The following is a 57,136-nucleotide window of genomic DNA, read 5'->3' on the forward strand; positions in this document are numbered from 1 at the left end:
ATCTCCACCCTCCACCCGGAAAGGCCCCTCATGCACCCACGCCTGAAGCCCACCCTCCGCCGCGCCTGGCGTGACCTCAAGACCCTCCAGCTCGGAGTCACGCCCGCCCACGCCCGGACCATCGGCCCGGTCGGTGACGGTGTGGCGGGGCTGTTGCGGAAGTTCGACGGGACGCGTGGGCTGGAGTTGTTGCGGAAGGAAGCGCGGGAGTGCGGCGTGTCCGCGGAGCGGCTGGATGAGCTGCTCGCGCGGCTCGCTGCGCAGGGCCTGCTCGACGACGCGACCGCTGGGACCGGGGATCCGGACGTCGAGCGGTTGCGTGCCGGGGTCGGCGCCGGGGAGCGGCTGGCGCCCGAGGCCGCCGCGCTGTCACTGGTCGAGGAGGAGCCCGGCGGCGGGCTCCGGAAGCTTGCCGCGCGGGGGCGGATGCGGGTGCAGGTGCGCGGTGCCGGGCGGGTCGGCGCGCAGGCGGCGGCGTTGTTGTCCGCGGCCGGGGTGGGTCGGGTCGATGTGGTGGACGGCGGGTTCGTGGAGCCGGCCGATGTCACGCCCGGCGGGGTGTCCGCGGGTTCGGTCGGGGAGCGCAGGGCGGATGCCGCGCGACGGCTCGCGCGGCAGTGCGCGCCCGGGCTGCCCGCGCGCCCCCGCCCGCGGGCCGAAGGCCCGTCCCCGTGCGGCCTCTCCCCCGCGTACGACCTCGTCGTCCTCACCCCGCGCGACGGCCTCGCCGCCTACGTGCCCGATCCCGCCGAGGCCGAGGGGTTCGCCCATGCCGGGATTCCTCATCTCTATGCGGGGGTCGTCGAGGCCACCGGGTTCGTGGGGCCGCTCGTGCGGCCCGGGGAGTCCGCCTGTGCCGGGTGTATGGAGCGGTGGCGGGTCGAGGAGGACGGGGACTGGCCACGGCTGCTCGTGCAGTGGCGGTCCGGGCGGGCGGCCGCCGCGCCCGCCGGGGAGGTCACGCTCGCCGCCGCCGTCGCCGGACTCGCCGCAGGTCACGCGCTCGCCCACCTGGACGGGGGCCGCCCGGCGAGCGTCGGCCGCCGCTGGGAGGCGGAGCTCGCGTGTCTCGCCTGGCGCTCCACGCGCCTCGGCCCGCATCCCGGCTGCCCGTGCGGGGCACGAACCAGCCGTACGGACCCGCCCGGAACACCCGGTTGCCACGGGGACCGGTACCGCCTCAAAAGATCGAACGCCGCAGGGGACAATGGCCGAGGAGCCCTTCGCGTGACAGGACGCGGCGGGCGGCCAACCGCCCGGGAGGGCACAGCAGTCCGGTCTCCGGGCCGGCAGTCCGGTATCCGGATCAAAGGGGGCGCGCATGTCTGATCTTCCTCGAAAGGCGGTCACCCGGACCGCGAAGCTGGCCGCGTTGCCGCTCGGCTTCGCCGGTCGCTCCGCGTGGGGGCTCGGCAAGCGGATCGGCGGCAAGTCGGCGGAGCTGGTCGGCAAGGAGCTGCAGCAGCGCACGGCCGAGCAGCTGTTCAAGGTGCTCGGTGAGCTCAAGGGCGGGGCGATGAAGTTCGGGCAGGCACTGTCCGTCTTCGAGTCGGCGCTGCCCGAGGAGATCGCCGGGCCGTACCGCGCGGCGCTGACCAAGCTGCAGGAAGCCGCTCCCCCGATGCCGACGCACACCGTGCACGAGGTGCTCGCGGAGCGGCTCGGACAGGACTGGCGGGAGCTGTTCGAGGAGTTCGAGGACAAGCCTTCGGCGGCCGCTTCGATCGGTCAGGTGCACCGGGCGGTCTGGCATGACGGCCGTGAGGTGGCGGTCAAGGTCCAGTACCCGGGGGCGGGCGAGGCACTGCTCTCGGATCTCGCCCAGCTCAGCCGTTTCGCGCGGCTGCTCGGCCCGCTGATCCCGGGCCTGGACATCAAGCCGCTGATCGCGGAGCTGCGCGACCGGGTCTCCGAGGAGCTCGACTACGGTCTGGAGGCCGCCGCCCAGCGGACCATGGCGGAGGCGTTCGCCGGTGACCCGGATGTGCTGGTGCCCGCGGTGGTGCACCAGGCCGAGCAGGTCCTGATCACCGAGTGGATGGACGGCATACCGCTGTCGGAGATCATCGCCGAGGGTTCCCAGGAGCAGCGCGACCGTGCGGGCCAGCTCCTGACCCGCTTCCTCTTCTCGGGCCCGGCCCGCACCGGCCTCCTGCACGCCGACCCGCACCCGGGCAATTTCCGTCTCGTACCCGGTGATTCGTACGGCGAACAGGAAGATGACGGACCGGACGACGCTGCGGACGACGCTGCGGATGTCGGTACGTGGCGGCTGGGCGTCCTCGACTTCGGCACCGTCGACCGGCTGCCCGGCGGACTGCCGGAGACGATCGGTCTTGCGCTGCGGATGGCGCTGGAGGGGCAGGCCGAGGACGTCTACCGCATGCTCTGTGAGGAGGGTTTCGTCAAGGAGGACATCGAGCTCGATCCGGATGCGGTGCTCGACTATCTCCTGCCGATCATCGAGCCCGCGCTCGCCGAGTCGTACGGGTTCTCGCGCGGCTGGATGCGCAATCAGGCCACCCGGATCGGTGATCCCCGCTCCCCCGCCTACCAGTTGGGCAAGCAGCTGAATCTGCCGCCGGCGTACCTCCTGATCCACCGGGTCACGCTGAGCACCATCGGCGTGCTGTGCCAGCTGGGGGCGACGGTGCGGATGCGGGATGAACTCGAGGGCTGGCTGCCTGGGTTCGTACCGGAGGACGAGCTGTACGAGGAAGACGGGTACGAGGGAGACGGGTACGAGGAAGAGGGCTACAAGGAGCGGGCTCACCGGGACGATCCGGGTGGCGCGGCAGGAGGCCTGAGAAGCGGGGTCTGACAACGGCTTCTGAGGGGCGCGGGCCGCACGTTCACCACCAGGACGAGTCCAAGCGTCCTTCGATGGAGCGCAGATGTTCGCGTGAGCATGCCTCGCAGAAGTAGTGGCGGCGGCCGTTCTCCACGGAGCAGGTCCAGGTCGGCCGGGGCGCCTCGGCGCTCCTGCCGCAGCGGGCGCATACGAGCCGCTCGCCGCCGTTCGCCGCTTCGGCTTCCTGCGGGTCTTGGTCCACAGCGCGACGATAACCCGTATCCGTACCGACGCCGAGCGCAACGCACGGCACCCGGGGGAACGCCGCACCCGGTCAGTGCGCCGCGCCGCACCCGAGGCGGTGCGCCGGTCCCCGCACGGGGGAACACCTGACACCTGGTGCAACGCGCCGCGGGGGCCGCCCGGTTCAGGGCGGCCCCCGCGGTTCACGGAAGGGTCATTCGGCCCGGCGGCCGGACGTGGCGGTCAGTGCATGACCGCCATCGCGAGGGCGCGGCGCGCACGGAGCGAGGCGCGCTCCGCGCGGCGCTGCATCCGACGCGCCGAGATGAGGCGGAAGGCCTCGCGCTCGGAGTCGGCCTCGCGCAGTCGCTCGTGCATGTGCGCACGGGCCAGGGCTTCGGGTTGGAGTTGCATTTCGCGGGTCCTGTTCTGGCGTGAGTCGTTCACACCGGTGTGGGAGAAGTCAGTGGAGGCTGCGGAGCCGTTCGGCTCGGACGGTGCCTGGATTCGAAGGGACATGGGGGCCTGCTTCATGGGGTCGTGCGTCTGAGGGCGGTCGATGGTTCCTGCGGTGTTCATGCGACGACCGGGTTCTTGCGCGGGCGGCCACGGGGCCGCTTCCGGGCGACGACGACGCCCTGCACGAACAGCTCGCCACCCCAGACGCCCCAGGGCTCACGCCGCTCCTTGGCGCCGGCGAGGCAGGCCTCGACGAGCGGGCAGGTGCGGCAGAGGGACTTGGCGTACTCGACGTCCGCCGGCGACTCGGCGAAGAAGACCTCCGGGTCGAAGGAGCGGCAGGGGACGGGAGCGCCGAGGTTCTCGATGGCGTCATCGAGGGCGGTGAGCGCGGTCAGTGCGGTGAGGGCGGTGGGCGGAGTCAAGGTGTTCTCCTGAAGGCCGGGCGGGGGGTACGTCTCTGAAGGCGGTACTGACGGGGCGTGCGTTTCGGTAGGCACGGTGTGTGTCTTCCCTTGGTCGAGGGCTGGTCGTTCCGGCCGGTCGGCCGGGTGGCGGCTGGTACCAGGTACTGCTTTTCCATGGCCCTTCGGCTCCGTCCGTCCTGTTCGGGGACAAACGAAAGGGCCGCGGATCCCGGGTGGGGTTCCGCGGCCCTGAAGGCGCCGGTCCGATCGTGGATCAGACTGGATCACTCCAGGGTTCGAGCCCGCGGTAGGCCCACATGTGCTGCGTCGTCTGCTTCCGGGATCCGGCACCGGCCGCTGCCGTAAAGGCATAGGCCTTCGCCTGTGCCACTACTGCTGCTTCCAGTGCCTTGGTCGGTCGCTCATTGCCGCCGAGGAGACGCTCACTGGCGAGCAGCGAGACGGAATCCACGGAGGCGATGGGGGCGGGGGCGGCCAGATGACCGGCGCGAACGCCGGACAGACCGGTGCCCTGAGCCGAGATACCGAGCGGGCAGGTGGCGACGACCGAGCGGTCAACGTCGGTCAGGTTGGTGCGGTTGATGATGCTGATCACTGGACTCGCCTCCTCTCGGCGTCTCGGGGCCGGTCGCGCTGTGCTGCCACAGGCGTTCGGCTCATGTGCAAGGTCTTCAAGTACAACACGGAAGGGAGGGCTTCAGGAAGATCCCGTAGCTCTCGTCTCCGTGCTTGAAGAACCTATGGCTCTTCCTCGGGCCTGCGCAAACTATTTTTTCGACGATTTTTTCTCAGCCACCGTCATCCGCCTCTCCGGCTCCCGTCGCAGGCTCCTCACCTGCACAAATGGCGAGAACATCGGCGCCGTAGCGGTCAAGTTTTCTTCGGCCGACCCCGGGGATGCGCGCGAGCTCCTGCGCATCGTCCGGAATGTTCTCCGCGATCGCTATGAGCGTCTTGTCCGTGAAGACGCAGTACGCGGGCTGGCCGATGTCACGGGCGGCGTCCGCGCGCCAGTCGCGGAGCCGCTCGTAGAGCCCCTCGTCCATGTCGGAGGGGCAGTCCTCGCAGCGCATCAGCTTCAGTTCACCGGCGTCGGTGAGGGTGCGCCGGCAGACCCGGCAGTGGACGGGGCCGCGTGGTTTGCGGGCCGGGCCGCGGGCGGCGCGTTCGACGAAGGAGCCGCCCGCTCCCCCGCTGCGGCGCGGCGCGCCGCCTCCGGAGCCGGGCCGCAGCCCGTCGAGGAAGCTGCTCGGCCGGCGGTTCGCCCGGCCGCCCGGCGAGCGGGCCAGCGCCCAGGAAAGGGAGAGGTGCTTGCGGGCGCGGGTGACGCCCACGTACAGGAGACGGCGCTCCTCCTCGACCTGTTCGTCGGTGGTGGCGTACGCGATGGGGAGCATGCCCTCGGTGAGGCCGACCAGGAAGACGGCGTCCCACTCCAGGCCCTTCGCGGCGTGCAGGGAGGCGAGGGTGACGCCCTGGACGGTGGGGGCGTGCTGGGCGGCGGCGCGTTCGTCGAGCTCGGCCACCAGGTCGGCGAGGGTTGCCTGCGGCTTGGCCGCGGCGAAGTCCTCGGCGAGGCGGACGAGGGCGGCCAGCGATTCCCAGCGGTCACGGACGGCGCCCGATCCGGCGGGTGCCTGGCTGGTCCAGCCCTTCGTGGACAGGACGGCCCGCACCTGCGAGGGCAGGTCGACGGCGTCGTCGAGCAGGGCGTCGTTGGCGCCGAAGCGGGCCGCTCCGCGCAGGGCGGCGCCTGCCTCGCGTACCTCCTGGCGTTCGAAGAAGCGCTCGGCGCCGCGCAGCTGGTAGGGGATGGAGGCATCGGCGAGCGCCTGCTCGTACAGCTCGGACTGCCCGTTGGTGCGGAACAGGACGGCGATCTCGCTCGCCGGGACGCCCTCGTCGAGCAGTCTGCGGATCCTGCGGGCGGTGTGCTCGGCCTGGACGGGCTCGTCGCCGTACTCCGCGTAGACCGGCTCGGGCCCCGGGTCCCGCTGGGAGACGAGTTCGAGGCGGTGTTCGGCGGCGCGGCCCTTCGCGGATGCGAGCAGTCCGTTGGCGAGGTGAACGACCTGGGGGGTGGAGCGGTAGTCGCGAATCAGCTTGACGACGGTGGCCTGCGGATGGCGCGTACGGAAGTTGAGGAGGTGATCCGGGGTCGCACCCGTGAACGAGTAGATCGTCTGGCTGGCGTCGCCGACCACGCACAGGCTGTCGCGCTCGCCGAGCCACAGGTCGAGCAGGCGCTGCTGGAGCGGGCTGACGTCCTGGTACTCGTCCACGACGAAGTGCTGGTACTGCGAGCGGACCTGTTCGGCGATGTCGTAGCGGTCCTGCAGGATCGCCACCGTGAGAAGGAGCACGTCCTCGAAGTCGATGACTGCGCGCTCCTGCTTGAGCTGCTCGTAATGCGTATAGATGCGGGCGACCTCGGCCGGGTCGCGCGGGGCCTCGCGGCCCGCCTTCACGACGGCCGCCGGATAGTCCTCGGCGACGGTCTGGGTGACCTTGCACCATTCGATCTCGCCGGTGACATCGCGCAGCTCGCCGCGGTCGAGGCGGATCCGGCAGCGCGCGGCGGCCTCCGAGACGAGCTGGGCCTTGCGTTCGACGATCCGGGGCAGGGCGCCGCCGACGGCCTTCGGCCAGAAGTACTGCAGCTGGCGCAGGGCGGCGGAGTGGAAGGTGCGCGCCTGCACCCCGCTCGCGCCGAGCTGTCGGAGGCGGCCGCGCATCTCGCCCGCCGCACGGTTGGTGAAGGTGACGGCGAGCACGCTGGCCGGCTGCAGGATCCCGGCCCGCACTCCGTAGGCGATGCGGTGGGTGATGGCGCGCGTCTTGCCCGTGCCTGCGCCCGCGAGGACGCACACCGGCCCGTGCAGGGCGGTGGCGACCGCGCGCTGCTCGGGGTCGAGCCCGTCGAGCACGGCGTCTGCGCTTCCCGGGACGTCCGGGAACAGCGGGGAGGGCGTTGCAGCTGTCACCCCGCCATGCTGCCAGGTCCGCGGAGGTGGGCGCGCCGGTTGTCCACAGGGGGTGCCCATTGGTCGTATGAGTTCGGGGCGGCGGGGCGTTTGGGTTCGGGGCGGCGGGGCGTTTGGGTTCGGGGGCGGCCGGGGGCGGGTTGCGGGAATGGCCGCCGTTTCCCGTACGTTCCCTCCAGGTGCGAGCACGCACCTGGACGGCTTAAGGAGCGCGAGAGACATGCCGGGCACTGTGACGATGTACAGCACCACGTGGTGCGGATACTGCCAGCGGCTGAAGAAGCAGCTGGACCGCGAGGGCATCGCGTACAACGAGATCAACATCGAGCACGACCCGGAGTCCGCGGCGTTCGTGGAGAAGGCGAACGGGGGCAACCAGACGGTTCCGACCGTCCAGGTGGTGCCCGCCGGCGGGCCCGAGGTCGTCATGACGAACCCGAGCCTCGCCCAGGTGAAGCAGGCGCTGGGCGCGGCCTGACCGCACCGGCTGCGGCGGCTGCGCGGCGAGGGGGTCCCGCTTAGGCGGGACCCCCTCTGCCGTGAGCCGCCGCCGCGCACCCCGATAGGCTCGGCGTATGAGCCACCCCGCCGACAACGCCGTCAGCGCAGTACGTGAAGTCCGCGAGTACATCACCCGGCACCGCGCCGCCTTCCTCGACGAACTCGCCGACTGGCTGCGCATCCCCTCCGTCTCGGCCCAGCCCGAGCACGCCGACGATGTACGCCGCAGCGCCGAATGGCTCGCCGCGAAGCTCAAGGAGACCGGTTTCCCCACCACCGAGGTGTGGGAGACGGCGGGCGCCCCCGCGGTCTTCGCCGACTGGCCGAGCGAGGACCCCGAGGCTCCGACCGTCCTGGTCTACGGCCACCACGACGTCCAGCCCGCGGCCCGCGAGGACGGCTGGGAGACCGAACCGTTCGAGCCCGTGATCAAGGGCGACCGCCTGTACGCCCGGGGTGCCGCGGACGACAAGGGCCAGGTGTTCTTCCACACCCTGGGCCTGCGCGCGCACCTCGCGAGCACTGGCCGCACCTCCCCCGCCGTGCACCTCAAGCTCCTCGTCGAGGGCGAGGAGGAGTCCGGCTCCCCGAACTTCCGCACCCTCGTCGAGCAGCACCGCGAGCGGCTCGCCGCGGATGCCGTGATCGTCTCGGACACCGGGATGTGGTCCGAGACGACGCCCACGGTGTGCACGGGGATGCGGGGCCTCGTCGAATGCGAGCTGTCGCTGAGCGGGCCCGACCAGGACATCCACTCCGGTTCCTTCGGCGGCGCCGTGCCGAATCCGGCGACCGTCGCGGGCCGTATCGTCGCCGCGCTGCACGAGTCGGACGGCAAGGTGGCCGTCCCCGGGTTCTACGACGGGATCGTCGAGCTGACCGAGCGGGAGCGGGAACTCTTCGCCGAGCTGCCCTTCGACGAGCAGGAGTGGCTGCGGACCGCCAAGTCGTACGCCACCCGGGGCGAGGCGGGCTACTCCACGTTGGAGCGGATCTGGGCCCGTCCGACCGCCGAGGTCAACGGGATCGGCGGCGGCTACCAGGGCCCCGGTGGCAAGACGGTCATTCCGTCCTCCGCCTTCCTGAAGCTCTCCTTCCGGATCGTCGCCGGCCAGAACCCGGCGCGGATCGAGGCTGCCGTCAGCCAGTGGGTCGAGGCGCAGGTGCCCGCCGGGATCCGGCACACGCTCAGCTTCAGCGGCGCGACCCGTCCCTGCCTCACGCCGCTCGACCACCCAGCGCTGCAGTCGGTCACGCGGGCCATGGGGCGTGCCTTCGGGCAGCCGGTCCGCTACACCCGCGAGGGCGGTTCGGGACCGGCGGCCGACCTCCAGGACGTCCTTGGGTCGCCCGTGTTGTTCCTGGGCATCTCCGTGCCGTCGGACGGCTGGCACGCGCCCAACGAGAAGGTCGAGCTCGACCTGCTGATGAAGGGTGTGGAGACCACCGCGTACCTCTGGACCGATCTTGCCGCCTCGCTCGGGACGTGACGCGCGGTTCGCTCGTACGGAAGCGATCTCATACGGGAGTGGCTTCCGTACAGGAGTGGCTTCCGTACGGGAACGGCCCGTACGGGAACGGCCCGTACGGGCGCGACTCCTACGGGAGTGAACAGCCCGGTTGTCGCCGCACCGCCGCCGCCCTGAGTGCCCATTCCATGAGTGCCCTTTCCATCGGGGGAGTTGGAAGTTCCTGTGACCACCTGGACCGACCGCACCGCTGACCTGCCCATCGCGCTCACCGCGCCGGGCGGGATCGACCGCGCGGCCCACCACCGCCTCGACGAGGCCTGGCTGGCCGCGGCCTGGAGCCACCCCACGACGCGGGTGTTCGTGGTCTCCGGCGGGCAGGCGCTGATCGACGACACCGCGGACGGCGGCACCGAGCTCGTGATGACCCCGGCGTTCGAGGCGCCGGCCACCGAGACGCACCGGTACTTCCTCGGCACCGACGAGGACGGGGTGAGTTACTTCGCGCTGCAGAAGGACACCCTGCCCGGGCGCATGGACCAGTCCGCGCGGGCGGCCGGTCTTCGCGAGGCCGGGCTGCTGCTCTCGGCGCGGGACGCGAGCCTGATGGTGCACGCGGTCGCCCTGGAGAACTGGCAGCGCATGCACCGCTTCTGCTCGCGCTGCGCCGAGCGGACGCAGATCGCCGCGGCCGGGCACATCCGGCGCTGCCCGGCCTGCGGGGCCGAGCACTATCCGCGGACCGACCCCGCGGTGATCATGGCGGTCACGGATGAGGCGGACCGGCTGCTGCTCGGGCGGCAGGTGCACTGGCCCGAGGGGCGCTTCTCCACGCTCGCCGGGTTCGTCGAACCCGGGGAGTCCATCGAGCAGTCGGTGCGGCGAGAGGTCTTCGAGGAGGCCGGGGTCACGGTCGGCGAGGTCGAGTACGTGGCCTCGCAGCCGTGGCCGTTCCCGTCCTCGCTGATGCTCGGCTTCATGGCGCGGGCCACGTCGCCGGAGATCACTGTGGACGGGGAGGAGATCGAGGAGGCCCGCTGGTTCTCGCGGGACGAACTGCGGGCCGCGTTCGAGTCCGGCGAGGTCATCCCGCCGTACGGGATCTCGATCGCCGCGCGCCTGGTCGAACTCTGGTACGGCAAGCCCCTGCCGACCCGAGGCTGACGCCCCACGCCCCACGGCGGGGGCTCCGCCCCCTGCACCCCGCCCACCGAGCCGTCCGACGGGCGCCCCGCCCGCAAGCCGGGCCTGGGGCGTGTTTCAGAACACGCCCTAGGCTGGCCGTATGGCTGACTATCGCGTCGAGACCGTTCGTACCGGGTATCGCACCTGGCTGGCCCGTAACGAGCGGGGGGCCGAGGTCCGGATCGGGCCCGCCGACGACGAGGCGGCGCAGCCGTGTTTCACGCCGGTCGAGCTGCTGCTCGCGGCGATGGGCGGGTGCGGGGGCATGGTCGTCGACCGCACCGGGCGTGCGGTCGAGCACGATGACCTGAGGATCGTCGTGGACTCGCTCTCCGCGCCCGAGGACGACGGACGGATCGGGAGGATCCGGGTCAGCTACGAACTCGACATCCCCGCCGAAGCCAACGGCGGCAAGGCCGCCGAGGTCTTCGCCCGGGCCGTGCGGCTCACCCACGAGCGGTTCTGCACGGTGAGCCGCACGGTGGAGCACGGCGCCCACGTCGAGGCGGTCCTGCCGGACGGGTCGGTGGGGTTCGAGGCCGGCTGAGCAGGACCGTTCGTCCGTTCGTCAGCCTTCCCCCGGCCGCGGGTCCGTGCCCAGAAGGCGTTCCAGGTCGGCGCGGCTCGGCAGCCGCTCCGGGGTGGTGACCTTTCCCGTTCGTACGAAGACGAACGCCGCCGAGACCGTCTCCAGCGGGACGTTCTGCTGTTCGGCCCACGCCAGGCGGTAGATCGCCAGCTGAAGCGGGTCGGCGGCGGCGCCGTGGCCCGTCTTCCAGTCGACGATCTCGTACGTGATGCCCTCGGCCGTCTCCGTGCGGTACACCGCGTCGATCCGGCCGCGGATCACCCGGCCCGCGAGGCCCAGCTGGAAGGGCGCCTCGATCGCGTACGGGGTGCGGTGGGCGTATGCCGTGTGTTCGAAGGCGTCCTTGAGGGCGGCGAGGTCGTGCTCGTCGGCGATCTCGGCGTCGGCGCCGGGCAGTTCGTCCGGGTCGAGGAAGGGGAGTTCGAGGGCCTCGAAGCGGGACTCGACCCAGGCGTGGAAGCGGGTGCCTCGTCGGGCCGCCGGTGCCGGGGGCCGTGGCATCGGACGGGCCAGCTCCCGGGCGAGCCCGTCGGGGTCGGAGGACAGCCGCAGCACCTGCGAGGCGCTCAGCGAACCGGGCAGCTCCACGTCCCGCACCACCTGCCGCGCCCGCTGCAGCTCGGCGGCGAGCGCGTCGAGGTCCCGGTCCCAGGAGGCGATGGTGCGCAGTTCCTCCGGGGTGTGACCACTGTGGCTGGTGTGAGTCGTATGACTCGTGTGACTCGTGTGGGCGGTATGGCGAGCGGGGCCCGCAGGGCCCGTGTGTGCGGTTCGGGCGTGGGGGACGTCCGGCTGCGGGTCGGTGGCGGGCCGCTGCGGGTCGGTCGTCGTGTGCGGCTCCGCGGAACCCGGGGGCTGCTCCCCCGGGTCCGCCACCGGTCGCTGGTGCGGCAGGTTCTCCCAGGCGTCGGGGGGCAGGTCCGCTTCCTCGTACGGCGGTTCGGCGGGGTCGAAGTACGACGGTTCGGCGGGGTCGAAGGCCTCGTCCGGGGGTTCCGGGGCCCACTCCGGGTCGAAGGCGTCGTCCGGGGGTTCCGGGGGCCACTCCGGGTCGTAGGCGGTCTCGTGGGCCTCGTCGCCGGGGACGGGGCCGGATGCCGGCGCGTCCACGGGCACCTCGCTGTCGCCCGCCGCGCGCAGCGCGTCCAGGTGGGCGAGGACCGTCGCCGCGGCCTTGCGGCGGCGGGACAGGGCCTCGTCGTCGAGGGGCAGGGGCCAGGCGTGTTCGGCCGAGGCCTCGGCCAGGGCGGGGTTCTCGGCATCGTCCGCCGGTGCCTGTGCCCAGGCCTCGATCTCGCCGTGGCCCGCCGCGCAGTGCTCGTGGAGCGCGGTGAGGAAGTCGGAGGGGCCGCGCCTGCGTTTCTGGGTGGGGCCCCACCAGTGTCCGGAGCCGAGGAGCAGGGAGCGGGGGCGGGTGAAGGTGACGTAGCCGAGGCGGAGTTCCTCGGTGCGCTGGTGTTCCTTCATGTCCTCGTGGAAGGCCTTGAGGCCGCGGCTGTCCCAGCCGCCGACTTCCGGCAGGGTCGCCGCGTCGCCGCGCAGGGCGTGCGGCAGGACCTTGGCCTGCGCCGTCCACTTCTCGCGGCCCTGCCCGGAGGGGAAGGTGCCGGTGACGAGGCCGGGGACGGCCACGACGTCCCATTCGAGGCCCTTGGACTTGTGTGCGGTGAGCACCTTGACCGTGTTCTCACCGCCGGGCAGCGCGTTGTCGAGGCCCTTCTCGTACTGCGCGGCGGTGCGCAGGAAGCCGAGGAAGGCGAGCAGCGAGGCGGAGGGCTCGGCGGCGGCGAAGGAGGCCGCTGTGTCGAGGAAGTTGGCGAGCGTCTCGCGGCGGCGGGCGGCGAGGGCGTGGGGTGAGGCGGAGAGTTCGACGTCGAGGCCGGTGACGGCGAGGACGCGGTGCAGTACGTCCATGAGCGGGTCGGCGAGCGAGCGGCGCAGTTCGCGCAGCTCGGTGGCGAGGCGGGCGAAGCGGACGCGGGCGTCCGGGGAGAACGGCAGCCCCGCGTCGGCCGTTTCGGATTCGGCGGGCTCCAGGAACGTGTCGAGTGCGTCGGCGAGCGAGATCACCTCGGCGGGGTCCGTGCCCTCGACGGCGGCGGCGAGCCGCGCGTCCGGGTCCTCGGGGTCCGCCGGGTGGTGCACGAGCAGCCGTGCGCGCCGCCCGAGCAGCGCCAGGTCGCGCGGGCCGATCCGCCAGCGCGGGCCGGTGAGCAGCCGCACGAGGGAGGCGTTGGCGCCCGGGTCCTGGAGGACTTCGCAGACGGCGACGAGGTCGGCGACCTCGGGCAGGTGCAGGAGTCCGGAGAGGCCGACGACCTCGACAGGGATGTCGCGGGCGACAAGCGCTCCCTGGATCTCCGCGAAGTCGCCTGCCGTGCGGCACAGGACGGCGATGTCCTTCGGTTCCCGGCCGGTGCGGACGAGGTGGGCGATCGAGTCCGCGAGCCATTCGAGTTCCTCGCGGTGGGTGGCGGTCAGCGCGATCCGCACCGTGCCGTCGCGCTCCGCGCCGGGTGCGGGCCGCAGCGCCTCGACGCCTTCGTGCAGCTCGCGCAGGGGTTCGGCGAGGGTGTTGGCGAGGTCGAGGAGGCGGCCTCCGCTGCGGCGGTTCTCGCTGAGGGCGAAGCGGCTCGCGGGGCGGCCGTCGGCGTGGGCGAAGTGCTCGGGGAAGTCGTCGAGGTTGGCGACGGAGGCGCCGCGCCAGCCGTAGATCGCCTGGCAGGGGTCGCCGACCGCGGTCACGGGGTGGCCGGTGCCCGCGCCGAACAGGCCGGAGAGCAGGATCCGCTGGGCCACGCTGGTGTCCTGGTACTCGTCGAGCAGCACGACCCGGAACTCGTCCCGCAGGATCGCACCGACCTCGGGCCGGGTGTCGGCGAGGCGCGCGGACAGGGCGATCTGGTCGCCGAAGTCGAGGACGTCCCTGGCGCGCTTGGCCTCGCGGTAGCGCAGCACGAGATCGGCGAGCTCGCGGCGGGCGGCGGCTGCCTCGGGGACCTTGCGCAGGGTGTCGTTGCTGAGGCTGGTGCCCTCCAGGGTGTGGAGAAGGTCACGGTCGTAGGCCTGGAGCTCTTCGGGGCGTACGAGGTGTTCGGCGAGCTCCGCGTCGAGGGCCAGCAGGTCGCTGACGAGGTCCGCGAAGGAGCGGGTCAGCGAGGGGTAGGGGCCGGGGGCCTCGCGCAGCACCTTCGCGGCGAGCTGGAAGCGGGTGGCGTCGGCGAGGAGGCGGACGGTGGGCTCGATGCCGATGCGCAGGCCGTGGTCGGTGAGGAGGCGGCCCGCGAAGGCGTGGTACGTGGAGATGACGGGCTCGCCCGGGGGGTTCTCCAGGTTCTCGGGGGCCTCCGGGTCGGTGATGCCGGCCTTGACCAGGGCGGTGCGGACGCGTTCGGCGAGTTCGCCGGCCGCCTTGTTGGTGAAGGTGAGGCCGAGGACCTGCTCGGGCGCGACCTGGCCGGTGCCCACCAGCCAGACCACACGGGCCGCCATCACCGTGGTCTTCCCGGAGCCGGCTCCGGCCACGATCACCTGCGGGGCGGGCGGTGCGGTGATGCAGGCCGTCTGCTCCGGGGTGAACGGGATCCCGAGCAGCTCCTTGAGCTGGTCGGGGTGGGTGAGTCTTGCGGGCACGTGTCGAGGCTACTGGGGTGGTCGGACATTCGGGTTCGGGCGGGGTTCAGGGGGCAACCCCGAGCTCGGGTCCAGGGGGTTTCCCCGAGCTCAGGTCCAGGCGGCTCGACCGAGCTCACTCGACGACGTGCCGCCCCTCCGCGCGGGCGCTGCACGAGGCCTGGAAGGAGCAGTGGGTGCAATGCTGGCCCGAGGACGGGGTGAAGCGTTCGTCGAGGACCTTGCCCGCGGCGTTCGCGAGCAGGTCGCCGACCCATTCGCCCTCCGCGAGCGGGCCCTGGCTCTGTACCCGGGGCAGCGCCTCGCCGCCCTCGCGTTTGGGGGCGGCCTGGCGCAGGTGGACGAGTTCCGCGCCCCCGGTCTCGGGGCGCTGCCCGTCGAAGGCCTCGTCGAGGGCGCCCTCGCGGACGGCCAGCTGGTAGACGGCGAGCTGCGGGTGGCGTTCCACCTCGGCGGCGGTGGGGGCGTTCTTGCCGGTCTTGAAGTCGACGACGTACGCACGCCCCTGCGCGTCGGTCTCGACGCGGTCCATGGAGCCGCGGATGCGGACCTCGACCTCGCCGGTCTCCAGGGTGACGTCGAAGCCGTGTTCGCTGGCTACGGGAGTGCGGGCCGCGTTGGAGTCGACATGCCAGCGCAGGAAGCGTTCCAGGGCGATGCGGGCGTTCCGCTTCTCCTGGACGGACTTCCAGGGGGCGTCGAAGCTGAGGGCGTCCCAGACGGAGTCGAGGCGGGCCATGAGGACGTCGAGGTCGGCGGGGGTGCGCCCGGAGGCGACCTCGTCGGCGAGTACGTGCACGACGTTGCCGAAGCCCTGGGCTGCCGTGGCCGGGCTGTCGGCCTTGACCTCGCGGCCCAGGAACCACTGCAGTGCGCAGGTGTTGGCGAGCTGGTCGAGTGCGCTGCCGGACAGGGCGACGGGCCGGTCGCGGTCGCGCAGCGGGACCTTGCTGTGGGTGGGCTCGTACATGCCCCACCAGCGGTGGGGATGCGCCGAGGGCACCAGCGGGCGGCCGTCCTCGTCGCTGAGCGCGGCGAGTCTGGCCAGACGCAGGGCGGCGGCCTCGCGCAGTTCCTCGGAGACGCGCGGGTCGACGGTGGTGGAGCGGAGCTCGGCGACGAGGGAGGCCACGGAAAGGGGGCGGCGCGGGCGGGCGGTGATGTCCTTGGGTTCGACGCCGAGTTCGGTGAGGAAGCGCGAGGGCTGGTCACCGTCCTCTGCGGGTGCCTTGACGGCGGTGACCACGAGGCGTTCGCGGGCGCGGGTGGCGGCTACGTAGAAGAGCCGGCGTTCCTCGGCGAGCAGGGCGCCCGGGGTGAGCGGTTCGGCGAGGCCGTCGCGTCCGATGCGGTCGGCTTCGAGGAGCGAGCCGCGGCGCCGCAGATCGGGCCAGAGGCCCTCCTGCACACCGGCGACCACGACGAGCCGCCATTGCAGGCCCTTGGAGCGGTGCGCGGTCATCAGGCGTACGGCGTCGGGCTTGACGGTGCGCTTGGTGAGGGTGTCGGCGGCGATGTCCTCGGCCTCGGCCTCTTCGAGGAAGTTGAGCGCGCCGCGCCCGCCGGTGCGCTCCTCGGCGCGGGCGGCGGTGGCGAACAGGGCGCACACGGCGTCGAGGTCACGGTCCGCGTTCCGCCCGGCCGCGCCGCCGCGGTAGGCGGCGCGCTCCAGGCGCTGCGGCCAGGGCGTGCCGTTCCACAGCTCCCACAGCGCCTCCTCGGCGGTGCTGCCCGAGGCGAGCAGCGCGCGGGTCTTCTGCAGGAGTGCGGCGAGGCGCTGGGCGCCCCGCGCGTACGAGGGATCGTGCGCGGCGAGCCGCTCGGGCTCGGCGAGCGCGCGGGCGAGCAGTTCGTCGGAGGGCCGGGGGGTGCGGTTGCCGCCGGCCCGCTCCTCCTCGCGCAGGGCGCGCCCGAGGCGGCGCAGGTCGGCGGGGTCCATGCCGGCGAGCGGGGAGGTGAGGAGGGTGAGCGCGGTTTCGGTGGGGAGCCAGGCGGGGGGCGGCGGGTCGTCCTGTACGGCCGCCGCATCGTGGCCGTCCCGGAGGCCGGCCTTCGCCCGTACGGGGTTGTCCGCGTCGTCCTCCGGTCCGCTTCCCTCCCCCGCCGCGGGCGTGAGCTCCGCCTCCGCGACGACGCGCAGTGCGAGCAGCAGGGTTGCGGCGGCGGGCTCCTCGCGGAGCGGCAGGTCGTTGCCGTCGATCGAGAGCGGGACGCCCGCGGCGGTCAGGGTGCGGCGGATCGTGGGGATCGTGCGGGTGCCCGCGCGGACCAGCACCGCCATCTCCGACCACGGCACACCGTCCTCCAGGTGCGCGCGGCGCAGCAGGTCGGCGATGTTGTCGAGTTCGGTGCCCGCGGTCGGGTACGTGTACACCTCGGCCGTGCCGCCCTCGTGCACGGCCGACAGGTCACGGTGGCGGCGGACCTGTTCGACGGGGAGCCGGGGCAGCGGCATCCGGCGGGTGAGCAGCCGGGTGGCACCCAGGAGGGCGGAGCCGGAGCGGCGGGAGGTCGTGAGGACCTCGACAGGTGCGGGGCGCCCGTCGATACGGGGGAAGGCGTCCGGGAAGTCGAGGATTCCGTTGATGTCGGAGCCGCGGAAGGCGTAGATCGACTGGTCCGGATCGCCGAAGGTGACGAGGGTGCGGCCGCCGCCGGCGAGTGCCTGGAGCAGGCGGACCTGGGAGGGGTCGGTGTCCTGGTACTCGTCGACGTACACCGCGTCGTAGCGGCTCGCGAGCTCCGCCGCGACCTGGGGGCGGCGGGCGAGGAGCACCGCGCGGTGGACGAGTTCGGCGTAGTCGAGGACGCCCTGCGCGTCGAGGACGTCGAGGTACTCGGCGAGGAAGCCGGCCGCGGCCGCCCAGTCGGGGCGGCCGGTGCGGCGGGCGAACGCACCGAGCGTGTCCGGGCCGAGCCCCAGCTCACGGCTGCGGGCGAGCACCGCGCGCACCTCGTCGGCGAAGCCGCGGGTGGTGAGGCAGGCCCGCAGGTCCTCGGGCCACCTGATCCGGCCGTGCCCCGATGCGGCAAGCTCCAGGTCGCCTTCCAGCAGTTCGCGGACCATCACGTCCTGCTCGGGGCCGGAGAGCAGCCGCAGCGGGTTCACGAACAGGTCGGCCTCCTGGTGCGCGCGGACCAGGGCGTAGCAGAACGAGTGGAAGGTGGAGGCCTGCGGCGCCCGTACGCCGCCGATCCGCAGCGCCATCCGGTCGCGCAGTTCGACGGCCGCCTTGCGGCTGAAGGTGAGGACGAGGATGCGGGAGGGATCCGTCCCGCTCTCCACGCGCCGGGTGACCGCCTCGACCAGGGTGGTGGTCTTGCCGGTGCCCGGTCCGGCGAGGACGAGAAGCGGTCCGTGCTCGTGGTCAACCACCGCGCGCTGTGCTGCGTCAAGACGAGGGGGGTCCACGCGCGGCGGACGGGTGCGCACCAGTCTGAACGTGCCGTGGTTCCCCGGGCGCGCCCACCCGTCGCCCGCCGCCGCCCCGCCGAGGGCACGCGGCGCGCGACTGGTGCCGGACTGTGTGTCCGGAGTGCGCCGGTCGGAAGTGGAGGAACTCACGTGGATCGCCGGTCCTGGTGGGTGTACGGGGGTCGGGAGTGTGCCGGGGGCTGTGCGGGTGTCGTGGGTGGTGCGGGTGTCGTGGGCGGTGCTGCCGCGCGGAGCGTGGCGGTCGCTGTGGCCGTACGGCCGTGGCGGGGGCGCCGGGGGCGGTGGCGGTCCGGTGACCGCGGGGAGAGCCGCGGCGCGGACTGCCGCGGGGAACGCTACGCCAGTGGGCGCCCGGGTCCGCCCCGTTCCCCCGCTTCGCCCGCCCGGCCCGGCCGCGGGCCGTATCCTGGCGCGCTTTCATCCCAACGGGCCCGCCATCGCACCTGCGGCCGCCGGATACCGGAAGCTGTCATGTGTGAGTGGGCCCTTCCGCGGGCGCGCCGTCCCAGCGCGCCCGAGCCATGTCGAGCCGTTGGCTGCCGTCCGCGGCCGTGCGCAGCGGTGTGGCCTCGGTCCGGTAGTGCTCCAGCGCCCGCCGCTCGTGGCCGGGCAGCAGCACCCCGTCCGCGCGCACCACGCGCCACCACGGGACCGGGCCGCCGTAGAGCGCCATCGCCCGGCCGACCTGGCGGGGGCCGCCCGCACCGAGCCATTCGGCGACATCGCCGTACGTCATGACCTTGCCGGGCGGGATCCGCTCGGCGGTTTCGAGCACGCGCTCCACGTACTCGGGCAGTTCCGGGTACTCCGGGTACTCCGGGTACTCCGGGGCCGCGCGGGTACCCGGCCCGCCGTCCGCGGGGGCGGGCTCCTCGCCGTCCACGGGTGTGCTCATGCTCCGTTCACTCATCCGCTCCATGGTGCCGTACGCCACCGACAGCCGGAGGCATGCCGGGAAACGGCCGACCGGGCAGGACACGGGAGACAACCCCTGGTGCGGGGCAAATACGCACAAGCAGGGCACTCTGCGTCTCCCGACTGCACCCTGATGCCCCCTGGCGTCGGCGGCTCGTGCCACCATCATCCGGGCGGTGACTGGTGATACGAGATCAAGAAGCCACGGAATCCGAAGGCAAGCAGGGGGCGGAGCCCGTGAAGGGCGACGGCACCCCCGCGGCTTCGTCACGCCCGGAAACGTACGAGAAGCGGAGCACCGGCTCGTACGAGAGGCTGGGTCCGGAGCCGTATGAGATGCCGGAACCCGGCGCGGACGACCCGCACGAGAAGCCGAATCCGGGCACGGACGCCCGGTACGAGAAGCCGGATCCTGGCACGGACGCCCGGTACGAGAAGCCGGGCACTGCCCCGCACGAGATGAGCGAAGCACAGACGGTGAAGCCCGCCCACAGTCACGAGCCGGCCAAGGCCGAGCGGGTCGAGGACGACGAGCCGCTGCTGCCCGCACGGGTGCACCGGCCCTCGGACCTGATGCGCCTGCTCGTCGGCATCCTGTCGATCGCGCTGCTGCTCGCCATCGCCGCCTTCGCGCACGGCACCACCTCGGGTCTCGAGGAGGACATCGCCACCCGGACCGGCGAGGCCCCGGACGCGCTGATCAAGTTCGCCGGGCTCGCCTCCAGCATCGCGGTGCTGCTCGTGCCGGTGGCGTTCGCGATCGAGCGGCTGATCAAACGCGACGGGCTCAGGATCGCCGACGGCGTGCTCGCGGCCGTGCTCGCGCACGGAGTGACCCTCGCCACCGACCTGTGGGTCGCCCAGGGCGCCCCCGAGTCCGTGAAGGACGCGCTGACCCGCTTCAACGACGCGGGGAACCTGACCGATCCGGTGCACGGCTATCTCGCGCCGGTGATCGCGTACATGACGGCGGTCGGGCTCTCGCGGCGGCCGCGGTGGCGGGTGCTGCTGTGGGCGGTGCTGCTGCTCGACGCGGTCTCGATGCTGGTCGCCGGGTACACGACACCGTTCTCGATCATCCTGACCGTCCTGATCGGCTGGACGGTGGCGTACGGAACGATGTACGCGGTGGGTTCGCCGAACGTACGCCCCACCGCGGAGAACCTGCTCAGCGGACTGCGCCACGTCGGCTTCAGGCCGGTGAGCGCGTCCCGCGTCGAGGAGCTGCCGGACGCACCCACCCCGGACAGCGGCGACCGCGGGCGGCGCTACTTCGTGACCCGGGAGGACGGACCGCCGCTCGACATCACGGTCGTCGACCGCGAACAGCAGGCGCACGGCTTCTTCTACCGGGTCTGGCGCAGGCTCACCCTGCGCTCGCTGACCACCCGCCGCTCCCTGCTCTCGCTGCGGCAGGCCCTGGAGCAGGAGGCACTGCTCGCCTACGCGGCGATCGCGGCGGGCGCCAACGCACCCAAGCTGATCGCCACCTCCGAGCTCGGCCCCGATGCCGTGATGCTCGTCTACGAGCACGTGGGCGGGCGCTCCCTGGACACCCTTGCCGACGAGGAGATCACCGACGGGCTGATGCGGGACACCTGGCGGCAGGTGGAGGCGCTGCAGTCACGGCGCATCGCCCACCGCAGGCTGGCCGGCGACGCCATTCTGGTGGATCGTTCCGGCAAGGTGATCATCACCGATCTGCGGGGCGGCGAGATCGCCGCCGGCGACCTGCTGCTCCGCATGGACATCGCGCAGCTCCTGACCACGTTCGGGCTACGGGTCGGGGCCGGGCGGGCCGTCGCCGCGTCGGCCGCGGTGCTCGGCGGGGACACCGTGGCGGACTGTCTGCCGCTGCTCCAGCCGATCGCGCTCTCGCGTTCCACGCGGGCGGTGCTGCGCCGGCTCGCCCGCGAGCGGGCCCAGCGGGAACGGGAGGCCGTACTCGAAGCCTCCCGGAAGGCGAAGGAAGCACAGGTCGCCGAGGACGGCGGCCAGGAACTGCTCCGCAAGACCAGCAAGGCCGAACGGCAGGCGGAGAAGCGGGCCGCCGACGAGGCCCGCGAAGGGGCCCGCGAGGAGGATCTGCTCACCCGGATCCGCCACGAGGTGCTCCTGATCCGTCCGCAGGCGCCGGTCGAACCGGCGCAGCTGGAGCGGATCAAGCCGCGCACCCTGATCAGTCTGATCGCGGGCGCGTTCGCCGCGTACTTCCTCGTCTCGCAGATCGCCAATGTGCCGCTGCGGGATCTGATCGAGGCCAAGTGGCACTGGGTGCTCGCGGCGGCGGCGTTCTCCGCGCTGAGCTATGTGGCGGCGGCGATGAGCCTGCTCGGATTCGTACCCGAGCGGATTCCGTGGCTGCGGACGGTGGCCGCGCAGGTCGCCGGGTCCTTCGTGAAGGTCGTGGCACCGGCGGCGGTCGGCGGCGTGGCGCTCAACACGCGCTTCCTGCAGCGGGCGGGGGTGCGCTCCGGGCTCGCGGTCGCCTCGGTCGGCGCCTCACAGCTGTTCGGACTCGCCTCGCACATCCTGCTGCTGCTCACGTTCGGCTATCTGACCGGCACGGAGAACACGACGAACTTCACGCCCTCGCGGGCCGTGATCGCCGGGCTGCTCACGGTCGCGGTGCTCGTGCTCGTCGTGACCGCCGTACCGTTCCTGCGCAAGTTCGTCTCCACGCGGGTGCGGTCGCTGTTCGCGGGCGTCGTGCCGCGCATGCTGGATGTGCTGCAGCGGCCGCAGAAGCTCCTCACCGGCATCGGCGGCATGCTCCTGCTCACGACCTGCTTCGTGCTCTGCCTCGACACCTCGCTGCGGGCCTTCGGCGCGGACACGACGGAGATCAGTCTGGCCAAGGTGGCGGTGGTCTTCCTCGCGGGCAACGCGATCGGGTCGGCGGCGCCGACGCCCGGGGGTATCGGGGCGGTGGAGATCGCGCTGATCTCGGGTCTGGGCATCATGGGCGTGCCCGCCTCGATCGCCACGCCGGCGGTGCTGCTCTTCCGCGCCCTGACGCTCTGGCTGCCTGTGCTGCCGGGGTGGCTCGCGTTCAACTACCTGACCCGCAAGGGAGCGCTTTGACGCCCCACCTCGCGGTGGACGGTCGTGCCCGGGGGGCCTCCCCGGCCGTGGGTGCGGGTGGGTGGCCCGGCTGCCCGCCGGTGGGGGTGCCGCTGTGCCCACCCTTCCCCAAGCTCTCAACTCCTTCCCCAAGCTCTCGGCTTCGCTCGAGCAGGGGAGACCCCACTGAGCAGGGGAGACCCCACTCGCCCTGCGGCACGACTGCCCACAGCTAGGTAGGGGGAACGGGTGGGCTCCGCCCTGCGGCACGACTGCCCACAGCTGGGTGGTCCCCCGGTCACACGGACGGACCGCGCCGAGGGCGCGCCCCGGTCGGCAGCCGCAGGATGGGGGCATGCCCAACCCCCGCGTCGCGCGCCTCACCCTGGCCCTCGCCCTCATCGCCACCGCCACCGCCTGCGGCGCGGACACCAACCGAGCCGGACCCGGAGCCGACACCGAGGACGTGGGGCTCTCCGCCCAGGAGCTGACCTGGAAGCCCTGCCCCGCCCCCACCCCCGAACAGGGTGGCGGCGAACCCCCGTCCCCCCTCCCCGCAGGAACCGAGTGGCAGTGCGCCACGATGAAGGCCCCTCTCGACTGGGACGCCCCCGAGGGCGAGACGATCGGTATCGCGCTCGTCCGCGCCAGGGCCGCCACGGACAAGAACCGCATCGGCTCCCTCGTCTTCAACTTCGGCGGCCCCGGAGGCTCCGGAGTCACCGCCCTCCCCGCCTTCGGCACGGACTACGCGAAGCTCCGCACCCGCTATGACCTGGTCTCCTTCGACCCCCGCGGCGTGGGCCGCAGCCACCCGGTGACCTGCGCGGACGACGCCCAGCTCGATGCGTACAACCAGCAGGACGCGACCCCCGACGACGCGGCGGAGGAGAAGACACTCCTCGAAAGCGTCCGCTCCCACAACGAGGGCTGCGAGGAGCGCTCCGGCACGATCCTGCCGCATGTCGCGACGACGGACGCCGCCCGCGACCTGGACCTGATGCGCCAGGTGCTCGGCGACGAGAAGCTGCACTACTTCGGCATCTCCTACGGCACCGAACTGGGCGGCGTGTACGCCCACCTGTTCCCCGAGAACGTGGGCCGCGCCGTCTTCGACGCCGTGGTCGACCCGACCGAGTCCCCCGAGCAGGGTTCGCTCGGCCAGGCCGCCGGCTTCCAGCTCGCCCTGGAGAACTACGCGAAGGACTGCACCTCGCAGGCCGAGGACTGCCCGGTGGGCGACACCCCCGAGGACGTTCAGTCGCGGATCACGAACTTCCTGAAGGACCTGGACTCCGAGCCGCTGCCCGGGATCGGACGGCGCGAGCTCACGCAGACCGCCGCGACCAGCGGCATCGCGCAGTCGCTGTACTCGAAGGACTTCTGGGAGTACCTCACGGACGGCCTGGAGAGCGCGTACGAGGGTGACGGGCGGATCCTGATGGCGCTCGCGGATGCCATGAGCGGCCGCAATCCGGACGGCACGTACAGCAACATCCAGGCGGCGAACGTGGCCATCAACTGCGCGGACGACAAGCCGCGTTACACCGTCGAGGACGTCAAGGCGAAGCTGCCGGACTTCCGCGCGGCCTCGCCGGTCTTCGGCGACTATCTGGCCTGGGGCATGCTCGGCTGCGAGGACTGGGCCGTGGACGGCGCGGCCGAGCACCCCGACGTGAGTGCGGAGGGTGCGGCGCCGATCCTGGTCATCGGCAACACCGGTGATCCGGCGACCCCGTACGAAGGGGCGCGCAGGATGGTGGAGTCTCTCGGTGACGGGGTGGGGATCGAGCTGACGTACAAGGGCGAGGGGCACGGCGCGTACGACAGCGGCAGCAAGTGCGTACGGGAGGCCGTGGACGGCTATCTCCTCGACGGGAAGCTGCCCGAGTCGGGGACGGTGTGTTCTTAGCGGGCCCGCACTGTGAATCTTCGCAGGACCGCAACCGCCCCGGGCATGGTCGCGCCTTTAGGATGACGATATTCATGCTCAAAGGGGGGACGTCGTACATGCCAAGCACGTCAGGGGACCGGGCCGCCGACCGGACCGGGACCGGCCGGGCCCGCGGAAGGCGGCCTCGCACGGGCCGCCCCCTCTCGCGTCCGACCGCGCTCGCCGCGGCTGCCCTCCTCGCCGGTTCGCTCCTCGCGGGCTGCAGCGACGACGGCACCCCGGGCAGGAACGACAAGAGCGCGGCCTCGAAGGACACCTCCGCCGAGTCCTCCGGCCTCATCGATGACTCGGGCCTGCCCGAGAAGTTCACCGGCCAGACCCTGGAGTGGGGCGACTGCGAGTCCGGCGGGGTCGGCGCCTCGGACAGCGCCTGGAAGTGCGCGGACCTCAAGGTGCCGCTCGACTACGAGGACCCGGACGGCGAGACGATCGACGTGGCCCTGGTCCGCAGCCAGGCCCGCGACGACAGCAGACGGATCGGCTCACTGCTCTTCAACTTCGGCGGCCCGGGCGGCTCCGGGGTGGACATCCTCCCGGCGGCCGCGCCCAACTACGGGGCCCTGCAGGAGCGCTACGACCTGATCGGATTCGATCCGCGCGGTGTCGCGCGCAGCAGCGGCGTGGAGTGCCGCAGCGACGAGGAGACCGAGCGGGCCTTCACCACGATCGACGTCACGCCCGACACGGCCGCCGAGGAGAAGGCGTACTTCGAGGACGCGGCCGCCTTCGGCGCGGGCTGCGCGGCGAGGTCCGGCGAGATCCTGCCGTATGTCTCCACATCGAACGCGGCCCGTGACATGGATCTGATGCGGATCGTCCTCGGCGACGAGAAGCTGCACTATCTCGGCTACTCCTACGGCACCGAACTCGGCGGCACCTACGCCCACCTGTTCCCCGAGAAGGTGGGCCGACTCGTCCTCGACGCGGTCGTCGACCCGAGCGCGGACATCGTCGGGCACGCCAAGAACCAGACCCGCGGCTTCCAGCGCGCGCTGGAGAACTTCCTGAAGTCGACGGGCGAGGACCCCGAGAAGGGCACGCGGGAGATCGCCGCGCTCCTGAAGTCCCTCGACAGGAAGCCGCTGCCCGCCGCGGGCGGCCGCGAGCTGAACGAGACGCTCGGCACGACGGGCATCACCCAGGCCCTGTACTCGGAGAGCAGCTGGCCGCAGCTGACGGCCGCGCTGCGGGCCGCCGAGGACGGCGACGGTTCGCCGCTGCTCGCGCTCGCCGACTCGTACAACGACCGTGACGCCTCCGGGAAGTACGGCACGGCGATGCACTCGCAGCGCGCCGTCAACTGCGCCGACACCTCGGTCCGGCCGACTCCCGCGCAGGCGAAGAAGCTACTGCCCCAGTTCCTGGACATCTCCCCCGTGTTCGGCGGTTTCCTCGGCTGGGACGCGGCCGGCTGGTGCCACGAGTGGCCCGTCGCCGGCGAGCACAAGACGCCCGAGGTGAGCGCGCCGGGCGCCGATCCGATCCTCGTCATCGGTACGACGGGTGACTCGGCGACGCCGTTCGAGGGCGCCCGCAAGATGGCCGACGAGCTGGGCAAGGGCGTCGGTGTGCACCTCACCTTCGAGGGCGAGGGCCATGGCGCCTACGGTGGCGGCAATGCGTGTGTCGACTCGACCGTCGAGGACTACCTGCTCGACCACAAGGTCCCGGAAGACGGAAAGGTCTGCTCGTAATGCCCCGCACGTCCCGCTCCATATCCGCCCGTACTCCTTCCACCAGTATTCCTTCCACCCGTACGCCTCCCAGCCGTACGCCTTCCACCCGTAAGCCGGTGGTGTACGCGGCCTCCGCGCTCGCCGCGGCACTGCTCGTCGCAGGCTGCACCTCGTCCTCCGGTACGGAGGACTCCGCGGGCTCCTCGTCGAAGGGCGGCGGCAAGGGCGTACCGGACACGAGCACCGTCGACTGGACCCGCTGCGAGGCGCCGACCGCCAATCAGGGCATGGGCGAGGCGCCGGGCAGCGACTGGGAGTGCAGCACCCTCGAGGCGCCGCTCGACCATGAGAAGCCGGAGGGCGAGAAGATCGAGATCGCCCTGATCCGCAAGCCCGCCACCGAACCGGACCAGCGCATCGGGGCGCTCCTGTACAACTTCGGCGGGCCCGGCGGCTCCGGCGTCTCCACACTGCCGATGGCCGCCGGGGACTACGAGAAGCTCAACGAACGCTACGACCTGGTGAGTTTCGATCCTCGTGCGGTCGGCGAGACCGCGACGGTGCGCTGCCTCGACGACGAGGAGATGAACCGGCTCTCGCAGGAGAACGACGGTCCGCCCGAGACCGCCGCCGAGGAGGCCGAGTACACCGCCGAGGGCCTGGAGCAGATCGCGGCCTGCGAGGCGAAGGCGGGCAAACTGCTCCCGCACGTGGGGACTTCGGACACGGCCCGCGACATGGACCTGATCCGCGAGGCGCTCGGCGAACAGAAGCTCAACTACTTCGGCATCTCGTACGGTACGGAACTGGGTGGCGTCTACGCCCACCTGTTCCCCGAGAAGCTGGGTCGCACGGTCTTCGACGCGGTCGTGGACCCGACCGAGGGCCAGGTCGAGGGCAGCCTCGCCCAGGCTGCGGGCTTCCAGCTCGCCCTCGACAACTATCTGAAGGACGCGGGCAAGGATCCGAAGAAGGGCGCCGCGGAGATCACCGCGCTCCTCGAGAAGGCCGAGTCCTCCCCGCTGCCGACGAACACTCCCGGCCGCAAACTCACCCGCGGCCTGGCGGAGACCGGCATCGCGGCGGCGCTGTACAGCGAGGAGACCTGGCCGTACCTCACCCAGGGCCTCCAGGAGGCACAGACCTCCGGCACGGGCTCGGTCCTGCTCGTCCTCGCCGACGTCTACAGCGGCCGCGATCCGCAGACGGGCGAGTACAACAACATGTCGCAGGCCCATGCGGCGATCCGCTGCGCGGACAGCAGCGAACGCTTCGACTACGAGGACGTGAGGCGCCACCTGCCCGCCTTCGAGAAGGCCTCACCGGTCTTCGGCGCCTCGATGGCCTGGGGCCTGATGGGCTGCACGGACTGGCCGGTCGACGGCGAACGCAAGACCCCCGAGGTCTCCGCCCCGGGCGCGCCCCCGATCCTGGTCATCGGCAACACCGGCGACCCGGCCACGCCGGTCGAAGGCGCGCAGAAGATGGCCGAGGCGCTGGGCGACGGCGTCGGCATCAACCTCACGGTCGACGGTGAGGGCCACGGCACGTACGGCGTGAACGGCTGCGCGACGGACACGGTGGACGCGTACCTCCTGGAGGGCAAGGTGCCCGCGGACGGGAAGGTCTGCGAGTAGCGCCGAGCACTCCGCACGGGCAGCTCCAGCACACACGCGCTCATACGCGCGCGAGGGCCGCGTCCCCCTTCACGGGAGGCGCGGCCCTCGTGGCCATAGGCAAGGGAACCGTCAGTAGACGGGCTTCTCCGGTTCGATCTGGTTGACCCAGCCGATGACGCCGCCGCCGACGTGGACCGCGTCCGCGAAGCCCGCGGACTTGAGGACCGCGAGGACTTCCGCACTGCGGACACCCGTCTTGCAGTGCAAGACGATCTTCTTGTCCTGCGGGAGGTCCTGGAGGGCGGTGCCCATCAGGAACTCGTTCTTCGGGATCAGACGGGCGCCCGGGATCGAGACGATCTCGTACTCGTTCGGCTCGCGGACATCGATGATGTCGAGGTTCTCGCCCTCGTCGATCCACTCCTTGAGCTGCTTGGGAGTGATCGTCGCGCCGAGGGCGGCCTCCTGGGCCTCGTCGGAGACGACGCCGCAGAACGCCTCGTAGTCGATGAGTTCGGTGACGGTCGGGTTCTCGCCGCAGACCGCGCAGTCGGGGTCCTTGCGGACCTTGACCTGGCGGTACTGCATCTCCAGGGCGTCGTAGATCATCAGGCGGCCGACCAGCGGCTCACCGATGCCGGCGAGCAGCTTGATGGCCTCGTTGACCTGGATCGAGCCGATCGAGGCGCAGAGCACACCGAGGACGCCGCCCTCGGCGCAGGAGGGAACCATGCCCGGCGGGGGCGGCTCCGGGTAGAGGCAGCGGTAGCAGGGGCCGTGCTCGGACCAGAAGACGGAGGCCTGGCCGTCGAAGCGGTAGATCGAGCCCCAGACGTACGGCTTGTTCAGGAGCACGCACGCGTCGTTGACCAGGTAGCGCGTGGCGAAGTTGTCGGTGCCGTCGACGATCAGGTCGTACTGGCTGAAGATGTCCATCACGTTCTCGGCTTCGAGCCGCTCTTCGTGCAGGATCACGTTCACGTACGGGTTGATGCCGAGGACGCTGTCCTTCGCCGACTCGGCCTTCGAGCGGCCGATGTCCGACTGGCTGTGGATGATCTGGCGCTGCAGGTTCGACTCGTCGACCTCGTCGAACTCCACGATGCCGAGGGTGCCGACTCCGGCGGCGGCCAGGTACATGAGCGCCGGGGACCCGAGGCCGCCGGCGCCGACACACAGCACCTTGGCGTTCTTCAGCCGCTTCTGCCCGTCCATCCCGACATCCGGGATGATCAGGTGGCGGGAGTACCTGCGGACCTCGTCGACGGTGAGCTCTGCGGCAGGCTCGACCAGGGGTGGCAGCGACACGGGAACTCCGTAGATCGGTATGCGAACAGTGGTTCTCCCCGTAACGCTGCCACAGCCTTCTTCATTCCGAGACACCGTGTCCGATGTGCGAGACGATTTCGTCCCAGTAACCGGGCATGGCCTCGAAGGGGGCGGCCGTCCGGTCGGTAAGGGAGGTGCCGTCCGTGCAGGCCGTGCGGGCCGTGCGGGCCGTGCGGGCCGTGCGGTCGGTGAACCAGATCGTGCCCGCGCCCTGCCAGCGGGCGATCCGCAGAGCCTCTTCGAGGTGGCCGCGCGGCATGCCGTGCACAAGGTGGCAGAACTTCCCCGGCTCGTGGTCGGCGGTCCACTCGGCCACCTGTGACCAGCGGTACTCGCTCCACGGCCCGTTGAACGTGACCAGCTGGTCGGCGGCTTCGGCGTATCCGGGATGCGGGTGGGTGCCGTGGCCGAGGACCAGGTGGCCCTCGGGGCGCAGGGCCCGCAGGGTGGCGGTGATCCGGCGGGTCGGAGGCAGGGCGGAGGGCCCGGCCGGGGCGCGGTCCGCGTAGAAGCCGTCGACCTGGTACCAGTCCAGATAGCGGTGCGCGTCCGAGACGAGTTCGCCGAACGGGCGGGCGCCGTGCGCGAGGTCGAGATGGCCGAGAACCCGCGAACCCGCGTTGCGCAGCCGCCCGGCCGCCTCCAGGCAGTGCGGGTCGGGGCGGATGCCCGGGCCGTTCGCGATGTTCAGGACGGACCAGTGCAGCGGTGTGGCGGGGCGGGCGGCGGCCGCGGAGGCGAGGCTCGCCCACTCCAGCGGGGCGAGCAGGGGGTGGGCGTAGCCGGGGGCGCCGAGGCCCACGGTCGTCGCCGCCGCGTACCGCCGGGTGCCGGCGGGGGTGGTCAGATGCGGCATGCCGCCTCCATCCAGATATCGGCGAGGGATTCCTCGAGGTTGATCCGGGGCCGCCAGCCGAGCCGGTCGCGCGCGGTGCGCACATCGGCCTGCTGCCAGCTGCCGCAGCCGTCCGGGTAGGGGTAGGCGGCGGGCGGTGCGTCGGATTCGGTACGGGGGTGGCCGATGGCCGGGCGTCCGGGCGGGCCGCCGTCCAGCTCGTGCAGGGCGCCTCCGTATCCGGCGACGCGGGCCAGTACGGCAGCGGCGTCGCGGAGTCTGACCGCCCGCCCGGAGCCGATGTTGACGATGCCCTGGGCGGCGGACAGGGAGGCGGCGTGTACGGCGCGTGCCACGTCCCGTACGTCCACGAAGTCCCGCTGCACCGCGAGGCCGCCGAGCTTGAGCTCGCCGTCGCCGGACTGGATGGAGCGGCGCAGGGCCTCCGCGAGCCGGCCGAGCGGGGAACCGGCCGGGGTGCCGGGGCCCGCGGGCGAGAAGACACGCAGGACGACGGCGTCCAGGCCCGAGCCGAGGACCAGCTCGGTACCGGCGAGCTTGCTCACGCCGTACGGGCCGCCGGGCCGGGGGATCGCGTCCTCGCCCGTGGACGAGCCCGGCTGGCTGGGCCCGTACTCGGCGGCGCAGCCGAGCTGTACGAGACGGGCGCCGCAGCCGCTGCGGCGCAGGGCCTCGCAGACGGTGGCGACGGCGACGGTGTTGTGCCGCGTCAGATCGCGGGCGCCGCCGCGGGTCGCGCCCGCGCAGTTGATCACCACCCCGGGGTGGACGGCGTTCAGGAACCTGGTGAGCGCACCGGGGCTTCCGCTCGCGAGGTCGAAACGTACGTCGGCGTCGTCCCCACGGCCGAGCGCCGTGAGCTGCACGGCCGGATCGGCGAGCAGCCGGTCGGCGACGAAGCGTCCCAGATATCCGTTGGCCCCCAGCAGCAGCACCCTCATCGGGCGGCTCCGGTGGGCTGGTTCGGCTCGGCGGTCGGCCTGTCGGGGGTCGGACTGTCGAGGGTCGCACTTTCGGGGGTCGGACTGTCAGGGGTCGGCCTGTTGAGGGTCGGCCTGTTGAGGGCAGGCCTCTCCGGGGCCGTGGCCGGCTCCTTGCGGGTGCTCATCTTTCCGTTCTCCTCAGGGGTGTTGCGTAGTGGTTCGGTCCCACCGCCCGCGGGGTCGGTCACGCGGGTGGGAGGGGGTATGTGGGGGGTGCTCGGGGCCGCCGCTCGGGCGGCGGCTAGGAGGGCCACGCGGGGGCGGCTCGCCCCTGCTTCGCGGTGCGCGGCCTCGGGGCGGCCCGCCCGTGGCGAGCGGTGCGCGAGGTCCCGTGCCTCGCGGTGCGCGGGGTGGTGACGTGGGATGCCCGGCGCGGGCACTCGCTCACCGGACCACCTCCGCGTGGGCCGAGGCCCGGGCCAGACGGCGCATCGCGTGTGCCAGGAGGACCGCCGCACCGGTGCCGCAGACCACGACCGGCACCGCACCCGGACCCCAGGCCCCCACCAGCGCCGAGACCGGTGCGGACAGGAAGCCGAAGCCGGGGAGGCGGCCGCCGAGGGCCATGGCGAGGGCGAAGACCTCGCCCGCCACGGCAGCGCCCAGGACCAGGGCACCCGCGTCCGGGAAGCCGTGCACCTCCAGGAGCCGGGCGAGCAGCAGCAGCGCGCCGAGCGCGAGCGCCGGTCCGGCACCGCGGGTGCCCTCGCCGAGGACCGCCCCGATCGCGAGCAGCAGGCCCGTCAGCGCGGCGAGGAACAGCGTGAGCACTCCGCCGAGAAGAGGGCGTACGGCGGCGGCGAAATCGTCGAGGCCGCGGCTCACCGCGAGGATCCGGGCGCTCTGCACGGCGAAGATCCGCGCGCAGCAGGCCGCGGGCAGTACGGCGAGGGCGAGCCCGAGCACGGGTGCGGTGTGCAGGGGCCAGGCCCCGTCCGGGCCGCCGGACAGGATCGAGCCGAGAAGTCCCTCGCCGAGCAGGGCGTACGCGAGGAGGCAGGCGGTCCACACCCGACTCGCCGGGACCTGGCGGCCCGCGACGCGCAGCGGGCCGTGGCGGAGCGCCACGCGCAGGGCGACGGCGAGGGCGAGCGCGCCCAGGGCCCCGGCGAGGAGTGCGCCCGTGCCGGTGGCGAGGTCGAGTACGGCGACCGCGATGGCGCATACGGCACCGGGGAGCATCGCGAACGCGGCCCAGCCGGCGGGGACGCCCGGTCCGGCGACCGCGGCCGGGGGTGTCACCGAGGGGCCCGGCTCCTCGGTGCCCGCGGACCGGGCGTACATCTCCTCGGCGAGCGAGAAGACGTCGCGGTGCCGGTAGCGGGCGGCGGTCCGGTCGGTGACGCCGTGGGCTTCGAGCCCGGCGGCGATCTCCAGCGGATCCACGGCCCGCGCGCAGAGCTCGCGGTGCCGGTGCATCAGGGCTCTGACGGGGTCCACTGGGCCTCGGCGCCCGACGCGGGGGTGTTTGGCCTTCCCGGCTGTTCCGGCCGGGTTGGCTGGGTCGGCCGGGTTGGCGGGGCTAGCCGGGTTGGCGGGGTTGGCGGGGCTAGCCGGGTTGGCCGTTCCGGTCGGTGTGTTTGCGGCGGTCGCGCGGGGCGGATCGGGTGGTGGTGTGCGCATGTGGGTCATCGCTCACCGTCCGTGGTGAGTCCGGCACCCACGGGGTGGTCCGCGAGGGGTTGTTCCTCCCCGCGAGGCGGGGAGGAACAACCCCCGCGGGGCGGGGGGTTCTGCTTCCTGGGGCTACGCCCCAGGTCCCCCTGCGGGGCTCCGCCCCTGCACCCCTCCGGGGGCTCCGCTCCCTGGCCCCCTGCGGGAATCGGCTCCTGGCTCCTCGCGGGAACTGCCACGTGTCCCCCCGACGGGGTGAGTGCACCGGCGGGGGTTGTGCCGCCGGGGGGTGTTGGGTCCGGTGCCGTGTCGGAGGGGGGCTCGTCGGGCGCTCGGCCAGGGGCTGTCCCGTCGGCCTCGGGAGGTGCCCCGTCGCCGTTTCCTTCGGCCCGGCCGGGGACGGCCTCTCGTCCCTCGGCCCGGCCGGGGACGGCTTCTCGTCCCTCGGCCCAGCTGGGTCCGGCTTCTCGTGGGGGCCGTTCGGCCGTCGTGGGCCATCCGCCCGGTACGAACACCTCCGCCGGGTTGGCGAAGGGCTGGACGGTGCCCATGTCCGTCAGCGGGGCGCGGTGGACCGGGTGGTGGGCCAGGATGTCGAGGTAAATGCTGTGAAACGCCCTCACGTTCTGGTCGACCGTGAAGAGTTCGAGGGCCCGGGCGCGGGCCGCGGCACCGAGGCGGGCGCTGCGGTCCGGGTCGCGTAACAGGGCGAGGCAGGCGTCCGCGAGGGCGCGCGGATTGCGCGGCGGGACCACAAGCCCGGTGCCGCCGATCACCTCGACCACCGCGCCCACGTCCGTGGACACCGTGGCCCGGCCGCAGAACATCGCCTCGACCAGGCTGATCGGGAAGCCTTCGACGACGGAGGAGAGGACGACCACGCCGCCCGCCGCATAGGCCTCGGCGAGGTCCGGGACCTCGGGGCCGCCGATCTCCTCGAAGGAGACCGGGTTGTCGCCGACGGAGTGCACCCCGTCCGCCTCGTCGGGGAAGAGCTGCGCCGCGAGCGCCGTGCAGTGCGCGAGGTAAGTGGCCGCCTCCGGCCCGTCCGCCGGGGCGCCGATGATCCGCAGGCGCGCCTCGGGCTCCTCCTTGCGGATCTCCGCGAAGGCGTGGAGCAGCGCGATCAGGTCCTTCGAGGGTTCGATCCGGCCGACCCACACGAGGGTCTCGGGGTCGGCGGGTTCGGTGGATTCGCCGACTTCGGCGAAGCGCCCGGCCTCCATGCCCGGGTACACGGTCCGCAGCTTGGCCCGCTCCGCCCCGCAGCGCTCCTGCCAGCGTCGGGCGTGCGTGTTGCCGGGGGTGATCAGCGTGGCCTGCCGGTACACCTCTTCGGCGAGCCGCCCGTGGAAGCCCGCGAGCAGCGCACGCGCGGGCGCACTCAGCGTTCCCGCGGCGCCCAGGTAGTGCGCCCTGAGCCGTACCCCGTACTCGGTGACGAGGAGCGGCACCCCGAAGAAGTGCCGGGCGAGCAGCCCGGGCAGGGCGGCCGCGCCGCCCGCGGTGGCGTGGCAGAGGTCGACCGCGCCGAGGCCGCCTTCCTCCTCCTCGTACCAGTCGAGGGACAGCGACCGCAGCGAGCGCTCGATCAGGCCGGTGACGGTCAGCAGGTCGGCGACCCGCGCCTGGCGCGCGGCGCGCGGTGCGCTGGGCGCGCGGCAGGCCTTCTCGAGTGCGCCGGCGGCTGCTTCGGAGCGCAGGGCGACGGCGAGTCCGCCCTCTTCGCGTTCCAGTTCGGCGAGCCCGTAGAGCCCGGCGGCGAAACGGTCCGCCCCGGCGCTCCCTTCGGTGCAGACGGCCGCGGCCAGTTCCCCCCAGTGCCCGGCGAACCGGCGGCGCGCGCGCCGCCCGTACACCACCCCGTCGTCCTCGGTGGTCCACAGCGGAGCGGTGCGCACCCGATGGACCTGGGGCGGCAGCTGGATCCAGCCCTGCTCCTCCTGGTGGGCGCTGCGGCTGAGCGCGAAGATGTCGAACTCATGGCTGTCGAGCCCGCGCACGAGGCGGTCGCACCAGAGCCTGGCCTCACCCGTCACATACGGATAGCCACCTTCCGTGAGCAGTCCGATGCGCACGAGTACACCCCCGTTCTTCCTTGGACTGGGGCTCCGTGATTCCGGGCGCCCTCCGCGGAACGAACGTATGCGGATACGCCGGTGGCGCGATGGACGGTTGTCCGTCGCGCCACCGGAAGGGGTGAACGGCCGTAACTTTCCCTGCGGGGTCGCGTTCTGTCGCGCTAGGGCGTGTTTCGAAAGTCGCTTCGTCCGCCCGGAGGGCGGGCCCTGCGGCGTCCGGTGCGTGCTCTCGGCGTGCGGGCCGGAAGTCCTCGTACTGGACGTACTCGGGCTTTCGGCCCGTGCGGCGAGAGTGCGTGCCGGGCGTCGCGGGGCAGAAGCGACTTTCGAAACACGCCCTAGGGGCGCGAAGAGTTACGGTGCGTCAATTGTTGGGGTATGCCCAGGGATTGGCCCGGCAGGTGATGCCGTCGACCGTCAGGGTCTTGGTCTGCTGCTGCATCACGGGCGCGAGCGCCCCGTCCACGCTGCAGTTCACGTGGTTGTGGCCGAGCCGGTGCCCGATCTCGTGGTTGATCAGCATCTGCCGGTACGCGGCGATGTCGTCGCCGTAGGTCTTGGCGCCCTGCGCCCAGCGGTCGGCGTTGATCATCACGCGCTCGGTCGCGGCGGAGTCGCAGGACACGTTCTGCTGCGCCGTGTCGAGGCCGGACTTGGCGCACCACTCGGCGGTGGTGGCGCTGCTCGCGAGCGTGATGACGAAGTCGGTCTCCCCGCTGGAGACCCGCTCGAAGGTCCGGGCGCCCTTGTGCGCCCAACTGCGCTCGTCGTTCAGGGTCTTCTGCACGGCCTCCGCGAACAGCGCGCCGTCCAGGCCGAGCCCCTTCTCGACGTCGACCCGGTAGCGGTACTTGCGCCCCTTGCCCGGCGCCTGGTCCGTCCCGCCGATCGCCGCGAAGTCGCCGCTCGCCTCGTGCGGCGGCAGCTTGTCCTTCTTCGCGAGCTTCTGCTCGTACGTGAGGGGGGCGGGCGTGTCCGGTGCCTCGCGTCCGTCGGAGCGCGAGGCCTCGGAGGCACCGCCCCGCTCGGCGCTCCCGGTGTCCGCGGCCTGCGGCTGCGGATCCTGGTCCGGCCCGCCGGCCACCTGGCCCGCGACGACCACGGCGAGCACGGTCGTCACGGCGGCGGCCGCGATGCCGGTGAAGGTACGGCCCCTGGGCCCGCGCGAGGGCTCGCGCCGCACCGGCGCGGCGGGCGGCGCCTCGTCCTCGGACAGCTCGTGCCGGAAGTCGGTGACGGCGGCGTACGGATCGACCGAGCGCCCCTCCCCCGCACGCCGCGCGGCGGGGTCGAACAGATCCGGCTCATCGTCAAGGGGCCCTCCCCTGCTCGAGCGCAGCCCGGAGCTCGGGGAATCGCCGTACGCGGAGCCGTACTCGCCGCGGGGGCCGGGGATACGGGGCTGTGGGCCGGTGGCCGTGACCTGCGGATGCCGACCCGTCGAGTGGTTCGTGCGCTGCTGCCGGCCGGTGGCCTGGATCCGCTGCTGCGGCCCGGTGTCGCCGACCCTGGGCAGCGGCCCGGTGCCGTCGATACGGCGCTGCGGTCCGGTGTCGCCGAGCCTCGGCAGTGGTCCCGTGTGGGCCGCACCGCCCGGTGCCGCGCCCCATCCGCCGCCTCCCTCACGCTGCTGCGGATGCGGCCGGCCGGCTCCCGGCGGCACCCGCGGGGTGCCGTGCGCCGGAGTCCCGTCGGGGCGTACGCGAGGCACACCCTGCGCCGGAGTGCCGTCCGGCCGTACGCGAGGCACACCCTGCGCCGGAGTGCCATCGGGCCGTACACCCGGAGCGCCGGGAGGTGGAGTCGCCGGGCGGGCCTGGGGCACTCCGTGCGGCGGGGTCGTCGCGGGGCCACCGCGCGGCGGGGTCGTGTCGGGACGGCCCTGGGCCGCCGGCTGCGGCGGGCCGCCGGCACCGGGGCGTCGGCGGCGGCCGGTGCCTCCCGTTGTCCCGGTGGGGCCGGAGCCGCCGGGGACGACCGGTATCGCGCCCGTGTCCCCGCCGCTCCTGCCGCCCTTGCGTGCGTGCCTGCCCACGGGCCGCCTCAGCTCTCCACCGTCGGCTCGCCGTGCGCGGCGAGCAGTTCACGTACGGCCGTGGCCACCACGTCCGGGTATTCCATCATCGCCACATGCCCGGCCTCCGGCAGGGTCAGCAGCCGCGAGCCGCGGAAGGCACGCGCCGCCTTGCCCGCCATGCGGTACGAGACGAGCTGGTCGCGCCCGCCGTACACGAGCAGCGTCGGCGCGAGCACCCGCTCGGCCTGCCGCCACAGCCCGTGCTGGCCGCCGAGGGTGTACGCGTCCACGATGCCGCGGGCCGAGCGGGCCATCGCATCCCAGAAGTACGGCAGCTGCAGCCGCCGCTCCATCTCCTCCACGGCGTGCGCGAAGCCCTCGGGGGTGACCCGGCCGGGGTCGCCGTAGCAGAGCGACATCACCCCGCGCGTACGCATCTCGGGCGTCCAGTCCTTCGTCAGCCGTGCGAAGAGCTGGGCGACGCCGGGCAGAGCGACCAGCGCGGTCGGCACGGCGGTGCGCTGGACCCGGATCTCCGGGAGCGCGGGCGAGACGAGGGTGAGCGTCCGTACGAGGTCGGGCCGGACGGCCGCGATACGGGTGGCTACCGCGCCGCCCATCGAGTTGCCGAAGAGGTGCACGGGGCCGCGGCCGCTCGCGTCGAGCAGCCGGATCACGGCACGGGCGTGCCCGGTGACCGAGTAGTTGCCGTCGTCCGGCGGCGGCGAGTCGCCGAATCCCGGCAGGTCGACCGCCTCGCAGTCGAGGACGTCTTCGAGCAGCGGCATCAGCGCCGACCAGTTCTGCGAGGAGCCGCCGAGCCCGTGCACGAACAGGGCGGGTGACAGCCCGGTGCCAGGGCGTGTTCCGGAAGACGCCCTGACCGGCGGCCGCGAGCGCACGGTGAGGCTGAGTCCGGGCAGGGTCACCTGGCGGAGCTCCTCGCCCTCGGCGACCCGCACCGTGAGCGGTCTCGGGGTCACCGCGGCAGTGAGGGCACCCGGCAGTTCGGTCGAAGACATAGGGCGATGCTACGAGAGGATCACGGACCGGTTCACGTGTTCGCGGTCACGCCATCGCGTAGCGCGCCGAATCGGACTCTCATAGTCTCAAGGGGTAGGGCATGCGCCGCCCTGGCCCCTGCCTTCTCACGAGAGCGCACGAGAGCGAGAGGGAGCCAGCCATGACCGTCGATCCCACCGAGCCGGACACCTTCGAGCAGGAGGAGACGCTCGACCCGGATGCGCCGGAAGCCGACGCCGCCGAGCAGCACACCGAGCTGCGCCAGCACCGCGACGACCCCGCCGAGGGCATCGACCCCTCCGCCGCGAACGTGGCGGATGTGGCCGAACAGGCCAGAGTGGTGGAACTCGACGAGGAGGACTACCGCTGAGCCCGGTTCACGGCCTCTGAAGCGACGAAGAACGGTCACGACGGCTGTACAAGCGTCCGGTCTGTGAAATTCTGCCTCCGCACCGCGCACACCACAGTTACCGAAAAGTACGATGGCGAAGCGGCAGCACACCGCAATGCACTACGGAACAGCAATTGGGGAGGCGGCGTGACAGCCACCGAGCAGACCGAGGCCGCGCCACGCCCGCGGGGCACCCGCCTGCCGCGCCGGGCCCGCCGCAACCAGCTTCTGGGCGCGGCCCAGGAAGTCTTCGTTGCGCAGGGGTACCACGCGGCGGCGATGGACGATATCGCCGAGCGTGCGGGCGTCAGCAAGCCGGTGCTGTACCAGCACTTCCCCGGCAAGCTCGACCTCTACCTCGCGCTGCTCGAGCAGCACTGCGAGTCGCTGCTGAGCGCGGTGCGCTCCGCCCTCGAGTCCACCACGGACAACAAGCTCCGCGTCGCCGCGACGATGGACGCGTACTTCACCTACGTCCAGGACCAGGGCGGCGCGTTCCGGCTGGTCTTCGAATCGGACCTCACCAACGAGCCGGCCGTGAAGGACCGGGTGGAGAAGGTGACGCTGGACTGCGCCACCGCGATCTGCGAGGTCATCGCCGAGGACACCGGTCTCTCGAAGGACGAGTCGATGCTGCTCGCCGTCGGCCTCGGCGGCTTCGCCCAGGTCGTGGCGCGCTACTGGCTGCACAGCGAGTCGAAGGTCGACCGCGACAAGGCGGTGGAGCTGCTCACCTCGCTGGCCTGGCGCGGTGTCGCGGGCTTCCCGCTGCACGGCACGGACGGCCACTGAGTCCCTGCTCCTGCGGTATTCCTCACGGATGTTCGCTGCCAGCGTGCACGGCGGCGCGCTGTCGAGTCCCCTCACCGGGCTAATGTTGGCGCGTACCGCGCGGAGGCCCGCGCACCACTGACCGTCGGAGGGACATAGCCGTGGAGGTCAAGATCGGCGTGCAGCACGCGCCGCGCGAGATCGTTCTGGAGAGCGGCCAGACCGCCGCAGAGGTCGAGAAGGCGGTGTCCGAGGCACTGAGTGGCAAGTCCGACCTGCTCACTCTCGTGGACGACCACGGCCGCAAGGTCCTGGTGCCGGCCGACCGGCTCGCCTACGTCGAGCTCGGCGAGCCGACCGCGCGCAAGGTGGGCTTCAGCGCGCTGTAGCCGCTTTGGTGCTCGGCCGGACCGCGCGCCGCTGCAGGCGAGCGGAATGCCGACGGAGGACGAGCGGAAGACGAACAGGGCGGGTCCCGGAGATGAACTCTCCGGGACCCGCCCTGTTGCGCTCGGCGTGTCCAAGTCGCCCGCCGCGGAAGGAGGATTGCGTTCCGCACGCCGGGGGTAGGACCGGCTGTGACCGATTTGCACCCCGGCCGTGGGAGGGCGCATGTTCCTGGAAGCGATCGCCGCCGTACTGCTCGGCCTGGCCCTCGCCCTCCTGGCGGGCCGCCGGCTCGCACACCGTCTGCCGTCCCGTTCGCTGGTCCTGGCGACGGGCGCGAGCGGCGCCCTGTTCGGCGCGCTCCTCACCCACTCGGCGCTGGGGGCGGGGCATGTCGCGGCGACGCTGGGCGGTGCGGTGGCCGTGGCGGTGGCATCCCTGTCGCTGCTGGTGCGGCCGCGTTCGGAGTCAGCCGGACCGGCGGCCCCGGCCCCGCCGACGCTTGAGGCGATCCGAGCGAAGCTCGGATGAGGGGTCCGGGGCGAGGGCCCGGGAAACGGTGATGGGCGGGGCGGGGAGAAAGGCCCGCCGCAGGCGCAACGGCGAGCAGTCCCCACCCACCCGCAGCGAACCCCCCTACGCGGCCAGCCCCAGCGCGGCCATCCGCTTGGTGTGCGCCTCCGTGATCCGCGAGAACATCCGCCCCACCTCGGCCAGGTCGAACCCGTCCGCGACCCCGCCCACCAGCATCGTGGACAGCGCGTCCCGGTCCGCCACCACCCGCTGCGACTGCGAGAGCGCCTCGCCCATCAGGCGCCGCGCCCACAGCGCGAGCCGCCCGCCGACCCGGTGGTCGGCGTCGATCGCGGCCCGTACCTTCTCCACGGCGAACGAGGCGTGCCCTGTGTCGTCGAGGACGGAGAGCACCAGCGCACGGGTGTCCGAGTCGAGCCGGGCGGCCACCTCGCGGTAGAAGTCGGAGGCGATCGAGTCGCCGACGTACGCCTTGACGAGGCCTTCGAGCCAGTCGGACGGGGCGGTCTGCTTGTGGAAGCCGTCGAGCGCGGCGACGAAGGGCTCCATGGCCTCGGTCGGCTCCGCGCCGATCGCGGAGAGACGGTCGCGCAGCTGTTCGAAGTGGTGGAACTCGGCCGAGGCCATCTTCGCCAGGGCCGCCTTGTCCGCCAGCGTCGGCGCGAGTTTCGCGTCCTCGGCGAGGCGCTCGAACGCGGCGAGCTCGCCGTAGGCGAGCGCGCCGAGGAGGTCGACGACCGCGGCACGGTACTGCGGGTCGGCGCTGGCCGTGGCCCAGTCCTGGGCGGCGATACCGGTCGGCTGGCGGGCTGCGTCCGTGGTGTTGTCAGGCGTCTCCATGCAGCGCACAATAGCCCGCCCGCGCGTACGGGGAAGGGGCCGGTGCGCCCTGCTCGACGCCTGCTCATCGCCTGCTCACCGCCTGTGACCAGCGTGACGTGAGGAATTTGACAGACATGCCTGCGGGTACTCGGGGTACAGTGGTAAAAGCCCGCTGAGTCGTGGCAGGTTTCCGCCGCGTACGAGACGCCGTACGGGACAACGTACGAGACGTGTGACGTCGGTATGCGAGGGAGACCCGCCGCCTCGACGGGCCGATGAATGAGGATGCCCGGTCGGTGGCCCGATCGGCTCCGACCCGACAGCCCTCATGTACGTACACAGCTGTACGTCCCGGAGGGGCCCCTCAGCGGCACGAGCGCTCGAGCGACGGCTGTGGTCCCGCGCCACCCGGCCTGCGCCTTGCGGCCGGAAGCTACCGGCTCGGCCACCGGCGGACCGAAGTCCTTGACTTCTGAAGTCCCGAGCTTCGAAGTCCTTGACTTTCGAAGTTCTTGACTTCTCGGGATCCGCCCGGTCAGACCCCCAGCGTTCGCCTTGTGCCGCGTCTCACAGAAGAGGCTGCACCCTGAATACGTCGAACACGCCTACGACTTTCCGAGAGCTCGGGATCCTTTCCGAGACCGCCGAGGCCCTTGAGGCCGTCGGCATCACCACGCCGTTCCCGATCCAGGAGTTGACGCTCCCCGTAGCGCTCTCCGGCACCGATGTCATCGGCCAGGCCAAGACCGGTACGGGCAAGACGCTGGGCTTCGGCCTGCCGCTCCTGGAGCGCGTCACCGTGCCCGCCGATGCCGAAGCGGGCCGTGCGAAGCCCGAGGACCTCACCGACGCGCCGCAGGCACTCATCGTGGTCCCCACCCGCGAGCTGTGCACCCAGGTCACCAACGACCTGCTCACCGCGGGCAAGGTACGCAATGTGCGTGTCACGGCCATATACGGCGGCCGTGCCTACGAGCCGCAGGTCGAGGCCCTGAAGAAGGGCGTCGACGTGGTCGTCGGCACCCCGGGCCGCCTCCTCGACCTCGCGGGCCAGAAGAAGCTGAACCTGTCGAAGGTGAAGTGCCTGGTCCTCGACGAGGCCGACGAGATGCTCGACCTGGGCTTCCTGCCCGATGTCGAGAAGATCATCAACATGCTGCCGGTGCGCCGCCAGACCATGCTGTTCTCGGCCACCATGCCGGGCGCGGTCATCGGTCTCGCCCGCCGCTACATGTCGCAGCCCACGCACATCCGCGCCACCGCGCCGGACGACGAGGGCCAGACCGTCGCGAACACGGCGCAGTTCGTCTACCGCGCGCACAACATGGACAAGCCGGAGATGGTCGCGCGCATCCTGCAGGCCGAGGGCCGCGGACTCGCGATGGTCTTCTGCCGTACGAAGCGCACGGCTGCCGATGTCGCCGAGCAGCTGGAGCGCCGCGGATTCGCCTCCGGCGCCGTCCACGGCGACCTGGGCCAGGGCGCCCGCGAGCAGGCGCTGCGCGCCTTCCGCAACGGCAAGGTCGACGTCCTTGTCTGCACCGACGTCGCCGCGCGCGGTATCGACGTCGAGGGCGTCACGCACGTCATCAACTACCAGTCCCCCGAGGACGAGAAGACCTACCTGCACCGCATCGGCCGCACCGGCCGCGCGGGCGCCAAGGGCACCGCGATCACGCTGGTCGACTGGGACGACATCCCGCGCTGGCAGCTGATCAACAAGGCGCTCGAGCTGGACTTCAACGACCCGGCCGAGACGTACTCCTCCTCCCCGCACCTGTTCACCGACCTCGGTATCCCCGAGGGCACGAAGGGTGTCCTGCCGCGCGCCGAGCGCACGCGGGCCGGTCTGAGGGCCGAGGAGGTCGAGGACCTGGGCGAGCCCGGCGGCAAGGGCGGCCGTTCCCGCGGCCGCGGCGGCCGCTCCGCCGAGCGGACCGAGGAGCGCCCGGCCCGTACGCGGACGCCGCGTCAGCGCCGTCGTACGCGGGGCGGAGCCGCCGTGGAGGGCTCGGCCCCGGCCGAGGCGCCCGTAGCCGAGGCGCCCGCAGCCGAGGCCACGCAGGGCGATGCCGCCCAGGCCGTGGAGGAGTCCGCGGTCCGTACGCCGCGCCGCCGGCGCCGTACGCGTGCGGGGGCTTCCGCTCAGCAGGCGACGGCCGAGCAGGCCGTGGCCGAGGTGAGCGCGCCGGAGGCGGCCGACGAGGCCGCACAGGGCGCCGAGGCACCCGCCAAGCCGCGCCGCCGCCGGACCCGTAAGAGCACGCAGTCCGCCGCCGCGGCCGAGGCGCCCGCCGCGAGCACCGCGGCCAAGGGCGAGGACGAGGCTCCGGCCAAGCCCCGCCGGCGCCGTACGCGCAAGGCCGCGGCCTCCGCGGAGCAGCCCGCCGAGGGCTGAGCACCCGGTGTCAACGCCGGTGGCCCGCACTCCCCGAGGGGGTGCGGGCCACCGGCGTTCGCGCGCCTGCTCGGCTCGGTTCAGCTCTGCTCGCCGACCGGGCTGTCCTCGGACGTGCGCGCCTCGGGGGCAGGCGCGTCAGCCGTACGCGCGTCAGCCGTACGCGCCCCGGGCACAGGCGCGGTCCGCGAAGCCCGCACCGGCCGCAGGAACAGCAGGAGCGTCGGAACCAGATACGCCGCCCACACGACGACCTGCAGCACCGTCGGATCGGGCTGGAAGTTGAAGATGCCCTTGAGCAGCGTGGCGTGCCAGGTGTCCGGCGGGTAGTTCTCGCTGATGTCGAAGGCCTTGTCGGCGAGACCGCCGAGGAACCGGGCCTCCTGCAGGTCGTGCACCCCGTACGCGAGGATCCCCGCGGCCACCACGACGAGCATGCCGCCGGTCCACTTGAAGAACTTCGCGAGGTTGATGCGCAGCGCCCCGCGGTAGAACAGCCAGCCCATGACGACCGAGGTGAGCAGCCCGAGGACCGCGCCGAGCAGCGGGTCCCAGCCGCTGTCGGCGGCGTCCACGGCACTCCACACGATGAGCGCGGTCTCCAGGCCCTCCCGGCCGACCGCCAGGAACGCGGTGAGGACCAGGGCGCCGGTCCCGAGCGCGAGCGCGGAGTCGAGTCTGCCGTGCAGGTCGGCCTTCAGATGGCGGGCGGTGCGCCGCATCCAGAAGACCATCCAGGTCACCAGGGCGACGGCGACGACGGACAGGGTGCCGCCGATGAGTTCCTTCGCCTCGAAGGTGAGGTCCCGCGTGCCGAACTGCAGCGTGGCGCCGAAGGCGAGGCTGACCGCGACCGCGATCCCGACGCCGGTCCAGACCGGGGTGAGCGCCTTGCGGTTGTCCGTCTTGACCAGGTACGCGACCAGGATGCAGACGACGAGCGAGGCTTCCAGGCCCTCGCGCAGCCCGATCAGGTAGTTGGCGAACATCGCTCACGCCTTCCCGGATCCGGTGAACAGGGCGCTGCCCCACCAGTCCTCGTCGTCGCGCACACCCGGCGGGATCGCGAAGACGGCCGAGCCGACGTGCTGGATGTACTCGTTGAGCACATCGTGGCGGGCCAGCTGCAGCTGCACCGGGATGAAGGCGTCGCGTACGTCGCGCTGGTACGCGAGGAAGAACAGGCCCGCGTCCAGGCGGCCGAGTCCGTCCGTGCCGTCGGTGAAGGAGTAGCCGCGCCGCAGCATCCTGGCCCCGCCGTTGGAGTCGGGGTGCGCCAGGCGGACGTGTGCGGCCTCGGGCATGGCCTTGAGGTTCGGCTCGTCGTGCTCGCGCTTCTTGCCGTACGGAGCGCCTTCGCCCTTGTCCCGGCCGAAGATGTCCTCCTGCTCCTTGAGCGAGGTGCGGTCCCAGGTCTCGATGTTCATCCGGATCCGGCGCGCCACGAGGTACGAGCCGCCGTTCATCCAGTCCGGGCCGTCCTTCTCACCCACCCAGACGTGCTGGTCGAGTCCTGCGGTGTCGGTGCCGGCGATGTTCCGGGTGCCGTCCTTGAAGCCCATCATGTTGCGCGGGGTCTGCGCCTCGGGGGTCGTCGAGGAGGTCTTGCCGAAGCCGAGCTGGGACCAGCGCACGGCCGCCCTGCCGAAGCCGATCCGGGCGAGGTTGCGGATCGCGTGCACCGCGACCTGCGGGTCGTCCGCGCAGGCCTGCACGCACAGATCGCCGCCGCCGCGCGCCGGATCGAGGTTGTCCCCGGGGAACCTGGGCAGGTCGACCAGGGCCTCGGGCCGCTTGTCCTTCAGGCCGAAACGCCCGTCGAACAGGGACGGCCCGAAGCCCACGGTGAGCGTCAGCCGCGAGGGCTTGAGGCCGAGCGCCTCGCCCGTGTCGTCCGGCGGCGCCTCGGCGAGCCCGCCGTACGCGCCCTGGCCGACCGGGCTGCCCTGCGTCATCAGGGCGGCGGCCTCGGTCCAGTCCTTGAGCAGCTGGATCAGCTGCTCGCGGTCCTTCGTCTTCACGTCGAAGGCGGCGAAATGCAGCCGGTCCTGCACGGCGGTGGCGATACCCGCCTGGTGCCTGCCGTGGAACGGGACCGCCGCGCCTGCCTCGCCGACGGGCGCGGTGCGCTCGCCGCCGCCCTCGAACGCGAGGGCCGCGCCGCCGGCCGCGGCGGCACCGAGCGCGAGCCCGGCGCCGCCCCAGCCGAGCAGCGAACGGCGGGTCGGGACGCCTGCCTCGTCGTTGCCGGTGTCAGTCATGTCCCCTCCTACTTCACGACCGCGGCGGCCAGCTTGGACAGCGGCTCGGCGAGGGCGTTGACCCCGTCCGAGAGCTCCTTGCGCTCCGCCTTGCCGACCTTGTCGTACGAGACGAAGTCGTAGGACTCCTTGTTCTCGCGGTACTTGTCGAGCAGCGTGTTGAGGGCCGCGAACTGGCGGTCGAGCTCCTTGGTGAGCTCCGCGTCGTTCTTCTCGGCGACCGGCTTGAGGAGTTCGTAGGACTTCTGCGCGCCCTCCACGTTCGCCTTGAAGTCGACGAGGTCGGTGTGCGAGTAGCGCTCCTCCTCGCCGGTGACCTTGCCGGTGGCGACCTCGTCGAGGAGCTCCTTGGCGCCGTTGGCCATCGAGGTGGGCGTGATCTCGGCCTCGCCGACCTTGTCCTGCCAGGCCTCCAGGTCCTTGATCAGGAGGTCGGCGAGCTCCTTGTCGCGCTCGGTGATCTCTCCGTCCTCCCAGAGCGAGCGCTCCAGGCGGTGCCAGCCGGTCCAGTCCTTCTCCAGGTCCTGGCCCTCCTCCAGGCCGTCCTCGCGCAGGTCGACCTTGGGGTCGAGGTCGCCGAAGGACTCGGCGACCGGCTCGGTGCGCTCCCAGCCGATGCGGGAGGGCGCGTATGCCTTCTTCGCGGCCTCGAGGTCGCCGGCCTTGACGGCCTCGGCGAAGGTCCTGACGAGCGGCAGCGTCTCGTCCGCCTGCTGCTGCACGTACTTGCGGTACGCGGCCACGGCGGCGTCCAGCTTCGGGTCGCGCTTGTCGACCTTGCCACCGCCGGTCGCCTCGACCTGCTGGCGGATGCCGTCGCCCTTCATGCCGGGCTTGCAGGCGATCTGGTACGAGCCGGCCTTCACCTCGGCGGTGACGGTCTGCTTCGTGCCGGGGCCGATGTTCTCGCGCTCGGTGACGATCCGGTCGTCCGGGTAGAGGACATAGACCTCGGTGACCTTGGAGCCCTTGTTCTCGACGGCCAGCTGGATGTGGCCGGCCGGGAACTCCTTCTTGTCCACCTCACAGCTGTCGTCGGTGGCGATGACGGAGATGACGTTGTCGTCCCCGGCCTTCGCGTCCGACTTCTCCGTGCAGCCGGTGGCCACGGCGGCGAGGGCCACCGCGGTGGCGGAAGCGAGGGTCATACGGACGGGACGCATCAGGGCTCCAGAAGGGTCAGGCCGGGCAGGGTCGGACGGGCCGGGTGGTTCGACCCGGCCAGATAAGGCTCACCTAAGTTATCTGAGCCTTATCTCACTACGACCACGAGGCGGTCAAGGCCAGGTCAAACAGTGAGGACACCGGCTAACCTCGGTCCATGAGCCGGCCGCCGACGTTCACCCCGCCGCCCTGCGCGTACGCCACCACCCTGAGCACGGACCGCGGGGACTTCGCGGCCGTCGACGCGCGGCCGGAGGGGAGGCCGCCGAGGGCCACCGTCCTGATGCTGCCCGGATACACCGGCAGCAAGGAGGACTTCATCGCGCTGCACGAGCCGCTCGCCGCCGCCGGGTACCGGAGCGTGGCGGTGGACGGGCGCGGGCAGTACGAGTCCGAGGGACCGGCCGGGGACGAAGGGCCGTACGCGCAGGGCGAGCTGGCCGGGGACGTGCTCGCGCAGGCCGCCGCGCTCGGCGGAGGCCGGCCGGTGCATCTGCTCGGGCATTCGCTCGGCGGCCAGATCGCCCGCGCGGCCGTGCTCGCCGATCCCTCGCCGTTCCGCTCGCTCACCCTCATGTCGTCCGGTCCCGCACAGATCTCGCCCGCGCAGCAGCAGCGCGTCAAGCTGCTGCTCGACGCGCTGGCGGTGATGGACATGGCGCAGGTGTGGGAGGCGATCCAGGCCCTCGACGCGCCCGAGGAGACGGCCACGGACGAAGAGCTGCGCTCCCGCTGGCTGCGCCACAACCCGTCCCAGCTCACCGCCACCGGACGGCAGCTGATGTCGGAGCCGGACCGCGTGGCCGAACTCGCCCGCGTACCCCTGCCGGTGCATGTGCTCTCCGGTGTACGGGACGACACCTGGCCCGTGGAGCTCTTCGACGAGATGGCGCTACGGCTCGGGGCGGCCCGCAGCGTCATCGCGGACGCCGAGCACTCCCCCAATACGGACCAGCCGGAGCGTACGGCCGCCGCGCTCATCGCCTTCTGGGACCGGCTGGAGTCCTGATCGGGCTGCAGTGGGCCGCACCCGAATGACTTCGGGCGACGTCAGACCTGCGTCTGCAGGTGGTCCCAGAAGCCGTCGCGCAGGGCGCGGCGCAGGTCCGCCTGGCCGCGCAGGGAGTACTGCAGCAGCCGTTCGGCCTCGATGAGGAGGTCCTGGTCGACCGGGCCCGGCAGATACGGGTGGCCCGGCAGCAGGTCGACCATCTGCTCGCGGCCGCGCGAGCCGAGCCAGGTGGCGGCGATCCGCGCGCCGACGAAGCGCACGTCGTCGCGGGCGGGCCGGGGTGTGGCGGGATCGTAGGCGGTGGCGGTGCGGCGGGCCACGTACGGCTTGACGAAGTCGAGTTCGAGCGTGCGCTGGCTGTCGACCTCCCACAGGAGGGGCTCGGCCTGGTTGCGGCCCTCGGCCGCCTCGATGCCCCAGAGGTGGACGCGGGCGCCGTAGCCCTGCGCCGCCTCGACCGCGGAGACCAGGTCCTCGTCGCCGCCGATCAGGGCCGCGTCGCTGATGGCGCGGTGCCGGGCGAGGGATTCGAGGTCGCTGCGGATCAGCGAGTCGACGCCCTTCTGCTGGTTGTTGGCGTTGAGGTTGCCGAGGCGGACCTTGACGTCGGGGAGCTCGGCGATCGACTGCTGCTCGGAGGTGTGGATCCGGCGGCGGGCGCCGTCGTACCAGTAGACGCGGAGCAGCCGGCTGTCGGCGAAGATCGTGCGGGCCTTGTCGATGAGGGCGTCGATCAGGCCTTCGGCATCGAGGTCGAAGGCGCGGCGGTCCTCCGTACCGGCGACGAGGCGTCCGGCCGCGGCGTAGAGATAGCCGGCGTCGACGAAGATCGCGTGGGTCGACGGGGTCTTGGCCACTTCGGCGAGCATGCGCTGCAGCAGCTCGTTGGTGTGGTCGATACGGGTCGACAGGAACGCGAGATCTTCTTCGTTCATAGGTGAGCCATTCTCGGTCTCGTCACGCTGCGAACACAAGCGATCTCTCTACTGACGAGTAGTTAGCCTAGGAAAAGATTTCCTTAGCGTAGGGAATGATTGTAGGCTGCATGGCGTTGGACCCTTGCATACGCAAGCACCAGTTCTCCTGCAGGAGGATCACCAGACGAAGGGAGAAGCCTTATGCGCTTCGAGATCATGCGCCTGGACGATGTCAACGGAACCGCCGTGGACAGCACCGTCGTGGACGCCGCCTCCGTCAACCGGATCGTGCAGCAGGCCGCCGCCCGCGGCCAGCGCATCTACATCCGCCCGGCCACCGCCGCGGATTCATGACGCCGTCGCCCACCTCTGTGACGTAGCAGTACGTACGAGGCCCCCGCGCAACGAGGCGCGGGGGCCTTTTCGTATGCCTCAGGCTCCCTGGATGACCTGGGTGATGCCGTTGATGATCTGCTGGACGGCGATCGCGGAGAGCATCATGCCCGCCAGGCGGGTGACGAGGACGACACCGCCGTCCTTGATGACCCGGATGATCACCAGCGAGTAGCGCATCACGAGCCAGAGCACGACGTGGATGGCGAGGATCGCGCTCCATACGGAGAGCTGGTCGCCGAAGCCGTCTGCGTTCTGCACGGCGAGGATCACCGAGACGATCGCACCGGGACCGGCGAGCAGCGGCATGCCCAGGGGAACGAGGGCGACGTTGACATCCTTGGTCTGCTTGGGCTCGTCGGTCTTGCCGGTGAGCAGGTCGAGCGCGATGAGGAGCAGCAGCAGGCCGCCGGCGATCATCAGGGCCGGAACCGAGACATGCAGGTAGTCGAGGATCTGGTGGCCTACGAGGCCGAAGAGCGTGATCACGCCGAAGGCCACACAGACCGCCTGGAAGGCCATCCGGCGCTGCACCTTGGCGGGACGGCCCGCGGTCAGGGCGAGGAAGATCGGGGTGACCCCGGGCGGGTCCATGATCACGAAAAGGGTGAGGAAGAGGGAGCCGAACGCGGCGAATTCGAACACGGCGAAGCCTTGTGGGGTGTCGGGGTGTGCTGGGGTGTGGGGTGTTCCGGGTGCTGAGGTGCTGAGGTGCTGAGGTACCGCGGGTGTGAGCGGTGGAGTGCGCGGGCGCGCGCGGGCATGACGCGGGATGCGGCCCGGGGATCCGGGTCGGTATGCGGCCCGGGGATCCGGGTCGCGGTCAGGCGCGCGGTCGGCGCGTGGTCAGGCGCGTACTCCCCCGGTGCCGGGGACCGGGAACGCGCCCGTCGCACGGCGGATGATCTCCCCGTAGACCTCGGGGTCGGTGGTGTACTCGGCGAGCTCGCAGGTCTTGCGGCTGCCGTGGTAGTCGCTGGAGCCGGTGGCGAGCAGGCCGAGGTCGGCGGCGAGGCCCTTGAGCCGGGCTCGGGTCGCCGCGTCGTGGTCCATGTGATCGGCCTCGATGCCGTCGAGCCCGGCCGCGGCCAGTTCGGCGATCGCGGACTCGGGGACGACCTCGCCGCGCTTGACGGCGAGCGGGTGCGCGAAGACGGTGACCCCGCCGGCCGCCTTGACGAGGCGGATCGCCTCGAAGGGGTCGAGTTCGTGCTTCTCGACGTAGGCACGGCCGCCGTCGGCGAGCCAGTCGGGCGTGAAGGCATCGGAGACCGTGGGCACGACGCCCAGTTCGACCAGGGCCTCGGCTATGTGCGGGCGGCCCACCGAGCCGTCGCCCGCGATCCGCGCCACCTGCTCCCACTCGACGGGGACGCCCAGCTCGCGCAGCTTGCCGACCATGGCGCGGGCGCGCGGGACACGGTCGTCGCGGACGAGTTCACGCTCGGCGAGGAGTGCGGGTTCCTCGGCGTCGAAGAGGTACGCGAGGAGGTGCAGCCCCGTGCCGTTCAGGCGGCAGGAGAGCTCGGCGCCGGTGACGAGGGTGAGGCCCTCGGGCAGCGCCCGCGCAGCCTCCTGGTGCCCGCGCGTCGTGTCGTGATCGGTCAGGGCGATCACGTCGAGGCCCTGCGCCCGTGCCTTGCGGACCAGCTCGGCCGGGGTATCGGTGCCATCGGAAGCCGTGGAGTGGGTGTGCAGGTCGATCCGCACAAGGGCTCCTCTCGGCTTCCGGGGTGGGTTCCGTTCGTACGGTTCACACGTTCGCATGCGTACGGACGGAGTTCGGGCGACGCTCCAGGATAGCGGGAGGAGTGGGGCGGTGCCGACGCATGGGGCGGCGGTGGGGCCCGGGGCGACCCGTCACACCGCCAGGATCCGCGGGGACAGCGCCCCGCACGGCAGGAGTTCCACCTCGGCGCCCGCGTCCCTCAGGTCCGTGAGGACCAGTTCGTCGTACAGGAGCAGACCCGACTGCTCGGGCCAGACCACCGCCCACAGCCACAGGCCCCGGGCCTCGCCCGCGAAGACCGCGCGGTCCGAGGGGGTGTCCTTGACATGCCAGAGCGGGGTGGGGCGGCCGGCCGCGAGGACCTTGGCCTGGGGCGGGCCGGAGACGTCGAGGTGCGGGCCGGGATCGGGGCCGGGCATGCCCGCGTAGCGGGCGCCGAGGCCGACGCCCAGCTCCTCCGCGATCAGGACCATCTCACCGCTGCCGCCGAGCGGCCCGGGGCCAGAGCAGGCGACGGCCGTGGCGCGCCCGCCGCTGCGGTCGTCGCCCGCGCAGGCCACGCCGGTGAACAGCCAGCCGACCGGCAGCGGCCACGGCATCCAGACCGGCACCTGCGAGCGGTGCACGACGACGGAGAGCGCCTCGACACTCGGCGGGACCACCGGCTGCAATGGGTGCACGATGCCGTGCACATCACACTGCCACGCGTCGGCGAAGAGGCCGGGAGCCCGCACCCGGCCACCACACTTCGGGCAACTGGGTTCGCCCCTCATAACGCTCAACAGTCCTACCCGCCCGGCGCCGCGTCAAGGACGATCACCCGTCCGGATGGTGGCGCCCCCGGAAGCCGCCGTCAGTCCAGCCCCACGGAGCCCCGCGCCGGATCCCGCAGATCCGTCCCCCGGGCCAGCCACCGCTCCTCCAGGGCCGCCGCCCCGTGCACCCGCTTCCACGCCGCCTCGTTCGGGGTCATCGGCAGCAGCGGAAGGAAATGGACGGGGTCCATCGGGGCGTCGAGAGCCAGGTCCTCGACCAGGCCGCCCGGTTCGGCGACCAGGACGGAGGTGAACGGGGCGCCCGGCCACAGGGGTTCGCCCGTGTCCAGGGAGGCTCCCGGGGCCACCACCACACCCTCCACCTGCGGGGAGGCCGCCAGGACCGCGAGCGGCCGGAGCAGCTTGTCGGTGTCGGCGCGCCCGGCCCGTACGGAGAGGATCAGCTCGGCGCGCGGACCCTGCACCGGATCGGCGAGCGCCAACGTGGGGTCCGTCATCGGCGCGGCGGACATCCCGAGGCTGGCGTAGCGGACCACCGGCCCGCCCTCGGCGGAGGGGTCGGTGAAACGCAGCACCTCTATACGGTCCGTGCCGAGGAACGTCACCGCCGCGCGGGCATCGGGTTCACCGAGCGCCATACGGAGCCGGGCTTCGACGAGAGCCAGTACATCTGCCATTGAGCGAGCATAGAACGCGGCCCGCGACACGCAGCGCGCCCCCGCTCCGTACAGAAAGAGCAAAGCGGGGCAGCGGACTTCGGTCGGCTGATAAAGTTGGCGGCTGGTCAGGGCATCGTGTTGACGGCCGCAACGGCATCGACACGGGCAGGCCCGGCAGACGGCTATCCCCCACGGGGGCCCGGCGCGAGGAGGTGGGACTCATGGACCGAAGTCGACCGTGTAGTACCACCCGTTCTTCCGCCCGGTAACTGCCTTTCACTCGGCCTTTCCGTACCCGGCCCGCAAGCGGGCAAACTCCGGATTCACAGGCACCAGGTACCAGGCACCGGCTACCGGTGGAAGAGCGTCTCGGTCCCGCAAGAGCCAAGAGCCGTGCTCGATCTGCCCCAGTGGTGAGAACGCCGGGAGCGTACGCACGGTGCCGCCCGCTTTGCGGATGTCCCGCCATGGATCCGGTGGATCCCGGGGACACCCTCATTCCGGGCTGTGCCACCGCCCGCACCGGCAGCCGCCTCCAAGGAGTCTGCCATGTCCATGATCCGTGACCTGCGTGCCGCCGTCCGCCCCCAGCTGCGCAAGAGCGCGAGCGGAGCGGCCTACGACACGACCCGCGACCTCTCGGCCATGAGCGCCGTCGTCGACTGCGCCGTCTACCGGGACGGCCGCCGCGTCAGGAACGGGGCATCGCTCACGCCGCACGAGGCGATGCTCCAGGTGCGCAGCGAAGGCGGCTTCGCGTGGATCGGACTGCACGAGCCGACCGAGGCCGAATTCGCCGGTATCGCCGCCGAGTTCGGGCTGCACCCGCTCGCCGTCGAGGACGCCGTGCACGCGCACCAGCGGCCGAAGCTGGAGCGCTACGACGACACCCTGTTCACGGTGTTCAAGACCATCCACTACGTGGACCACGCCGAACTCACCGCCACCAGCGAGGTCGTGGAGGCGGGCGAGGTGATGTGCTTCACCGGCAAGGACTTCTTCATCACCGTGCGGCACGGCGGCCAGGGCTCGCTGCGCGGCCTCAGGCACCGGCTCCAGGACGACCCCGAGTTGCTCGCGAAGGGCCCCTCGGCGGTGCTGCACGCCATCGCGGACCACGTGGTCGACGGGTACATCGCCGTCGCCGACGCCGTGCAGAACGACATCGACGAGGTCGAGAGCGAGGTCTTCTCGCCGGACAGCAAGGGCCGTGCGCGCGGCAGCGACGCCGGGCGGATCTACCAGCTCAAGCGGGAGGTCCTGGAGTTCAAGCGGGCCGTGGCGCCGCTGTCGCGGCCGCTGCAGCTGCTCAGCGAGCGGCCGATGCGGCTGATCGACCCGGACATCCAGAACTACTTCCGTGACGTGGCCGACCACCTGGCGCGCGTCCAGGAACAGGTCGTCGGCTTCGACGAACTGCTCAACTCGATCCTTCAGGCCAACCTCGCGCAGGCGACCGTCGCGCAGAACGAGGACATGCGCAAGATCACCTCGTGGGCGGCGATCATCGCCGTGCCCACGATGATCTGCGGGGTCTACGGGATGAACTTCGAGCACATGCCCGAACTGCAGTGGAAGTACGGCTACCCGATGGTGATGGCCGGGATCGCCGGGATCTGCTTCGCGATCCACCGCACGCTCAAGCGGAACGGATGGCTTTAGCCGACGGGCGTCGGAAGGCCGGCTGTGCACTCGGCAGGCCGACTCTGCCCTCGGCAGCCCGGCTGCACCCTCAGAAGCCCGGCTGTGCACGAGGTGCCGTACTGCCGTACGGAGTCGCGTGCGCCTCGCCTACGCTGCACCCCATGACTGATGCGCTGCTCGACGCCGCCCTCGCCGAGGAGGCCACCAAGAAGTCCGGCCTCATCTGGGTGCGGGGCGACGGCTCCCCCGCCCGTGCGCTCTGGCACGTATGGACCGAGGGCGCCGCGCATGTCGTGGGGGACGGGCCCGGCGAGCAGCCGCTGCCCGGACTCGTCGACGGGGAGACCGCACAGGTCACCGTGCGCAGCAAGGACAAGGGCGGGCGGATCGTGGGCTGGCGCGCCAAGGTGGTGGAGCTGGCGCCGGGCTCCGAGGCCTGGGAGGCCGCCGTCTCGGACCTCAAGGGAAAGCGGCTCAACGCCGTCGACAGCGAGCAGCTGACGCAGCGCTGGGCCGCCGAGTGCCGGGTACTGCGGCTGGAGTGGCTGGGGAACGAGGCGGCACTCCCGGACGGCTCGCTCGCCGAGGTCCCGCTGCCTTCGCCGTACACGACGCGCCGGAAGATCCCGGCGGGGCTGCCGAAGCTGCTGTTCAAGCGGCGGCGCTAGGGCGTGTTTCGAAACACGCCCTAGCTCTCGGAAGCCCTCAGCTTGTCGCCGAAGTCGACCACGTCCTTCTTGGACGGGGCGTCCAGGTTCACCGGCTGCCCCCAGTCGCTGAGGCGGAGCGTGCCGGCGTTGCCCGCGCGGACCAGGCGCAGCGGGTACGGCTCGCCCTCCAGGGCGACGTCGAGCGTGCCGCCCTTGCCGTTGTCCGAGTCGAGCTGGATCGTGCGGACGGAGCCGACCTCGGAGCGGTCGCCCTTGGTGAGTCTGCCGGGTATGTCGAGGAGCATGGTGAGCAGTTCGCCCTTGTCGGTGTAGACGCGCAGCTGCTCGTACTTGGGGTCGTCCTCGGGGACCTTCACGTACTTGTCGGAGAGCTTGGTGGACTTGGGGAGCTCGTCGCCCTCCTTGCCATCGTCCGCCTTGCCGTCACCCTTCTGCTTCCCGCCCGCGCCCTTGTCGCCCTTGAGGAGCGCCGCATCGGCCTGCAGATAGACGTCGTCGCCGACGCGCAGAAGCCGGAAGCTGACCCCGTCATCGGTGATCTTCCCGGTGCCGCCGTCCGCGTTCAGCTTCATCTCGATCTTGTACGGCTGCCCCTTGACGACCAGATCGGCATCGATGGTCACCGAGGCCACACTGTCCGCCGCCGCCCGCGAACGGCTGTGGATCTTCTCGGCGGAGAGCTTGGCCACTCCGTTGGTGCCCGCGTCGGGGTCCTCGGCTCCGCAGCCGGTCAGTCCCGCCGTCCCGGCGATGAGCCCTGCGCTCAGCACGCCGGCCACGGCGGTTCGGCGGGCACGACCCAGGTGGTTCGCGGTCACGTGAGCTGCTGCCTCTCATCCAGGTTTCTCGCCAGTAGGGCAGCGTACCCGGGCCCGCCCGCGCACTCGCGGACAGCCTTACGGACGCCCCACCAGGGCGTTTCCAAACCGGTCGGACTAGCCTGAAGTCCGTATTGCCCGAAAAGGATCGGGAAGGGCCGGGAAGGAGACCGTATGGCGTCGAGCACTCCCCGGATCTTCGTCTCGCACCTCTCGGACGCCGCCGTCTACGACCCCAACGGCGACCAGGTGGGGCGCGTCCGTGACCTGGTGGCGAACCTGCGCGTGGGCAACCGGCCGCCGGGCCTTCTCGGCCTCGTCGTCGAGGTGTCCACGCGGCGCCGGATCTTCCTGCCCATGACCCGGGTCACCGGCATCCAGGCCGGCCAGGTCATCACGACCGGCGTACTGAACGTACGGCGCTTCGAGCAGCGGCCCACCGAACGCCTGATCCTCGGCGAGCTGCTCGACCGCCGTGTGCGCCTGGTCGAATCCGGCGAGGAGGTCACGGTTCTCGACGTGTCGGTGCAGCAACTCCCGGCGCGTCGCGACTGGCAGATCGACCGGGTGTACGTACGGAAGGGGAAGGCCGGGACGTTCCGGCGGGCCAAGGGAGAGGCGCTGACCGTCGAGTGGTCGGCGGTCACCGGGTTCACGCTGGAGGAGCACGGGCAGGGCGCGGAGTCACTGCTCGCCACGTTCGAGCAGCTGCGCGCCGCCGACCTCGCCAACGTGCTGCACCATCTGTCCGCGAAGCGCCGGATCGAGGTGGCCGCGGCACTCGACGACGACCGGCTCGCCGACGTACTCGAGGAGCTGCCCGAGGACGACCAGATCGAGATCCTCGGCAAGCTCCAGGAGGAGCGCGCCGCCGACGTCCTTGAGGCGATGGACCCCGACGACGCGGCGGACCTGCTCGGCGAGCTGCCCGAGGACGAGCAGGAGAAGCTGCTCGAACTGATGCGGCCCGAGGAGGCCGCGGACGTCCGCAGGCTCATGGCCTACGAGGAACGCACGGCGGGCGGCCTGATGACCACCGAACCGATCGTGCTGCAGCCGGACGCCACGGTCGCCGACGCGCTGGCCCGGATCCGCAATCCCGACCTCTCCCCCGCGCTCGCCGCGCAGGTCTACGTCTGCCGGCCGCCCGACCAGACGCCGACCGGCAGATACCTCGGCACGATCCACTTCCAGCGGCTGCTGCGCGATCCGCCGTTCACGCTCGTCGGCACGATGCTCGACAAGGATCTGCAGACGCTCAGCCCCGAGACCTCGCTGCCCGAGGTGACCAGCTTCTTCGCCACGTACGACATGGTCGCGGCGCCCGTCGTGGACGACGGCGGCTCGCTGCTCGGTGCCGTCACCGTCGACGACGTACTCGACCATCTGCTGCCGGACGACTGGCGCGAGACGGAGTTCCACGCGGCGGAGACGGTGGACGGTGTCCATGAGTGACCACGGGTCCGGCGAGCGCGGCGAGAGCGCCACCAAGGAGCGGGCCCTGGCCCGCGCCCGGGTACGGCTCGACCAGCCGGCTCCGCCGCGGCGGCGCTTCGTGCCCGAGGTGGACCCCGACGCGTTCGGGCGGATGTCGGAGCGGATCGCGCGCTTCCTCGGGACGGGCACGTTCCTCGTCTGGATGACGGTCTTCATCCTGGTCTGGGTGATCTGGAACATGATCGTCCCCGACGCTCTGCGCTTCGACGAGTACCCCTTCATCTTCCTGACCCTGATGCTCTCGCTGCAGGCCTCCTACGCCGCGCCACTGATCCTGCTCGCGCAGAACCGGCAGGACGACCGCGACCGCGTCAACCTCGAACAGGACCGTAAGCAGAACGAGCGCTCCATCGCCGATACCGAATACCTGACCAGGGAGATCGCCTCGCTGAGGATCGGTCTGGGCGAGGTGGCGACCCGCGACTGGATCCGCTCGGAACTGCAGGACCTGATCAGAGAGATGGACGAGCGTCGCGAGCAGCAGCGCCAGGTATTCCCGTCGGCGGCGGAGGCCCGGCGTGACGAAGACGACCGCTGAGCGGGGATACGGAGGCGCTCCGCGCGCCCGTACTATTTCTGCATGGCTACCGACACTCCCCCACCCTCGAACAACCTCGGGCGGGGGGACCCCCTCCCGACCGAGGAAGCCCTCCGCGAGGCGCTCTCCACGGTCAATGACCCCGAGATCAACCGGCCGATCACCGAGCTGGGCATGGTCAAATCGGTCGATGTCTCGGCGGATGGCGCGGTGGCCGTCACCGTCTATCTCACGGTCTCCGGCTGCCCGATGCGCGAGACGATCACCTCGCGCGTCACCGAGGCCGTGCAGGCCGTCGAGGGGGTGACCGCCGTCGAGGTCACGCTCGACGTGATGAGCGACGAGCAGCGCAAGGAACTGGCGGCGGCGCTGCGCGGCGGGACCGCCGAGCGCGAGGTGCCCTTCGCCAAGCCCGGCTCGCTGACCCGGGTGTACGCGGTGGCCTCCGGCAAGGGCGGCGTCGGCAAGTCCTCGGTGACCGTGAACCTCGCCGCGGCGATGGCGGCCGACGGCCTCAAGGTCGGTGTCGTGGACGCCGACATCTACGGCCACTCGGTGCCGCGCATGCTGGGTGCGGACGGCAAGCCCACCCAGGTCGAGAACATGATCATGCCGCCCGCCGCGAACGGCGTGAAGGTCATCTCGATCGGCATGTTCACGCCGGGCAACGCGCCGGTGGTGTGGCGCGGCCCGATGCTGCACCGCGCGCTCCAGCAGTTCCTCGCGGATGTCTACTGGGGCGACCTGGACGTGCTCCTTCTCGACCTGCCCCCGGGCACCGGCGACATCGCGATCTCCATCGCCCAGCTCGTGCCCAACGCCGAGATCCTCGTCGTCACCACCCCGCAGCAGGCCGCCGCCGAGGTGGCCGAGCGGGCCGGTTCGATCGCGGTGCAGACGCACCAG

At 72.0% G+C, this 57,136-nt stretch carries 46 protein-coding genes and 1 pseudogene (1 of these 47 cut by a window edge); 22 read left to right on the forward strand and 25 right to left on the reverse strand.

The features are described from left to right. Positions 1 to 1,329: TOMM precursor leader peptide-binding protein (locus tag ACLF6P_RS16345; RefSeq protein WP_415951062.1), on the forward strand; the 1,329-nt coding region annotated here is incomplete at its 5' end. Then, positions 1,322 to 2,821 (forward strand): ABC1 kinase family protein, encoded by a 1,500-nt coding sequence (locus tag ACLF6P_RS16350; RefSeq protein ID WP_415951063.1) that lies wholly within the window; start codon positions 1,322 to 1,324, stop codon positions 2,819 to 2,821. The genes ACLF6P_RS16345 and ACLF6P_RS16350, both read left to right, overlap by 8 nt. 31 nt (positions 2,822 to 2,852) lie before the next feature. Here ACLF6P_RS16350 and ACLF6P_RS16355 read toward each other — a convergent pair whose 3' ends face one another. From ACLF6P_RS16355 to ACLF6P_RS16375, 5 genes are all read right to left on the reverse strand, one after another. Beyond that, positions 2,853 to 3,053, reverse strand: a complete 201-nt coding sequence (locus ACLF6P_RS16355) for a hypothetical protein (protein WP_415951064.1) — start codon at positions 3,051 to 3,053, stop codon at positions 2,853 to 2,855. A gap of 224 nt (positions 3,054 to 3,277) precedes the next feature. Continuing rightward, the gene (locus ACLF6P_RS16360) at positions 3,278 to 3,613 is read right to left on the reverse strand and encodes a hypothetical protein (protein WP_415951065.1); all 336 of its coding nucleotides are present in this window, start codon (positions 3,611 to 3,613) and stop codon (positions 3,278 to 3,280) included. After that, on the reverse strand, positions 3,610 to 3,993 hold the full coding sequence (locus tag ACLF6P_RS16365; RefSeq protein ID WP_415951067.1) for a WhiB family transcriptional regulator: 384 nt from the start codon (positions 3,991 to 3,993) through the stop codon (positions 3,610 to 3,612). The genes ACLF6P_RS16360 and ACLF6P_RS16365 overlap by 4 nt, the downstream gene beginning before the upstream one ends. A 181-nt stretch (positions 3,994 to 4,174) precedes the next feature. Then, positions 4,175 to 4,516 carry a hypothetical protein gene (locus tag ACLF6P_RS16370; RefSeq protein WP_415951069.1) on the reverse strand — a complete coding sequence of 114 codons (342 nt, stop codon included), beginning with the start codon at positions 4,514 to 4,516 and terminating at the stop codon, positions 4,175 to 4,177. A 193-nt stretch (positions 4,517 to 4,709) separates the two neighbouring features. Then, on the reverse strand, positions 4,710 to 6,965 hold the full coding sequence (locus ACLF6P_RS16375; protein ID WP_415951070.1) for an ATP-dependent DNA helicase UvrD2: 2,256 nt from the start codon (positions 6,963 to 6,965) through the stop codon (positions 4,710 to 4,712). Between the two features lie 160 nt (positions 6,966 to 7,125). Here ACLF6P_RS16375 and ACLF6P_RS16380 point away from each other — a divergent pair, with 160 nt between their 5' ends. The 4 genes from ACLF6P_RS16380 (at position 7,126) to ACLF6P_RS16395 (ending at position 10,607) form a co-directional block, all read left to right on the forward strand. Continuing rightward, on the forward strand, positions 7,126 to 7,383 hold the full coding sequence (locus tag ACLF6P_RS16380; protein WP_415951071.1) for a mycoredoxin: 258 nt from the start codon (positions 7,126 to 7,128) through the stop codon (positions 7,381 to 7,383). A gap of 97 nt (positions 7,384 to 7,480) precedes the next feature. Then, complete coding sequence (locus ACLF6P_RS16385) at positions 7,481 to 8,896, forward strand: dipeptidase (protein WP_415951073.1); 1,416 nt, start codon at positions 7,481 to 7,483, stop codon at positions 8,894 to 8,896. A gap of 204 nt (positions 8,897 to 9,100) precedes the next feature. After that, the gene (gene nudC / locus ACLF6P_RS16390; protein WP_415951074.1) at positions 9,101 to 10,039 is read left to right on the forward strand and encodes an NAD(+) diphosphatase; all 939 of its coding nucleotides are present in this window, start codon (positions 9,101 to 9,103) and stop codon (positions 10,037 to 10,039) included. 121 nt (positions 10,040 to 10,160) lie between these two features. Next, on the forward strand, positions 10,161 to 10,607 hold the full coding sequence (locus ACLF6P_RS16395) for an OsmC family protein (RefSeq protein WP_415951075.1): 447 nt from the start codon (positions 10,161 to 10,163) through the stop codon (positions 10,605 to 10,607). A gap of 21 nt (positions 10,608 to 10,628) precedes the next feature. Here the strand turns inward: ACLF6P_RS16395 and ACLF6P_RS16400 are convergent, their stop codons facing one another. The 3 genes from ACLF6P_RS16400 to ACLF6P_RS16410 form a co-directional block, all read right to left on the reverse strand. Beyond that, the gene (locus ACLF6P_RS16400; protein WP_415951077.1) at positions 10,629 to 14,282 is read right to left on the reverse strand and encodes a UvrD-helicase domain-containing protein; all 3,654 of its coding nucleotides are present in this window, start codon (positions 14,280 to 14,282) and stop codon (positions 10,629 to 10,631) included. Positions 14,283 to 14,397: 115 nt separating this feature from the next. Further along, positions 14,398 to 17,715, reverse strand: a complete 3,318-nt coding sequence (locus ACLF6P_RS16405; RefSeq protein ID WP_415951079.1) for an ATP-dependent helicase — start codon at positions 17,713 to 17,715, stop codon at positions 14,398 to 14,400. Positions 17,716 to 18,187: 472 nt separating this feature from the next. Next, positions 18,188 to 18,613 carry an MGMT family protein gene (locus ACLF6P_RS16410; protein WP_415951081.1) on the reverse strand — a complete coding sequence of 142 codons (426 nt, stop codon included), beginning with the start codon at positions 18,611 to 18,613 and terminating at the stop codon, positions 18,188 to 18,190. Between the two features lie 356 nt (positions 18,614 to 18,969). Between ACLF6P_RS16410 and ACLF6P_RS16415 the strand changes: the two genes are divergently transcribed. From ACLF6P_RS16415 to ACLF6P_RS16430, 4 genes are all read left to right on the forward strand, one after another. Next, a complete protein-coding gene (locus tag ACLF6P_RS16415) occupies positions 18,970 to 21,717 on the forward strand; it encodes a lysylphosphatidylglycerol synthase domain-containing protein (protein WP_415951083.1) in 2,748 nt (915 codons plus the stop codon). 334 nt (positions 21,718 to 22,051) lie between these two features. Continuing rightward, complete coding sequence (locus tag ACLF6P_RS16420; protein ID WP_415951085.1) at positions 22,052 to 23,608, forward strand: alpha/beta hydrolase; 1,557 nt, start codon at positions 22,052 to 22,054, stop codon at positions 23,606 to 23,608. Between the two features lie 98 nt (positions 23,609 to 23,706). Continuing rightward, complete coding sequence (locus ACLF6P_RS16425; protein ID WP_415951086.1) at positions 23,707 to 25,344, forward strand: alpha/beta hydrolase; 1,638 nt, start codon at positions 23,707 to 23,709, stop codon at positions 25,342 to 25,344. Next, the gene (locus ACLF6P_RS16430) at positions 25,344 to 26,963 is read left to right on the forward strand and encodes an alpha/beta hydrolase (protein ID WP_415951088.1); all 1,620 of its coding nucleotides are present in this window, start codon (positions 25,344 to 25,346) and stop codon (positions 26,961 to 26,963) included. The genes ACLF6P_RS16425 and ACLF6P_RS16430 overlap by 1 nt, the downstream gene beginning before the upstream one ends. Before the next feature lie 111 nt (positions 26,964 to 27,074). Here the strand turns inward: ACLF6P_RS16430 and moeZ are convergent, their stop codons facing one another. The 7 genes from moeZ to ACLF6P_RS16465 form a co-directional block, all read right to left on the reverse strand. Continuing rightward, positions 27,075 to 28,253, reverse strand: a complete 1,179-nt coding sequence (gene moeZ, locus ACLF6P_RS16435) for an adenylyltransferase/sulfurtransferase MoeZ (RefSeq protein WP_415951090.1) — start codon at positions 28,251 to 28,253, stop codon at positions 27,075 to 27,077. Between the two features lie 61 nt (positions 28,254 to 28,314). Beyond that, on the reverse strand, positions 28,315 to 29,130 hold the full coding sequence (locus ACLF6P_RS16440; protein WP_415951091.1) for a spherulation-specific family 4 protein: 816 nt from the start codon (positions 29,128 to 29,130) through the stop codon (positions 28,315 to 28,317). After that, positions 29,118 to 30,071: an NAD-dependent epimerase/dehydratase family protein gene (locus ACLF6P_RS16445; RefSeq protein WP_415951093.1), complete on the reverse strand. Its 954-nt coding sequence runs from the start codon at positions 30,069 to 30,071 to the stop codon at positions 29,118 to 29,120. The genes ACLF6P_RS16440 and ACLF6P_RS16445 overlap by 13 nt, the downstream gene beginning before the upstream one ends. A gap of 426 nt (positions 30,072 to 30,497) precedes the next feature. After that, entirely contained in the window at positions 30,498 to 31,553 is a 1,056-nt protein-coding gene (locus ACLF6P_RS16450; protein ID WP_415951094.1) for a hypothetical protein, read from the reverse strand. Positions 31,554 to 31,741: 188 nt separating this feature from the next. Then, entirely contained in the window at positions 31,742 to 33,805 is a 2,064-nt protein-coding gene (locus ACLF6P_RS16455) for a DUF3492 domain-containing protein (protein ID WP_415951095.1), read from the reverse strand. A gap of 367 nt (positions 33,806 to 34,172) precedes the next feature. After that, positions 34,173 to 35,519, reverse strand: a complete 1,347-nt coding sequence (locus ACLF6P_RS16460) for a DUF3152 domain-containing protein (protein WP_415951096.1) — start codon at positions 35,517 to 35,519, stop codon at positions 34,173 to 34,175. Positions 35,520 to 35,851: 332 nt separating this feature from the next. Next, complete coding sequence (locus ACLF6P_RS16465; protein ID WP_415951097.1) at positions 35,852 to 36,847, reverse strand: alpha/beta fold hydrolase; 996 nt, start codon at positions 36,845 to 36,847, stop codon at positions 35,852 to 35,854. A 161-nt stretch (positions 36,848 to 37,008) separates the two neighbouring features. On the opposite strand from ACLF6P_RS16465, the gene ACLF6P_RS16470 reads away from it, so the two are divergent. From ACLF6P_RS16470 to ACLF6P_RS16485, 4 genes are all read left to right on the forward strand, one after another. Further along, positions 37,009 to 37,218 carry a hypothetical protein gene (locus ACLF6P_RS16470; protein ID WP_415951098.1) on the forward strand — a complete coding sequence of 70 codons (210 nt, stop codon included), beginning with the start codon at positions 37,009 to 37,011 and terminating at the stop codon, positions 37,216 to 37,218. Positions 37,219 to 37,386: 168 nt separating this feature from the next. Then, positions 37,387 to 38,031 carry a TetR/AcrR family transcriptional regulator gene (locus ACLF6P_RS16475; RefSeq protein ID WP_415951099.1) on the forward strand — a complete coding sequence of 215 codons (645 nt, stop codon included), beginning with the start codon at positions 37,387 to 37,389 and terminating at the stop codon, positions 38,029 to 38,031. Between the two features lie 140 nt (positions 38,032 to 38,171). Then, entirely contained in the window at positions 38,172 to 38,399 is a 228-nt protein-coding gene (locus tag ACLF6P_RS16480; RefSeq protein WP_415951100.1) for a DUF3107 domain-containing protein, read from the forward strand. A gap of 223 nt (positions 38,400 to 38,622) precedes the next feature. After that, on the forward strand, positions 38,623 to 38,928 hold the full coding sequence (locus tag ACLF6P_RS16485; protein ID WP_415951101.1) for a hypothetical protein: 306 nt from the start codon (positions 38,623 to 38,625) through the stop codon (positions 38,926 to 38,928). A gap of 105 nt (positions 38,929 to 39,033) precedes the next feature. Here the strand turns inward: ACLF6P_RS16485 and ACLF6P_RS16490 are convergent, their stop codons facing one another. Then, positions 39,034 to 39,771, reverse strand: a complete 738-nt coding sequence (locus ACLF6P_RS16490) for a ferritin-like fold-containing protein (protein WP_415951102.1) — start codon at positions 39,769 to 39,771, stop codon at positions 39,034 to 39,036. A gap of 478 nt (positions 39,772 to 40,249) precedes the next feature. Here ACLF6P_RS16490 and ACLF6P_RS16495 point away from each other — a divergent pair. After that, positions 40,250 to 42,133: pseudogene (locus tag ACLF6P_RS16495) on the forward strand (DEAD/DEAH box helicase); the annotation flags it as partial. 98 nt (positions 42,134 to 42,231) lie between these two features. Here ACLF6P_RS16495 and efeU read toward each other — a convergent pair. The 3 genes from efeU to efeO are packed head-to-tail and all read right to left on the reverse strand — an operon-like array spanning position 42,232 to position 45,575. Continuing rightward, entirely contained in the window at positions 42,232 to 43,140 is a 909-nt protein-coding gene (efeU, locus tag ACLF6P_RS16500; protein ID WP_415951105.1) for an iron uptake transporter permease EfeU, read from the reverse strand. A 3-nt stretch (positions 43,141 to 43,143) separates the two neighbouring features. Then, on the reverse strand, positions 43,144 to 44,412 hold the full coding sequence (gene efeB / locus ACLF6P_RS16505) for an iron uptake transporter deferrochelatase/peroxidase subunit (RefSeq protein WP_415951107.1): 1,269 nt from the start codon (positions 44,410 to 44,412) through the stop codon (positions 43,144 to 43,146). A gap of 8 nt (positions 44,413 to 44,420) precedes the next feature. Next, positions 44,421 to 45,575 (reverse strand): iron uptake system protein EfeO, encoded by a 1,155-nt coding sequence (gene efeO, locus ACLF6P_RS16510; protein WP_415951108.1) that lies wholly within the window; start codon positions 45,573 to 45,575, stop codon positions 44,421 to 44,423. A gap of 158 nt (positions 45,576 to 45,733) precedes the next feature. On the opposite strand from efeO, the gene ACLF6P_RS16515 reads away from it, so the two are divergent. Beyond that, complete coding sequence (locus ACLF6P_RS16515) at positions 45,734 to 46,585, forward strand: alpha/beta fold hydrolase (protein ID WP_415951109.1); 852 nt, start codon at positions 45,734 to 45,736, stop codon at positions 46,583 to 46,585. A gap of 41 nt (positions 46,586 to 46,626) precedes the next feature. On the opposite strand, the gene ACLF6P_RS16520 is transcribed toward ACLF6P_RS16515, so the two are convergent. Continuing rightward, a complete protein-coding gene (locus ACLF6P_RS16520; protein ID WP_415951110.1) occupies positions 46,627 to 47,523 on the reverse strand; it encodes an NYN domain-containing protein in 897 nt (298 codons plus the stop codon). Positions 47,524 to 47,706: 183 nt separating this feature from the next. Here ACLF6P_RS16520 and ACLF6P_RS16525 point away from each other — a divergent pair, with 183 nt between their 5' ends. Continuing rightward, positions 47,707 to 47,859, forward strand: a complete 153-nt coding sequence (locus ACLF6P_RS16525; RefSeq protein WP_399205891.1) for a hypothetical protein — start codon at positions 47,707 to 47,709, stop codon at positions 47,857 to 47,859. 78 nt (positions 47,860 to 47,937) lie between these two features. Here the strand turns inward: ACLF6P_RS16525 and ACLF6P_RS16530 are convergent, their stop codons facing one another. The 4 genes from ACLF6P_RS16530 to ACLF6P_RS16545 form a co-directional block, all read right to left on the reverse strand. Then, the gene (locus tag ACLF6P_RS16530) at positions 47,938 to 48,543 is read right to left on the reverse strand and encodes a MarC family protein (protein WP_415951111.1); all 606 of its coding nucleotides are present in this window, start codon (positions 48,541 to 48,543) and stop codon (positions 47,938 to 47,940) included. A gap of 201 nt (positions 48,544 to 48,744) precedes the next feature. Then, positions 48,745 to 49,608, reverse strand: a complete 864-nt coding sequence (locus ACLF6P_RS16535) for a PHP domain-containing protein (protein WP_415951112.1) — start codon at positions 49,606 to 49,608, stop codon at positions 48,745 to 48,747. Between the two features lie 150 nt (positions 49,609 to 49,758). Further along, a complete protein-coding gene (locus tag ACLF6P_RS16540) occupies positions 49,759 to 50,400 on the reverse strand; it encodes a DUF6758 family protein (protein WP_415951113.1) in 642 nt (213 codons plus the stop codon). A gap of 80 nt (positions 50,401 to 50,480) precedes the next feature. After that, positions 50,481 to 51,080, reverse strand: coding sequence for a suppressor of fused domain protein (locus ACLF6P_RS16545; protein ID WP_415951114.1), 600 nt, complete (start codon positions 51,078 to 51,080; stop codon positions 50,481 to 50,483). 531 nt (positions 51,081 to 51,611) lie between these two features. On the opposite strand from ACLF6P_RS16545, the gene ACLF6P_RS16550 reads away from it, so the two are divergent. After that, positions 51,612 to 52,724 (forward strand): magnesium and cobalt transport protein CorA, encoded by a 1,113-nt coding sequence (locus tag ACLF6P_RS16550; protein ID WP_415951115.1) that lies wholly within the window; start codon positions 51,612 to 51,614, stop codon positions 52,722 to 52,724. A 143-nt stretch (positions 52,725 to 52,867) separates the two neighbouring features. Then, entirely contained in the window at positions 52,868 to 53,374 is a 507-nt protein-coding gene (locus tag ACLF6P_RS16555) for a hypothetical protein (RefSeq protein WP_415951116.1), read from the forward strand. A 20-nt stretch (positions 53,375 to 53,394) separates the two neighbouring features. Here the strand turns inward: ACLF6P_RS16555 and ACLF6P_RS16560 are convergent, their stop codons facing one another. Continuing rightward, positions 53,395 to 54,195: a hypothetical protein gene (locus ACLF6P_RS16560; protein WP_415951117.1), complete on the reverse strand. Its 801-nt coding sequence runs from the start codon at positions 54,193 to 54,195 to the stop codon at positions 53,395 to 53,397. A gap of 174 nt (positions 54,196 to 54,369) precedes the next feature. Here ACLF6P_RS16560 and ACLF6P_RS16565 point away from each other — a divergent pair, with 174 nt between their 5' ends. The 3 genes in view from ACLF6P_RS16565 to ACLF6P_RS16575 are tightly spaced (at most 42 nt apart) and all read left to right on the forward strand, a layout consistent with a single transcriptional unit that may run on beyond the window. Further along, the gene (locus ACLF6P_RS16565; RefSeq protein WP_415951118.1) at positions 54,370 to 55,650 is read left to right on the forward strand and encodes a magnesium transporter MgtE N-terminal domain-containing protein; all 1,281 of its coding nucleotides are present in this window, start codon (positions 54,370 to 54,372) and stop codon (positions 55,648 to 55,650) included. Continuing rightward, positions 55,643 to 56,230, forward strand: a complete 588-nt coding sequence (locus ACLF6P_RS16570; protein WP_415951119.1) for a DUF1003 domain-containing protein — start codon at positions 55,643 to 55,645, stop codon at positions 56,228 to 56,230. The genes ACLF6P_RS16565 and ACLF6P_RS16570 overlap by 8 nt, the downstream gene beginning before the upstream one ends. Positions 56,231 to 56,272: 42 nt before the next feature. Beyond that, positions 56,273 to 57,136 carry the 5' portion of an Mrp/NBP35 family ATP-binding protein gene (locus tag ACLF6P_RS16575; RefSeq protein ID WP_415951121.1) on the forward strand. 321 nt of this gene lie beyond the right edge of the window, so the window shows 864 of its 1,185 coding nt (coding positions 1–864); its start codon is at positions 56,273 to 56,275; its stop codon lies beyond the right edge, outside the window.

The organism is Streptomyces lothianensis, from assembly GCF_047779955.1.
GTDB lineage: Bacteria > Actinomycetota > Actinomycetes > Streptomycetales > Streptomycetaceae > Streptomyces.

What these genes read in the sequence shown, in the direction of transcription:
- ACLF6P_RS16350 (WP_415951063.1), top strand. Translation starts at nt 1,322, where the DNA reads ATGTCTGATCTTCCTCGAAAGGCGGTCACCCGGACCGCGAAGCTGGCC.
- ACLF6P_RS16360 (WP_415951065.1), bottom strand. Translation starts at nt 3,613, where the DNA reads ATGAACACCGCAGGAACCATCGACCGCCCTCAGACGCACGACCCCATG.
- ACLF6P_RS16375 (WP_415951070.1), bottom strand. Translation starts at nt 6,965, where the DNA reads ATGGGCACCCCCTGTGGACAACCGGCGCGCCCACCTCCGCGGACCTGG.
- ACLF6P_RS16380 (WP_415951071.1), top strand. Translation starts at nt 7,126, where the DNA reads ATGCCGGGCACTGTGACGATGTACAGCACCACGTGGTGCGGATACTGC.
- ACLF6P_RS16385 (WP_415951073.1), top strand. Translation starts at nt 7,481, where the DNA reads ATGAGCCACCCCGCCGACAACGCCGTCAGCGCAGTACGTGAAGTCCGC.
- ACLF6P_RS16395 (WP_415951075.1), top strand. Translation starts at nt 10,161, where the DNA reads ATGGCTGACTATCGCGTCGAGACCGTTCGTACCGGGTATCGCACCTGG.
- ACLF6P_RS16410 (WP_415951081.1), bottom strand. Translation starts at nt 18,613, where the DNA reads ATGAGCACACCCGTGGACGGCGAGGAGCCCGCCCCCGCGGACGGCGGG.
- ACLF6P_RS16415 (WP_415951083.1), top strand. Translation starts at nt 18,970, where the DNA reads ATGCCGGAACCCGGCGCGGACGACCCGCACGAGAAGCCGAATCCGGGC.
- ACLF6P_RS16420 (WP_415951085.1), top strand. Translation starts at nt 22,052, where the DNA reads ATGCCCAACCCCCGCGTCGCGCGCCTCACCCTGGCCCTCGCCCTCATC.
- ACLF6P_RS16425 (WP_415951086.1), top strand. Translation starts at nt 23,707, where the DNA reads ATGCCAAGCACGTCAGGGGACCGGGCCGCCGACCGGACCGGGACCGGC.
- ACLF6P_RS16430 (WP_415951088.1), top strand. Translation starts at nt 25,344, where the DNA reads ATGCCCCGCACGTCCCGCTCCATATCCGCCCGTACTCCTTCCACCAGT.
- ACLF6P_RS16440 (WP_415951091.1), bottom strand. Translation starts at nt 29,130, where the DNA reads ATGCCGCATCTGACCACCCCCGCCGGCACCCGGCGGTACGCGGCGGCG.
- ACLF6P_RS16445 (WP_415951093.1), bottom strand. Translation starts at nt 30,071, where the DNA reads ATGAGGGTGCTGCTGCTGGGGGCCAACGGATATCTGGGACGCTTCGTC.
- ACLF6P_RS16465 (WP_415951097.1), bottom strand. Translation starts at nt 36,847, where the DNA reads ATGTCTTCGACCGAACTGCCGGGTGCCCTCACTGCCGCGGTGACCCCG.
- ACLF6P_RS16470 (WP_415951098.1), top strand. Translation starts at nt 37,009, where the DNA reads ATGACCGTCGATCCCACCGAGCCGGACACCTTCGAGCAGGAGGAGACG.
- ACLF6P_RS16485 (WP_415951101.1), top strand. Translation starts at nt 38,623, where the DNA reads ATGTTCCTGGAAGCGATCGCCGCCGTACTGCTCGGCCTGGCCCTCGCC.
- ACLF6P_RS16490 (WP_415951102.1), bottom strand. Translation starts at nt 39,771, where the DNA reads ATGGAGACGCCTGACAACACCACGGACGCAGCCCGCCAGCCGACCGGT.
- efeU (WP_415951105.1), bottom strand. Translation starts at nt 43,140, where the DNA reads ATGTTCGCCAACTACCTGATCGGGCTGCGCGAGGGCCTGGAAGCCTCG.
- efeB (WP_415951107.1), bottom strand. Translation starts at nt 44,412, where the DNA reads ATGACTGACACCGGCAACGACGAGGCAGGCGTCCCGACCCGCCGTTCG.
- efeO (WP_415951108.1), bottom strand. Translation starts at nt 45,575, where the DNA reads ATGCGTCCCGTCCGTATGACCCTCGCTTCCGCCACCGCGGTGGCCCTC.
- ACLF6P_RS16515 (WP_415951109.1), top strand. Translation starts at nt 45,734, where the DNA reads ATGAGCCGGCCGCCGACGTTCACCCCGCCGCCCTGCGCGTACGCCACC.
- ACLF6P_RS16520 (WP_415951110.1), bottom strand. Translation starts at nt 47,523, where the DNA reads ATGAACGAAGAAGATCTCGCGTTCCTGTCGACCCGTATCGACCACACC.
- ACLF6P_RS16525 (WP_399205891.1), top strand. Translation starts at nt 47,707, where the DNA reads ATGCGCTTCGAGATCATGCGCCTGGACGATGTCAACGGAACCGCCGTG.
- ACLF6P_RS16540 (WP_415951113.1), bottom strand. Translation starts at nt 50,400, where the DNA reads ATGAGGGGCGAACCCAGTTGCCCGAAGTGTGGTGGCCGGGTGCGGGCT.
- ACLF6P_RS16545 (WP_415951114.1), bottom strand. Translation starts at nt 51,080, where the DNA reads ATGGCAGATGTACTGGCTCTCGTCGAAGCCCGGCTCCGTATGGCGCTC.
- ACLF6P_RS16550 (WP_415951115.1), top strand. Translation starts at nt 51,612, where the DNA reads ATGTCCATGATCCGTGACCTGCGTGCCGCCGTCCGCCCCCAGCTGCGC.
- ACLF6P_RS16555 (WP_415951116.1), top strand. Translation starts at nt 52,868, where the DNA reads ATGACTGATGCGCTGCTCGACGCCGCCCTCGCCGAGGAGGCCACCAAG.
- ACLF6P_RS16565 (WP_415951118.1), top strand. Translation starts at nt 54,370, where the DNA reads ATGGCGTCGAGCACTCCCCGGATCTTCGTCTCGCACCTCTCGGACGCC.
- ACLF6P_RS16570 (WP_415951119.1), top strand. Translation starts at nt 55,643, where the DNA reads ATGAGTGACCACGGGTCCGGCGAGCGCGGCGAGAGCGCCACCAAGGAG.